This is a genomic window from Kribbella sp. NPDC104740, from assembly GCF_055583505.1.
In genome coordinates this window covers 1,919,358-1,974,177 of sequence record NZ_JBVJNV010000001.1, presented here as the reverse complement: position 1 = coordinate 1,974,177, position 54,820 = coordinate 1,919,358, and the positions used below count along the sequence as shown (strand labels likewise).

Genomic DNA, 54,820 nt, shown 5'->3' with positions numbered 1-54,820 from the left:
GATCGCGGCCGATCCCCAGGCGACCACGCGGCCCTCGTCGAGGCCGACCAGGTGCAGCGGCTGCTCGCCCGGCGTCTCCGTCGTGATCAGGTGCGCGACGGTCGCGGGCGACATCACCGCGAACGCGAAGACGTCGCGGCGGACGGCGGCCAGCGCCTCGGCGTCGTCGGGGTGGGCGGGCCTGATCTCCATCCGCCGACGGTAACCAGGCGGGCGGCGTACGAGCCACTGGTTTTGGGCAGCACTCTTTTGGGATGGGATCGCAACGGCCGACGATTCTGCGACGAGCCGCCGAACCACTAGTGTTGGCGGGTGCCCGTGATCGCGACCACCGCGCTGACCAAGCGCTACCCCCGCGTGACGGCACTGGACGAGTTGACCGTCGAGGTGGGGTCCGGCGTGACCGGGCTGGTCGGAGCCAATGGTGCCGGCAAGTCGACCCTGCTGAAGATCCTGCTCGGACTGATCGCCCCGACCGCCGGAAGTGCCATCGTGCTGGGACACGACGTGGTCACCGGCGGCGAGGCGGTCCGGGCGCTCGTCGGCTACATGCCCGAGCACGACTGCCTGCCGCCCGACGTCTCCGCGACCGAGTTCGTCGTGCACCTCGGCCAGATGTCCGGCCTGCCGGCCACCGCGGCCCGCGAACGCGCCGCCGACGTCCTGCGCCACGTCGGGCTCGACGAAGCGCGCTACCGCCCGATGGGCGGCTACTCGACCGGGATGAAGCAGCGCGTGAAGCTCGCGCAGGCGCTCACCCACGACCCGAAGCTGGTGCTGCTCGACGAGCCGACCAACGGGCTCGACCCGGCCGGGCGCGACGAGATGCTCGCGCTGGTTCGCCGGATCGGGACCGAGTTCGGCATTCCGGTGCTGATCACCTCGCACCTGCTCGGCGAGCTGGAGTCGGTCTGCGACCACATCGTCGTACTGGACGGCGGGCGGTTGCTGCGGTCGGAGTCGAAGGCCGCGCTGACCGGCGAGACCGGCGTACTGGCGGTGGAGGTTCGCGATCTGAGCGGGCGCGATCGGCTCGGTGCTGCTCTGGAGCGTGCGGGGGCTCGGGCTCGCGCTGAGGGGCCGCTGGTGCTGGTGGAGATCAGCGGCGACGCGACGTACGACTTGGTGCGGGACGCGGTGGCCGAGCTCGGGCTCGGGCTGGTGCGGATCGAGCCGCACCGGCATCGGCTGGAAGAGGTCTTCAGTGTCTGAGCAGGTTCCGCCACCGCCGCGGACCGGCGTCATCCACGACATCGGGTACCGGCACTACGACGGGCCGCGGCTCGGTCGGTTCGCGATCACCCAGGCGTTGCTCGCGGCAAGTGTTCGGCACGCGTACGGGATCGGGCGGTCCGGCAAGTCCAAGGTGATGCCGATCCTGCTGCTCGCCGTGATGGTCGTGCCGGTCGCGATCATCGTCGGCATCGAGATCTCGCTGCAGCTCGACAGCCCGCCGGTGATCCCGGCGCACTACGTCTTCTACCTGCAGCCGGTGATCGCGCTCTACCTCGCCTCGCAGGCGCCGCAGCTGTTCTCCCGCGACCTGCGGTACGGCTCGATCGTGCTGTACCTGGCGCGGCCGCCCCGGCGTACGGACTATGCGGTGGCCAAGTTCGGCGCGCTGGTGATCGCGCTGATGATCCTGATCTCGATCCCGCTCACCGTCCTGTACGCCGGGGCGCTGCTCGCCAAGTTCGACTTCGTCGACATGACGCGCGAGTTCGGGACCGGACTGGCCGGCGGGCTGATGCTGTCGGTGCTGCTCGCCTCGATCGGCGGCCTGATCGCCGCCGCCACACCGCGTCGCGGGTTCGCAGTCGCCGCGATCATCACCGTGCTGATCGTGTCGTTCACCGCGACCATCACCACCACCGCGATCCTCGACACCGACCAGGACATGAAGAGCACCGCGGCCCGGTTCGCCAACCTGGGTTCGCCGTTCACGCTGTCGCGGACGCTGAGCACGTTCCTGTTCCGCGACGACAGCGACGGCTGGATGCCGACCACGACGCAGGGGCTGGTGTTCCTCGCCGTCTACCTGGTCGTCGTCGGGCTGTGCCTGTGGGGACTCAACCGGCGCTACGCGAAGGTGGCCCGCGGGTGAGCGTGATCGAGATCCAGAAGGTGTCGCGCTGGTACGGCAACGTCGTCGCGGTCAACGACGTCACGATGACGATCGGCCCCGGTGTCACCGGGCTGCTCGGGCCGAACGGCGCCGGCAAGTCGACGCTGATCACGATGATGGCGGGCTTCCTGCCGCCGTCGGTCGGCGCGGTCACGCTGGACGGCGTACCGGTCTGGCGGAACGAGCGCGCGTACTCCGCGATCGGGCTGGTGCCGGAGACCGAGGCCGTGTACGACGTACTGACGGGTGCTGCTTTCGTGCAGGCCAACGCTTCGCTGCACGGGCTCGCTCAGCCTGGGGCCGCTGCGGCCGCGGCGATCGCCGTGGTGGCGATGGAAGATGCGGCGGAGCGGCGCATCTCGACGTACTCGAAGGGCATGAAGCAGCGGATCAAGATGGCCGCCGCGCTGGTCCACGAGCCGTCGGTGCTGCTGCTCGACGAGCCCTTCAACGGCATGGACCCGCGGCAGCGACTGCACCTGATGGAGCTGCTGCGCAAGATGGGCAGCGACGGGCGGACGGTGCTGTTCAGCTCGCACATCCTGGAGGAGGTGCAGCAGGTCGCGACCCACATCGAGGTCGTCGTCTCCGGCCGGCACGCGGCCTCGGGTGACTACCGCGCGATCCGCACGCTGATGACGGACCGCCCGATGCTGTACCGCCTGCGTTCCAGCGACAACCGTCGCCTCGCCTCCGCGCTGATCGCCGACCCCTCCACTGCCGGCGCCGACCTCGACGCCACGACACTGCAGGTCCGCGTCGTCGACTTCGAACGCTTCAGCCGCATCGTCCCCGGTCTCGCCCGCGACCTGGGCATCCGCTTGCTCGAGGTCTCCCCCACGGACGAGTCCCTCGAAAGCGTCTTCTCCTACCTGGTCGGGAGGAACTGATGGTCGTCCGCACCATCATCCGACTCACCCTCGCGACGCTCTTCGGCTCGCGCCGGGGGCTGCTCCTCTACATCCTCCCCGCGGTCTTCGTAGGCCTCTGCGTCCTGCTGGCCCTGACCGTCGACGACAAGTCCGGCCTTCAGGTCGCACTGCTGAACATGTTCGGATTGGCCGTCATCCTGCCGTTGGTCGCGCTCGTCGCCGGCACCGGCGCGATCGCCTCCGAGATCGACGACGGCTCGATCGTCTACCTGCTCAGCAAGCCCATCAAACGCTCCACCATCGTCCTCACCAAGGCCCTGGTCGCCGTGTGCGTCGTCCTGGTCCTGGGCGCCCTCCCGATGCTGATCGCCGGCATCGTCCTGGACCCCCACGACCTCACCACAGCCTTCGCTTTCTCCCTCGGCGCCCTGGTCGCAGGCATCGCCTACGTCGCCATCTTCACGGCGTTGTCGGTCTTCTCCGGCAACGCGGTGACCATCGGCCTCATCTACTCCCTCCTCTGGGAAAGCGTGATGGGCCAGTACGTCGACGGCGCGAAAGTCCTGTCGGTTCAGCAGTGGTCCCTGGCGCTGATCAGCTCCCTGACCGACGCGCCGCGCGTGGAGTCAGCGGTCAAACTCCCCATCGCATCCATTCTTCTGGTCGCGGTCACCATCACCGCGCTGACGCTGGCGATCACCAAACTCCGCTCACTGATCCTCTCCAGCGCGGAGTAGCCGGCTACTGAACCATCCCGCCGTTCAGCGTCAGCCCGCCGTCGATCGTCAGGGTCTGCCCGGTGATCCACGACGCCTCGTCCGACAGCAGGAACCACACCAGCGACCCGACATCCTCGGGTCGCCCCAGCCGCTTCATCGGGTACGTCGCCGCGACCTCGGCCTCGCGGCCCTCGTACAGCGCGCCGGCGAACTTCGTCTTCACCACCGCCGGCGCGACCGCGTTCACCCGAATGACGGGCGCCAGCTCGACCGCCAGCTCCATCGTCACGCGTGACAGCATCGCCTTCGTCGCGCCGTACCAGCCGATCCCGGGCGACGGCGCGAGCCCGGCAACCGACGACAGGTTGACCACCGATCCCCCGTGCTCACCCATCCACGCGTCGCGGCAAGCCTTCACCCACGCGATCGTCGCGAGCACGTTCGTGTCGACCATCTTCGCCGCGACCGCGGCATCGACGTCGAGCAGTGAGCCGTAGATCGGGTTGATGCCGGTGTTGTTGACGAGCAGGTCCACCGACCCGTACGTCGCCAGCGCCGCCTCGATCACCGTCGCGCGATGGTCAGGATCAGCGGCCTTCCCAGCAACGGCGATCGCATGCTCGACGCCGCCCAGCTCCAGCACCGCCGCGTCGAGCGTCTCCTGCGTGCGCCCGGTGATCACCACCCGGGCGCCATCGGCGACGAGCCGCTGCGCGACCGCCAGCCCGATGCCGCGCGAAGCACCCGTGACGATCGCCGTCCGGCCCTGCAAACCCATCAACCGTGTCCTCTTCGATCGGTACGACGTACAGGATTCAGCTGAGCCGCTCGAGCACGATCGCCATGCCCTGGCCGCCACCGACGCACATCGTCTCCAGCCCGAACTGCTTGTCCTCGAACTGCAGGCCGTTCACCAGCGTGGTCATGATCCGCGCCCCGGTCGACCCGAACGGGTGCCCCAGCGCGATCGCGCCGCCGTGCACGTTCAGCCGGTCCTCGGCGATGCCGAGCTCGCGCGCCGAACCGATCACCTGGACGGCGAACGCCTCGTTGATCTCGACCAGGTCGATGTCGGAGATGCTCATCCCGGCCCGCGCCAGCGCCTGCTTCGAGGCCTCGACCGGACCGAGCCCCATGATCTCCGGCGACAGCCCACTGACGCCGGTCGACACGATCCGCGCCAGCGGCGTCAGCCCGAGCTCGCGCGCCTTGGTGTCGCTCATGATCACCACAGCCGCGGCGCCGTCGTTCAGCGGGCAGCAGTTGCCGGCCGTCACGGTCCCGTCCGGCCGGAAGACCGGCTGCAGCTGGCTGACCTTCTCCAGCGTCGTACCGGCTCGCGGGCCGTCGTCGTTGCTGACGACCGTGCCGTCGGGCAGCGTCACCGGCGTGATCTCGCGCTCGAAGAACCCGTTGCCGATCGCCTTCTCGGCCAGGTTCTGCGACCGTACGCCGAACGCGTCCTGGTCGGCGCGGCTGATCCCGCGCAGCGTCGCCACATTCTCGGCGGTCTGGCCCATCGAGATGTAGATGTCGGGGAGCTGCCCGTCCTCGCGCGGGTCGTGCCAGACGTCGTTGGTCTCGGCGTACTTCTCGGTCCGCTGGACGGCGTCGGCGAAGGCCTGGTTGAACGAGCTCGGGTCGCCGACCCCGGCGGAGCCGAAGTTCTTGTACCGCGACACGCACTCGACGCCGGCGCTGACGAAGATGTCGCCCTCACCGGACTTGATCGCGTGGTAGGCCATCCGCGCGGTCTGGGTCGACGACGCGCAGAACCGGTTGATCGTGGTCGCGGGCGTGTTGTCCCAGCCCAGCTGGACGGCGACCCGGCGGGCCATGTTGCCGCCGTGCTCGTCGTGCGGCTCGGCGCAGCCCAGCATCAGGTCCTCGACCTGGTCGCCGGTCAGCCCGGCCTTCTCGACCGCGGCCTGGATCATCTGCACGGCCAGGTCGTCGGGCCGGATGTCCTTCAGCGATCCCTTGTGGGCGCGCCCGATCGGCGACCGCGCGGTGGAGACGATGACTGCTTCAGGCACTGGGTTCTCCTTCTACAGGCCGAGGTCGCGGCCGATGAGTTCCTTCATGATCTCGTTGCTGCCGGCCCAGATCTTGGTCACCCGGGCGTCGCGCCAGGCGCGGGCCACCCGGTACTCGTTCATGTAGCCGTAGCCGCCGTGCAGCTGGACGCAGGCGTCCAGGATCTCGTTCTGCACCTGCGCGCTCCACCACTTGGTCTTGGCGGCGTCGACCGCGGACAGCCGGTCCTCGTCGTGCGCGACGATCGCGTTGTCGACGTACGCCTGGGTCACCTCGGCCTTGGTGACCAGCTCGGCGATCAGGAACTTGTTGTACTGGAACGACCCGACCGGCTGACCGAAGGCCTTGCGCTGCTTCACGTACTCGATCGTCTCGTCGAGGATCTGTACGGCGTGCGCGATGTTCGAGACCGCTGCCCCGACGCGTTCCTGGGCCAGCCGCTCCATCATGTGGATGAAGCCGCGGTCGACCTCGCCGAGCACGTTCTCGTCGGGGACGAACACGTCCTCGAAGAACAACTCCGAGGTGCCGGACTCGGTCTGCCCGACCTTGTCGAGCTTGCGGCCGCGGGCGAACCCGTCCATGCCCTCCTCGACGGCGAACAGCGTGATGCCCTTGGCGCCCTTGCTCGGGTCGGTCCGGGCGGCGGTGACGGTCAGGTCGGCCATGTCGCCGTTGGTGATGAAGGTCTTGGACCCGTTCAGCACCCAGCCGCCGTCGACCTTCTTGGCGCTGGTCTTCAGCCCGGCCAGGTCGGAGCCGCCGGACGGCTCGGTCATCCCGATCGCGGCGACCAGTTCGCCGGAGCTGAACTTCGGCAGCCAGCGCTGCTTCTGCTCCTCGGTACCGAGATCGACCAGGTACGGCGCGGCGCAGTCGTAGTGGATCCCGAAGCAGCTGGACAGCGACGCGGAGACCTTCGAGACCTCCTCGGCGAACACCGCGTTGAACCGGTAGTCGCCGACGCTCGAGCCGCCGTACTCCTCGGGGACGTCGAGCCCGAGGAAGCCCTGCTTGCCGGCCTCCAGCCAGACCGCGCGGTCGATCGTCTTCTCCTCGAGGAACTGTTCCATCCGCGGCACCAGCGAGCGGTCGCAGAACTCCTTCGCACTGGCCCGGAACGCGTGGTGGTCCTCGCCGAAGATGATCCGTTCCATCGCTTGCGCCTCCCGAGCTGCGGTCTGCTGTGTCGGCGCTGTGGCCGTCGTCACCTGGCGGGTGAGACAAATGGCTAAGCGCTTGCTTAGCTTCCCGAATCCGGTGCAGAGTGTCAACGTGTCCGCAGTCACCAGTCCCCTCGTGTGGGAGCACGTCCAGCCGGCCGCCGCCCGCCGGCTGCTCACCGGCGCCATCGACGCCTTCGCCGAACGCGGCTTCCAGGCGACGACGACCCGCGACATCGCGTCCCGGGCCGGCATGTCGCCGGCGGCGCTGTACGTCCACTACCCGTCGAAGGAGCGGCTGCTCTTCGAGATCAGCCGGTACGGGCACCAGGCGGCCCTCACCGTCCTCGCCGACGCCAACTCCGGCTCCCCCGCCGAGCGCCTGCGGGCGATGGTCTCGGCGTTCACCGCCTGGCACGCCGAGCACCACACGATCGCGCGCGTCGTCCAGTACGAGCTGGCCGCGCTCACCCCCGAGCACTTCGCCGAGGTCGCGGCGATCCGGCGGACGATCTCCGCCCAGATCGAGCAGGTACTCGCCGACGGCGTCGCCGACGGCTCGTTCGCGGTCGACGACCTGCCCGGTACGACGCTCGCCGTGCTGTCCCTGTCGATCGACGTCGCCCGCTGGTACACCCCGCACCGGACCGAACCCGAGGCACTCGGCAGCCTGTACGCCGACCTCGCGCTGCGGATGGTCCAGGCCTGACACGACGAAGGCCCCGGCGCCCTCTTCCGAGGGGCCAGGGCCTTCGTACGGCGTACGCGGTTGCGCCTGGTACGGCGTACCGGCTAGTCCTGCAGCGCCGCCTGGACGTCGAGGTGGATCTCCACCTTGTCGCCGATCAGCAGCTTGCCGCCCTCCAGCGGGACGTTGAAGTCGATCCCCCAGTCCTTGCGGCTGATCGAGGTGGACGCCTCGAAGCCGATGATCTTCTGGCCGTACGGGTTCTGGTCGACGCCGAGGAACTCGACGGCGAACTCGATCGGCTTGGTGACACCCTTGATGGTCAGCTCGCCGGCCAGCACGAAGTCGTCGCCCTCGGGCTTCAGCGCGGTGCTGGTGAAGGTCATCTTCGGGCTGTTCTCGGCGTCGAAGAAGTCGCCGGAGCGCAGGTGCCCGTCACGCTGCTCGCTGCGGGTGTGCACAGAAGCCAGCTCGACGCTGACCGCGGCGGTCGACTCCTCCAGCGAGTCCTTGACCACGATCTCACCCTCGAACTCGCGGAAGGTGCCACGCACCTTGGTCATCAGGTGACGCACGGTGAAGCCGATCTCGGTGTGCGCCGTGTCGAGGGCGTAGGTGCCGGCCACCAGGCCGGGGATGGTGCTGGTCGCGGTCGTCGTACCGGTGATGCTCATCAGGTCCTCTCGGGGGATAGTTAAAATTTCAACCTGTTATGTGAGCCCTAACGGTTTAAATCTGAACTACATTCCCGGTACACTGTGCTGGTGACGATGACGACTGGCACCCGGTGGCTGGACTCCGAGCAGCAGGTGGCGTGGCGCGCGTACCTGCTGGGCACGGCGCGCCTGATGGCCAAGCTGGACGACGACCTGCGGCAGTTCGGCCTGGGCATCAACGACTACGAGATCCTGGTCCGCCTCTCCGAGGCCCCCGACCGCCGCCTGCGGATGGCCGAGCTCGCCGACCGCCTGCACCAGAGCCGCTCCCGCCTGACCCACACTGTAGGCCGCCTGGAGGCCGCGGACCTGGTCCGCCGCACCTCCTGCAAGTCCGACAAGCGCGGAGTCTGGGCCGAACTCACCGACGCCGGCTTCACCCTCCTGGAACAGGCCGCCCCCTCCCACGTGGCAGGCGTCCGCGAACACCTCGTCGACCTGGCCACCCCCGAGGACTTCGCCGCGGTCGGCCGGGTCTTCGACGCGGTCTCCGAAAACATCGGCCAACGCTGAGCCGGATCGGGCCTGCGGGGAGGCGTTCCTCCCCCGCAGGCCCTGCCGTTCGCTAGTACCCGCAGTACGAGGACAACGGACGCGCGCCCGCCGTACTGTGTCTTCCGTGACCCACTCCCAGCCGCAGCCCCCGGAGCCTTAGGCATCCGGACACAGTCGCGGTGACCGCCGCGCGCGGATGCATGCCGGGAGCATGCATGAGTCGTACCGACAAGGACCGCCCGAACTGGGTGATCCGGCATGTCGAGAACCATCCGATCGAGCACGACCATCGCCGCGGCGAGTGCGTCGAGCAGACGCTCGCCCACGGGCGCACCCGGGATCCCCGGGCGACCTGCGCACCGGCGTACAGCGACGGGACCGATCGGCACCCGCACGGCCGGTTCGGGCCGGATGCCGAAGAGATCCATCAGCTGTACCACGTCCCCGAGCGTCGGCGCGTCCGCGACGACCTGCGTCGGCTGCTGCGGGCCAGGAACGCCGGCGACCCGCTGGACGACTACGACTTCGCCAACCACCAGGCCCGCCACAGCGTGCACTGGTTCCTCTAGCCGCAACCCCTGGCCGCCTCCAGAGGCGGCCAGGGGGCGGTGCGCGCCACCACTACCTCAGGCGACCGCTGTGCCCTCCAGCTCGACCAACTGCCCCGGGATCGCCAGCCGGGTCACCCCCAGCATCGTCGTGGTCGGTGCCACCCCGGCCGCACCCAGGCGCGACGCCAGCACCCCGTAGTGCTGGAACAGCATGTCCACGTCCGTCGTGTAGACGTTCAGCCGTACCAGGTCCGCCAGCGTCATCCCCGCCTCGGCGAGCACCGCTTCCAGGTTGTCGAGGCTCAGCGTGAGCTGGCCGGCCATGTCGTCGTCGTGCTCGGGCTTGCCGTCGGGGTTCATCGCGGTCTGCCCGGAGCAGTACAGCGTGCGGGTCGCGCCCGTGACGAGCTCGCCCTGGTTGAAGCCCATCTCCACCGACCACGTCACCGGGTTGATCGCCGTTCGTTCCACTGCCACATCAGCTCCATTCGTTCGTCGAGCTGATGAGCCTGCCAACAATTCACGACACCCTTGGTCAGGTATTTTCGGGCGATGCGCGCCGACCGTCTGGTTTCGCTCGTCCTCCTGCTCCGGCAGCGCGGTCAACTGTCCGCCGCGACGCTCGCCCGCGAGCTCGAGGTCTCCACGCGCACCGTGCTGCGCGACATCGAGGCACTCTCGGCTGCCGGCGTCCCCGTGTACGCCGAACGCGGCCGCCACGGCGGGTTCGCCCTGCTCCCCGGCTTCCAGACCGAGCTGACCGGCCTCGGCCCGGACGAGGCCCTCGCCCTTCTCGTCGCCGGTTCGCGCCGCGGCGCGCAGGCCTTCGGGCTCGGCTCGGCGCTCGCCTCCGCGATGCTGAAGCTCGTCGACGCCCTCCCCGACAGCTACCGCGACACCGCCACCGGCGCCGCGCAGCGCCTCCTGCTCGACCCGGAGATCGACATCCTGTCGCGGCGGCGGGACCCGGACGAGATCCCCGAGCCGGTGATGGGTGAGATCCGGCGCGCGGTGCTGACCGGGCATCGCCTGCGCATCCAGTACGCGCCTGCCGGGCAGCCGCCGGAGTGGCGGACGGTGGACCCGATCGGGCTCGTCACCGTCCGCGAGCAGGGCTACCTGCTCGCAACGAAGGCCGGAGACGACCGCACGTACCGCCTCTCACGCGTACTGGCCGCTGAGGCGCTGCCGGAACCAGCTGAGCGCCCGGCCGAGGTGGACCTCGACCAGGCCTGGCAGGAGCGCAGCACTCGCTTCCGCACGGGCGGCGACCAGGTGACGGTCGTCGCGGAGGTCAACCCAGCTCGCCGCAAGGAGCTGGTCGACACAGCACTCGCCGTACTTTCCGAGGAGCCTGCTGGTGACCGATTGCGGATGGAGGTCACCTTCCAGGACGGCCGCCACGCCACCTGGGCACTCTGGCAGCTCGCCACGCAGGCTGAGGTCCTGCAGCCTGACTGGCTCCGCAGCACCCTGTACGAGCGGGCAGCAGCGCTGCGCACGCAGTACGAGCAGCGCTGAACCCATGGCCACCCAGCAGAGGTGCACCGCGGCTCACGCCGTACGCGGACAACCCGGCGCTACGACGCCAGCCACTCCCGTGCGTTCCGCCCCGGCTCACCCTCCGGCCGGCTGATCTCCACCCACACCGCATCCAGCGACAGCCCCAGCACCCCCGCGATCGCCGCGATGGTCTGGAACGCCGGGGTCGCCACCCGGCCGGACTCGATCTTGCGTAGGGTCTCCGGGGAGACGCGCGCGTCGAGCGCGACCTCCAGCATCGAGCGCTCGCCCCGGGCCAGCCGCAGCAGGGCGCCGAGGCGCTGGCCGCGTTCGACCTCCGCGGGGGTGAGCGGCAACCTGACCATGAACCGATTCTAGTCCCGGGATAATATGGCCGGGATAGTTATTGGTAGCACCGGAGAGGCGCCCGCATGATCGAGATCCTGAGCCCCAGCGAGCTGCCCCGTGCGCGGGAGACCGGCGCGCTGGTCGCGGACATCCTGCAGACCGCGCGCCACCGGACGACGGTCGGCACGAACCTGCTCGAGATCGACCAGTGGACCAAGGCGATGATCGCCGACGCCGGCGCGCAGTCCTGCTACGTCGACTACGAGCCGTCGTTCGGGCGCGGGCCGTTCGGTCACTACATCTGCACGTCGGTCAACGACGCGGTCCTGCACGGCCTGCCGCACGACTACGCGCTCGCCGACGGCGACCTGCTGACCCTCGATCTCGCGGTGCTGCTCGGCGGCATCGCCGCGGACAGCGCGATCAGCTTCGTCGTCGGCGACTCGCAGCCGGCGGAGAGCGTCGCGCTGATCACCACCACCGAGCGCGCACTCGCCGCGGGCATCGCGGCCGCCGGCCCGGGCGCGCGGATCGGCGACCTGTCGCACGCGATCGGCGAGGTGCTCAGCGAGGCCGGGTACGAGATCAACACCGAGTTCGGCGGCCACGGCATCGGCTCGACGATGCACCAGGACCCACACATCTCCAACACCGGCCGCCCCGGCCGCGGCTACAAGCTCCGCCCCGGCCTCCTGCTCGCGCTGGAGCCGTGGATCATGTCCGACACCGCCGAACTGGTCACCGACGAGGACGGCTGGACCCTGCGCAGCGCGACGGGCGGCCGTACGGCGCACAGCGAACACACGATCGCGATCACCGACGACGGCGCGGAGATCCTCACACTGCCGCGCTGAACGAACCCGCCCGCGCGGTCACCGCGACGCGGACCGGTCTGCGGCGCTTCCGCCCGCTCCTGGCTGAGCTGGTCGAACCCACGGCCGACACCCACCACTGATCAACCCCCTTCGCACGCACCCGATTCGCCGTCCCAAGCGGGGCCGACGCCGCCAGCGGTTGCTTGGACAGTGGTGGGCGTCGATCGGTGTCACTCCACCACTCACCAACCCTCTTCCACCCCGCGGATCCACACCCACCTGAGCGTGGGCCGGCCGGCAACGCGACAGTTACTGAGTGCTGCACATCCGCCGACCCGAGCGATCGGTGACTGACCCTCCGACCGCTGGGCGTTCCGCCTGCTGAACCTCACTCAGACGAAGGCGCCGACACCTTCGTACGTGCCGACCTCGGCCGTGCCCGTGGACTCGTACTCGAGCAGCAACAAGCCGGTCTTGGTGACTTCGTGCTTGCTCAAGCGCAGCCCGACCGGCACACCAGACTGGTCGAGCAACCGTCGCCCCGAGCCAACGACCGTCGGCGCGACAACCAGCCGCACGGCATCGACCAACCCAGCCGCGAGCAGCGAGTTCCCCAGCCGCCCACTCCCATGGATCTGCAGCTCCCGCCCGGGCTGCGCCTTGAGCTCCGCCACCGACTCGAACGGGAGAATCATCGAAGGCGCCCACGACGCCTCGGTGAGCGTGCTGCTGACCACGTACTTCGGCAGCGAGTTCATCCGCCCGGTGAACGGATCATCCGGGTCCGTGATCGCCGGCCAGTCCCGCGCGAACGCCTCGTACGTGCGCCGCCCGAGCAGCAGCCCGTCCGCCAGGTCCAGCCACTCCGACGTACGCCGTACGAACGTCTCGTCCAGGAACGGAATCAACCACCCACCCCGCGTGAACCCATCACTCGGATCCTCCTCCGGCGACCCCGGACCCTGACAGACCCCGTCCAGCGTCACGAACTCCGTCAGCACCAGCCTCATCCCGCGACCTCCCCCTCCGCGACCCCGGCCAGCTGCGCCGTCACCGATCCCCACCCGTCCGCGAACCCCAGCTCCGCGTGCAGCTTTCGCGACGCCGGATCGCCGTGCCGCACCACGATCCGGTACGCCGTACCGTCGGCATGATCCGCCAACGTCATCTCCGCCGTCATCGCGACCGGCGCCGGGTTCGCGGGCCGCCACGCGCTGTCGACCGTGTTGGTGAACACGATCCGCTCCAGCTCCTCCGCGACGACGAACATCGCGTCCAGGTGCGGGACGAAGTCGACGCCGTCCTCGCTCATCCGCGTCACCAGCCCACCGCCCGGCCGCACCTCGAGCCGCTCGACGCGACAGACGGCCGGCGCCGGTACCCACCACCGCGCGAACCGCGACGGCTCGGTCCAGGCGCTCCACACCACCGCTCGCGGCGCCCGGATCACGCGCTCCACCACCAGATCGAGCTCCGGATTCATCGCTCCTCCTCCATCAGCTCGTCGACCAGACTCTCCAGCCGATCGGTCCGCTCCTCCCACACCGCGCGCTGCTCGGCGAGCCAGTCGTCCAGCACCGCGAGCCGCTCCCGGTTCAGCACACAGGTCCGGACCCGGCCGGTCTTCACGGTCCGGATCAGCCCGTTCGACTCCAGCGTCCGGACGTGCTTCATGAACGACGGGAGCGTCATCGGGAACTCGTCCGCCAGCTCTCCGACGCTCGCCGGTCCGCGACCGAGCCGCCGAACAACTCCGCGCCGGGTCGGATCGGCGAGCGCGACGAATACACCGTCGACTTCCGCTGAATACTGTGCCATGCGGCTAAGTATTCACAACACTAAGCTCCAAAGCAAACCGTTGGCGCGGTGAGCGCGACGAAGCCCCACCTCCCGATCAGGGAGATGGGGCTTCGGTGCACTACATGGACAGGAGCGAGCGCAGGCCGCCCCGCGTCAGTCGCGCGTGAGCTTGCGGTGCGTCACCCGGTGCGGGCGGGCGGCTTCGGCGCCGAGGCGGTCGATCTTGTTCGCCTCGTACGACGCGAAGTTGCCCTCGAACCAGAACCACTGGGCCGGGTCCTCGTCGGTACCCTCCCAGGCCATGATGTGGGTCGCGACGCGGTCCAGGAACCACCGGTCGTGGGAGATCACCACGGCGCAGCCGGGGAACTCGAGCAGCGCGTCCTCGAGCGACTGCAGCGTCTCGACGTCCAGGTCGTTGGTGGGCTCGTCGAGCAGCAGCAGGTTGCCGCCCATCTTCAGCGTCAGGGCCAGGTTCAGCCGGTTGCGCTCACCGCCGGACAGGACGCCGGTCGGCTTCTGCTGGTCCGGGCCCTTGAACCCGAAGGACGCGACGTACGCCCGGCTCGGCATCTCGAACGAGCCGACCTTGATGTAGTCGAGCTCGTCGGACACCTGCTGCCAGACCGTCTTCTGCGGGTCCAGGCCGCCACGGGACTGGTCGACGTACGAGATCTTGACCGTCTCGCCGAGCTTCAGGCTGCCCTTGTCGGGGGTCTCCTCGCCGACGATCATCCGGAACAGCGTCGACTTGCCGACACCGTTCGGGCCGACGATGCCGACGATGCCGGCCCGGGGCAGCGAGAAGCTCAGGCCGTCGATCAGCTTGCGGTCGCCGAAGCCCTTCTCCAGCTTGCTGACCTCGAGCACGGTGCTGCCCAGCCGCGGACCGGCCGGGATGTTGATCTCGTCGATGTCGAGCTTCTTGGCGCGCTCGGCCTCGGCGGCCAGCTCCTCGTACCGGGCCAGCCGGGCCTTGCTCTTGGTCTGCCGGGCCTTCGCGTTCGACCGGACCCACTCGAGCTCGCGCTCCAGGATCTTCTGCCGCTTGGCGTCCTTCTGGCCCTCGACGACAAGCCGGGCCTGCTTGGTCTCCAGGTACTTCGAGTAGTTGCCCTCGTACCCGTAGGTCTTGCCGCGGTCCATCTCCAGGATCCACTCGGCGACGTTGTCCAGGAAGTACCGGTCGTGGGTGATCGCCAGGACAGCGCCCGGGTACTTCTGCAGGTGCTGCTCCAGCCAGAGCACCGACTCGGCGTCCAGGTGGTTGGTGGGCTCGTCGAGCAGCAGCAGGTCGGGCTGCTGCAGCAGCAGCTTGCACAGCGCGACCCGGCGGCGCTCACCACCGGACAGGTTGTCGACGATCGCGTCGGCCGGCGGGCAGCGCAGCGCGTCCATCGCCTGCTCCAGCTGAGCGTCGACGTCCCACGCGTTGCGGTGGTCGAGCTCGGTCTGCAGGTCTCCCATCTCGGCGAGCAACGTGTCGTAGTCGGCGTCCGGGTCGGCCAGCTCGGCGCTGATCTCGTTGAACCGGTCGAGCTTCTTCTTGGTGTCGCCGACACCTTCCTCGACGTTCTCCAGCACCGTCTTGCCCTCGGTCAGCGGCGGCTCCTGCAGCAGGATCCCCACCGTCGCGCCCTCGGCCAGCCGGGCCTCGCCGTTCGAGGCGTGGTCGAGCCCCGCCATGATCTTGAACAGCGAGGACTTGCCGGTGCCGTTCGGCCCGACCACGCCGATCTTCGCGCCGGTCAGGAAGTTCAAGGTGACGTTGTCGAGCACGACCTTGTCCCCGTGCGCCTTCCGGACCCCACGAAGCGTGTAGATGAATTCCGCCATGCTCCAGAGCCTATGCGCTGCCCCCCACCCAGTCCCAACCGGCGCCGGTCGAGGCAGCCAGGAGCCTGGCGGCTCGCTTCTTCAGGATCCTCGCCTGCACGAGGAGTCCGACGGCCGCGGCAGCACCGGCAAAGGTGATCGCGGCGCCGACCACGCGGCCGTCCAAGATCCTGAGGACTGCCGACACTGCCAGCAGAGCTGCGGTGATGATCACGAGAAGTCGATGACGTTGAAATCCTTGCAGACGACGGTCGGCGATGCGCAGGGTGACTTCGCGGAGGGCAGGATCGGGATCGAGCCGGCCGCGCTGGACAGCTCGGTAGGCCTTCAGCTGTTGCCGCGGAGACAGCTCGTCGGCTCCGACAGCTTTCAGATCCCGGCGGCGCAGCGTGAGGCCCACGAAGACCGCGAGGAAGACAACCGCAGCACCGAGCGCGGCGATCGTCAGAGCAGCCGTCCAGCTCAGATCCTTGGTCAGCTTGAACGCGATCGAGTAACCCGTGAACGCGATCAGCGCTGTCGCGGCGGCGACGATCCACCGAGGTGCGGCGAGCAGAGTCCAGAACATGTCGAACCGGTACCCACGCACCCCGGCGACCTAGCCCGCTAAGCGGCCTCCGAGGACGATGTGCTGAACGGGTCGAGCTCTTCCGCGCCCAGGACCGGTAGGTCGTCGAAGGGCGAGGGCGTAGCGCCACCCAAGCCCGTTGGGAGCTGTTTGCGGAACGTGGTGGTGCCGCGGGAGAGGTCGTGGCCGACCGAGAAGGCCTCGATGAGGGTGCGGGAGCGGGGTTCGCCGTTCTCGGTCCACTCGTTGGTGCGCAGGCGGCCATAGACGACGACCGGGTCGCCGCGGTTGATGGACTCGGCGACGTTCTGGGCCAGGGAGCGCCAGCAGTCGACGGTGAACCAGGTCGTCGGGCGGTCGACCCACAGGTTCTGGGTCTTGTCGAAGCTGCGTGCTGTCGAACCGACCCGGAACGACGCCACCGTCGTACCGCCGTCCAGGTTCTTCAGTTGCACCTCGCTGCCGACCCAGCCCTGCAGGGTCAGGTACGCGTCGTTGCTCATGTCGTTCCTCCGATCGCGGATGTGCTGTCACCAGAGAAGATGCCGCGAAACCAGCCACGAACGACGAGCAAGAAAGAACCTGGGGACAACCTGCAAGCCTTAGCCTTGACTTATATAAGCAAAGCCCGGCATTCTGGCCCCGACAGTCACCGACGACACAGAGGGCAGCACACCGATGGACATCCTGGAACACATCACCGCGGTCCAGCGCGAGGTCAGCCGGACCGGCGAGACGGCGACCGTGCGGATGCGCCGGACCTACCACGGGACGCCCGAGGAGGTCTGGGACGCGCTCACCGACCCCGAGCGGATGGCGCGCTGGTTCTCCCCCGTCACCGGCGAGCTCAAGCCGGGCGGCAGCTTCCAGATCCAGGGCAACGCCGGCGGCGACATCCTCGAGTGCGAGCCGCCGAAGCGCTACAAGGTCACTTTCGGCGGCCCGACCAGCACGCTCGAAGTACGCCTCACGCCGGGCACCGGTGACACCACCGAGTTCGAGATGGAGCACTCGATGGAGGGCCCGCCCGCCCCGGGCGGCGCCGGTGCCCTGTACGTCGGCCCGGGCTGGGACGGCGCGATCATGGGCCTCGCCCTCTACCTGGACGGCGACCTCCCCGAGGACACCGATCCCGCGGTGATGGCCAACTCCCCCGAGGTCGTCGCGTACAACGAGGCCTGCATCAAGGCCTGGATCGAGGCGATCAAGGCCTCCGGCACGACGACTGAGAAGGACCTCGACGAGGCGATCGCCATCTCGATGGCGCAGTACGTCCCCGAGACCCCGCCGGAGCAGTAGCAGCACGCAGTACGCCGTACGGAGCACGGCCGGAGCCGCCCGCGGAGATCGCGCGGGCGGCTCCGCCACGGAAGCGCTACGTGTACCAGATCAGGTCGCCGCTCCAGGCGCCGTTCTGCGGGTAGCAGTTCCAGCTGTGCGAGCCCGCGTTGCGCATCTCGTACACGCCGACGTCGTCGCACAACGCCTTGGTCGGATAGCCGCTGCCGAACCGCTTCGTGATGATGGCGGCGTGCGCCGGCACGGTCGCGATGCCGGCGAAGCTGACGCAGAGGGCAGCCGTCACGGCGACGCGGGTCACGGTCCGGAGCGGTGATTTCAGGGGTCGGATCATCGCTGACTCCTTGCTGAAGGTGTCTGAGCTGAGGACTGTCCGCGCGGATGCGACATCGTCGCACCGGCCGCTCACCGGCCACAATCCATGCAGCCACCACGCAACAGCAGGCGATCCATCGCCGCCCGACAGAGCTCGGGCGGCGTGTCAGCGCCACCCGATCGCCCGTTCAGCGTCGCGCGACCGCCAGCTTGTCGCGGCAGATCGTGTAGGCGTCCAGCTCGGCCCGGGCCGGGTCGACGACGTGGCTGTCGGCAACCTTCTCCAGCTCCGAGCGCAGCGCCCGGGCCACCAGGCGGGCTCGCCGGTTCGCGCCGTTCGTGGCGAACAGCCGGCAGGCCACCGACACCAAGACCCCGATCACCACACCGCCGATCAGCATCAGCGTCGCGTACGGGATCCCGTTCCAGCGCGGCAGCGGCGGGTCCTCGAGCTGCAGGTATCCGAACACGGCCATCACGGCCAGCCAGACGGCTCCGCCCAGCGCCACCAGGAACAGCAGCCACTGCAGGAACCGCGCGGCACCCCACCAGCCCGGCGTCGACGTCGCACCGAGATCGGTCCGCGCCACCGCCTGGTCCAGCTCGTCGCCCAGCGACTCCTCACGCTTCCGTACGGCGGACCGCACCGAGTCGGCCCACGGCCGTGACAGCCCCTCGGCGGCCTTGTTCGTGATCGTCCGGACCGCAGTGTCCATCCGGGCCCGCTGCACCGGTGTTGCCGCAGGCAACGAAGAGCGGGCGATCGACACCTCGCTCGACGCGGACTTCCGGGCCGCCTTGCCCAGCTGACGGGCAGCACCGTCCAGGTGCAGCCGGCGGAGCGGATCGGGCCGGAACCGGCCCAGCCACTTGGTCACCGGCCAGCCCGTCGCCGAGCGAGCGCGCTGCAGATAAGAGCGTCGTACCGCATCAACAACCACCGGTACGCCGGAAGCGTCCGACAGCGCGTCGATCAGCTCGGTGATGTCCGACTTGGCGATCTCCGGCGTCTTCGCGTTGCCGCACTGGCTGGCCATCCGGTCCGCGACGCGGTCGACATCAGCCGCGAGCCGCTCGCGCGCGGCGCGCTTGTTGCTGACCCGCTTGACCAGCAGGCCGCGCATCTCGTCCAGCCCGGCGCCGCTGACGGCCGACGTACCGACGACTGTCGGGTTCTTCAGCCCGTCGGACTTCAGCAGCTTGTCCAGGTCGGTGAGGCAGCTCTTGCGCTGCTCCTCGGTGAGCTTGTCGATGTGGTTCAGCGCGAACACCATCACCGACGAGTGCGACGCGAACGGCTTGATGTAGCGGTTGTGCAGCGCGGCGTCGGCGTACTTCTGCGGGTCGACCACCCAGATCAGCAGGTCCACCAACTCGACCAGCCGGTCGACGATCAGCCGGTGCTCGACCTCTGTCGAGTCGTGGTCGGGCAGGTCGAGCAGAACCAGGCCGTCGAGGTCCTCCGACTGCGCCTCCTCCAGCGAGCTGCGGTGCTGCACCTGGTGCCGGCGCGGGATGCCCAGCCAGTTGAGCACCTCACCAGCAGGCTCCTCGCCCCAGACACAGGCCAGCGGCATCGAACTGGTCGGACGTCGCGTGCCGATGGCAGCCAGGTCCAGCCCGGTCAGCGCGTTGAACAGCGACGACTTGCCGGAACCGGTCGCACCGGCCAGCGCCACCACCGTCAGGTCGCCGGACATCCGCAGCCGCTGCCCGGCCCGGTCCACGATCTGCTCGGCCTCGCTGAGCACCACCTGGTCGAGGCGGCCCTTGCCGGCCTCGGCCGCGTCCTCCAGCGCCTCGATCTTGGTCAGGACATCGGAAGAGCCACGCACCAGGCCCTTGACCGTATCCACAATTCCCGTCACGTGCAGTCCTCCACCGCGCGCGCGGCCTCGGTCAGTTGCCTGGGTGCTTCGGGATCGACCGGATGCTGGTCGAGCACAGCCAGGTAGCGGGCGAATTCGGCATCCATCAACGCATGAACCCTATCGTCAAGGTCCTGCCGGGCCTTCGCCGCCAGGGTACGCACCGCCTGGTCGCCGAACACCGCCTCCAGCAGCTTCTGCCCGACCACCGCCGTCCCCGCGCCGACACCGACCTCGGCCCCGGTGATCCCCGCCGTACTGGCGAAGATGACGACCATCAGCGACAGGCCCAGCCCGTTCACGCCGTACGCGAGGATGCGCGCCGTCGAGCGCTTGTCCGCGCCCTCCTTGCGGACCAGGTCGAGCACGTAGCCCTGCCACTCGCGCACCGCACGGCCCGCGGCCGCCGGGAAGTCCTTCGACATCCGGCCCAGATCGCGGTCGCCCGCGGCGAGTAGTTGCCGTCCGGCCGCCGTCGACTGCCACGACTCCTCGGCCCGCTCGGCCGCGGCCTCGGCGTGCTCACGCAGCAACGAGTCCAGCCCGGACTCGACCGCGTCGTTCAGGTCCCGGGTCGGCGGCGGCTTGCCGACGATCGACGTCCGGACCTTGTCGCGCAGGCGCCCGACGTTCGTCTGCAGACCCTTCAGCAGCTCGCCGGTCCCGACGAACTCCTGCCAGCGCGCCAGCACCTCACCGCGCAGCATCGTGCCGTCCGCCGTCGCCTTCGCGATGTCCTTCACGGCCCGCTCGTACGCCGTCTCGGCGTTCGCGCGCAGCTCGACGAAGGTGTCGGCCTGGTCGCGGACCGCCTTCGAGAACGCCGGCGTCTTCTTCGTCATCGCGGTCACGGCGCCTTGCAGCGTCCGCCGTACGACGGCCGAGCGCGCCTCCGCGTCGGCGGCCAGATCGATCAGCCAGTCCTTGATCGAGGCAACGGTCTCGGTCGGCAGCATGCCGCGCTCGTCGACCGTCGTCTCCTTGATCGAGAACAACGGCGAGTCGCCGAGCCCGCGCTCGAGCAGCATCTGGGCGAGATGACCGCTGATGTCGTCGATGGTGTCCGCGGGGGCGCGATCCAGGACGACGGCGACCGCGGTACTGCGGTCGGAGGCGCTCTGGAGGAACTCCCACGGGACGGCGTCGGCGTATCTCGCTGCGGTCGTGACGAAGAGCCAGAGGTCGGCCGCGGCGAGGAGCTGCGTCGCGAGGTCGCGGTTGGCCTCGACGACGGAGTCGATGTCCGGCGCGTCGAGGACCGCGAGGCCCTTGGGGATGGTGTCGGCCGCGACCAGACGGATCTGGCCGGGATCTTCCATGCCGCCCGGGCTGTCACCGCTCGACCTCGCCATGCCTGGGAGGACGCGGTCGCCCGCGAACCACTCGGCGTCGGCGGGGTTGTGGATGAGGACCGGGGAGCGGGTCGTCGGGCGGAGTACGCCGGGCTCGCTGACCACTTGCCCGATGAGGCTGTTGACGAGCGTCGACTTACCGGCGCCGGTCGAGCCGCCCACGACGGCGAGCACCGGGGCTTCGAGCTGGACGAGCCGCGGGAGGACGTAGTCGTCGAGCTGGTCGAGCATCGCCTTGCGCTGCTGCCGGGCTTCGTCGGCGCCGACGACGTCGAGGGGAAGCTTGCTGTCGGCAAGTGCTCCGCGGAGCCTCATGAGCGCGGTGATGAGCGCCATGGCCGCTTGCTGCTCGGCGGCCCTGGCGGCGAGCTCCTCGGGAGAGAGCTCGGGCTCGGGGTCGGGGGTGTCCTCGGAGGAGGCGTCTGTGGAGGGCGCGTCGTTGGAGTCCGTCTCCTCGGAGGCGGACTCGTCGGAGGAGGCATCCTCGGCGGGGGCGTCGGTGCTGTCGTCCGCGGATGCGTCCGCGCTGTCCTCGGCGGGGGCGTCGACGCTGTCGTCGGCGGAGGCGTCAGCGCTGTCCTCGGCGGATGCGTCCACGCTGTCGTCCGCGGATGCGTCCGCGCTGCCGTCCGCAGATGCGTCCGCGCTGCCGTCCGCAGATGCGTCCGCGCTGTCGTCCGCGGAGGCGCCAGCGCCGTCCTCGGTCGAGGCGTTGGCGCTGTCCTCGGTCGAGGCGTTGGCGCTGTCCTCGGGCGGGGCCTCGGCGCTGTCGTCGGAGGGCGCGTCGGCGCTGTCCTTGGAGGAGGTCTCAGTGACCGCGTCGGAGGAGGCGTCGGCTTCAGTGGCGTCGTCGGCGTCGGAGGCGGTGTCGTCGGCGGCCGCTGCGGTGTCGGCTGTAGCTGCGTCGGTCGGCTCGGCGGCGTCAGCAGACGCATCAGCGTCCGATGCTGCCTCGAGGGCGTCCTCGCCGGTCGCCTTGGTGTCAGCAGGCGCGTCCGCTTCGGAGGCTGCCTCAGCAGGTGCGTCCGCCTTGGCAGTTGCCTTTGTAGACGCATCTGCGTCGGAGTCTGCCTCTGCAGGCGCGGCGTCGGACTCGGCAGCGCCCTCAGGAGCTACTTCGTCGGTCGCGGGCTCGGTGGATTCCGTAGAAGTAGTTGCTTCGTCGGGCTTGCTGTCGTCAGTCGCCTGTTCAGCTGCGTCCGACTGCTTGTCCGCGGGCTTCTCGGCCGCGGCCTCGGCGGCTACCGGCCCTCCTTCCTGCGGCTCTTCGGTTGCCTTCGGCAGCGGCTCGTCGGCGGACTCGGCATTGGTGCCTTGGGCATCGTCCGAGGGCGCGGGCTGCTTGGATGCAGCCTTCTTCGCCGTGCGCCTGGGCTTCTTCGGCGGGACCTCGGCGGCTACCGACTGCGGGTCCACCATGCGCTCGGACTCGGGGACCTCGCCCGCCTTGGGGAGCCCGATGATGATCTCGCCGTACTCCAGCGGGAAGCCCTCCGGCGACTCTTCCGGCTCGTAGGTCACGCCGACGCTCGGGCGGTCCTCGTCGGACTCGTCCTCGTCGGAGGTGTTCTTCGGCTGTACGGCGGACTCCGGGGCGGCCTCGGGCTTGCCGGTTGGGGCAGGGGCTTCGGCGCTTTCGGGCACGGCCGGCTCGTCGGTTGCCTCGGGCTCCGGCGCGGGGGCGGCCTTGGCGGCCAGCTCAGGCTCCGCGGCCGGGGTCGATTCGGCGACAGGCGTCGGCTCGGGCTCAGCGGCAGCAGCAGCCTCGGTGGCCGGCATGGGCTCAGCCTCGGCAGGCGTCGGCTCGGCAGGCGTCGCCTCGGCGGCTACCGGCTCGGTCTTCCGCCTGCGGCGGCGCCAGAAGCCTTTGCCTTTGGCATCGGTGTGGGGGGTCATCGGGGCAGGCTCCGTCTGGGCCGGAGGCTGCGGCTCTCCCGAGCGCTCCGAACCCTCACCAGCTGCTGACCTGATGTCAGCCACGGTGTCCGTCCACGAGCACAGAGTGCCCGGTCGGACAGCGCAGAAGCAAAGTCATCTTCATCCCGTGTGGCGGCGTGGACGGGGGGCAAGTCACTGCGACGGTGGATAGGGACCGTATCCTCCCTGCGGTCCCGGGGTTCCAGTGGGTCCCGGTGGGTAACCGGCCGGGCCCGCTGGGTAGCCGGGTTGCCCCGACGGATACCCCGTCTGACCGTCCTGGTAACCACCCGGCTGCTGTCCCGGACCACCGTTCTGTCCGGGGCCACCACCCTGCTCCGGCGCCCCGCTCTGCTGCTGCGGTGCCCCCGGGTACGTCGGTTGCTGCGGTCCCCCAGGGTACGTCGGCTGCTGCGGCGAACCCGGGTACGCCGAACCGCCCTGTCCCCCGCCGTACACCGCTCCCCCCGGCTGCGGCCCGTAACCAGGCTGACCACCAGGCCCACCAGGCCCACCCGGCGCACCCGGCGCACCAGGACCGCCGTACCCAGGCCCCCCGTACCCAGGCCCACCCGGCTGCGGCCCGTACCCCGCCTCCGGCCCGCCGTACAGCGGCACCCCGGGCCCGGCCGGCGCGAACTGCGGCACCGCGGTGGCGAACGCCGGCATCGGCGGGAACGGCACCGAGGGCCTCCGGGCCCTCAGCTCGTCCAGCAGCTTCTTCTCGGTGTCCAGAGCGTCAGCACCGATGACCTGCCGAACGATCTTGTCGCGCAGGTACGCCAGCTCGGTCGCCGTGTGCTGGAAGGCCTTCGCCGCGGCCTCGGCCTGCGGGCCGTAGCGCTTCGCGTTCTGCCGGAGCGCCTTGCGCCCGCGCAGCGTCGCGATCAGCGGCACGTCCTGCCCGTTCATCCAGCCGAAGCGCACGTAGTCGTACAGCCGCGACGCGATCATCTGCCCCTCGCGGGACCGCATCACCAGCGCGAAGACGACCATCGCGACGAACAGCGGCGCCATCAGGAACAGGTACACGCTCAGGAAGCCGCTGCCGCCCGCCCAGCTCGCGCCGCCGTTCCACAGCCCGTGCAGCAGCACGGCCATCAGATAACCGACGACGGGCGCCAGGAAGCGGACCGCCGTACTTCGGTGCCGGACGGCGATCCCGATGCCGATCGCCGTACAGGAGGTGAAGAGTGGATGCGCGAACGGCGTGATCACGCCACGCAGGAAGAACAGCCCGAGCACGCCCTTGACACCGGCCGCGTTGCCGCCCTCCTCGGAGAGCTGGTCGAAGATCCGGCCGAAGTACAGGATGTTCTCAGTGAAGGCGAAGCCGATCCCGACCATCCCGGCATAGACCAGTCCGTCGATGATCCCGTCGAACTCCTTCTTGCGGACCAGCGCCAGCAGCAGGATCACCGAGCCCTTGGCGAACTCCTCGACCGGCGGGGCGACGAAGACCGCGGCCCGGTTGCCGCCGCTGGTCGTCTCGTGCAGCAGGTCGGCGGCGCGGGTGTTGATGAAGATCGCGGCCAGGGTCGCGATGAAGGCGCCCCAGCAGAGCGCGAACACCAGGTACTTCAGCGGTTCCGGTTCGTACCGGTCCAGCCACAGGTAGAGCGGGATGATGATCACGATCGGGACGAAGGCGAGTCCCATCCCCCAGGCGAAGCCGGTCGAGCCGACCGACTTGGCGACGATGCCGAAGATCAGCAGCCCGGCGATCGCGAAGACGACCGCGATCACGATGCCGATCAGCAGCCCCCGGTTACGCCGCTGGCCCGGGACCGGGTGCGGTCCCAGCGTGTTCGGCTGCGGGTACGGCGCGCCGGCCGCGCCCGTCGCCGCCGGTTGCGGCGCGTCGGCGGAGCCTGGTGAGGGGTGACTCATGCCCGCAGCCTAGTTGGAGAGCAGTCGGCACGGCAGAACCGGCCACTGGGCGTTACCGGGATGGAACGACAAGGCTGTACTTCCCCACCGTCGGTCCCGGTACGGCGTACACCGCGTCACGCCGCACCGGGGAACCCACGAGCGTGGTCGGCCCTCGATCTGAGACACTTCTCCCCGTGCCTCAGGCACAGGCGCCCGTAGCTCAGCTGGATAGAGCGTCGGACTTCTAATCCGTTGGTCGCAGGTTCGAATCCTGCCGGGCGCGCCACCACAAGCTCAGGGATTGTGGCTCAGGTCGAGGCGGATTCCGGTCTATGCTGGAGCGATGCCGGAGGTAGCGCAGAGTTCGGAAGCCTTGTTTCTGCTCGGCGAGCTGACGGCGATGGAGGGTCGGGCGGACCCGTACCCGCGGTATGCGCGGCTGAGAGAGATCTCGCCGATCGTGCGGGCCCAGGACGGCGCGTTGGCCGTGACCGGCTACGCGGACTGCGCGCGGGTGGTCCGCGACGAGCGGTTCGCGCACATGCCACCGGACAACCTGCTGGCCTTCGTCGGGTTCCCGGACTGGCGCGAGCATCCGGCTCTGCTGCATCTCTTCACCAGCATGATCACCCTCAACCCGCCTGACCACACCCGGCTGCGCCGGCTCGTGGGTTCCGCGTTCACCGCACGACGGGTGCAGGGGCTGCGGCCGGCGATCGAGCAGATGGTCGACGGCTTGCTCGACCAGTTGAGCGGCGAGGTCGACTTCGTCGACTCCTTCGCGTTCCCGTTGCCGGTCAACGTCATCGGTGAGCTGCTCGGGATACCGGTGCAGGATCGCGGCCAGTTCCAGTCGCTGGTGGGCGACTGGGCGCAGGTGCTCGAGGTGATCTCCCCTGCGGTGGTGAGCCGAGCGGATCCGGCCGCCGCCACCATCCGGGACTATCTCGCCGGGCTCGTCGAGGAGCGCCGCCGGAGGCCTGCCGACGACCTGATCAGTGCGCTGGTCCAGGCGCAGGCGGCCGATGACCGGCTGACCGACGAGGAAGTTCTGAGCAATGCGGCCTTCCTGTTCGCCGCGGGCTTCGAGACCACCACGAACCTACTGTCCAACGGCTTGGCCGCGCTCCTCGCGCACCCCGACCAGTTGAAGCTCCTCGCCGACCGCCCCGACATCGCCGGGGCAGCCGTCGAGGAACTGCTCCGATTCGACAGTCCGGTCCAGATCAGTAGCCGAGTGGTGACCGAACGGGTCGAAATCGCCGGGATCACTGTCGAGGAAGGCGAACGGGTGCTCGCCTATCTCGGTGCGGGCAACCGTGACCCCGAGCGGTTCGCTGACCCGGACCGGCTGCAACTGGACCGCCCGGACAATTCACCGCTGTCGTTCGGCGGCGGCCTTCACTACTGCCTCGGCGCGCCGCTGGCCCGCATGGAAGCACAGATCGCGCTGCCCGCGCTCGTCCGCCGCTTTCCGGCACTGGCTGCGGCCGGCCCTGGTCAACGTCGCAACAGCTTGACGCTGAAGGGATTCAGCTCGTTGCCGATCTGTACGACCGGATAGGCGAGCGGGTCGCGGCGGTCGGCTACGTTGTGGCGGCTGCCGTCACTTCCGTCGCGATCGCCTCGATCGTCGGGTTGTCCCACACGAGTGTGGCGTCCACCGGTGTGCCGAATTCCTCCTCGACTTCGCCGGCGATCCCCAAGGCGTAGACGGAGTCGATGCCGTACGTCATCAGGTTCTTGTCAGGCTCGATCTCGGCTGGGTCCCGCTCGACGTAGAAGGCGACCCGCTCGGTGAGCCAGGTGATCACCGTGTCCCGGTCGATCGATGTCATATCTCCTCCAGAGGCGATGGTCAGGTGAGTACGGTCGTTTCGTTCAGGTCGAAGGAAATGCCATCCCGTTCCCGGCGGATCAGCTCGCGCAGCAGCCAGTCGGTGACGCCGGTGGGCAGAGCTGCAGGGTGGCCGCCCAGGTGGCCACGGAGCCGCGTCAGCACGGCGGCGAGCCACCGCGGGTCGCCGCCGAACGGATTCCCCCGGGCCTGAGCGGCCCGCCAGGAGCCGAGCCCAGCTGCCGCGGCCAGAAGCAGGGTGTACCGCCTGGCCAGGGAGAAGGTCTGTGGACCAGCCAGCGGGCCCCGTTCTCGCGGGGGGATGGCCGCCGAGTCCGTCGCGAGAGTCTGCAGCTGGCCGCGAAGACTCTCGAGTTGCTTGTCCTGGGTCTGCCCCGTGACCAGGAGCCCGGCCAGGTCGTCGCGTCCGCCGGCGCTGAGGGCGAGGCGGCCGAGATCGAGCGGAGGCAGGGTTTGCCCGGTGTCGAAGAGCGACGGTGGCGGCGGTGCCGGATCCTGCCACGCGTGCCGGCCGAGCGCGGGCAGCTGCGAGACGATGGTGAGCAGGCAGGTCGCCTCGCTGGCGTGACCGATGCTGACCACCGGGAGGTCACGCAGGTGCTTGCCGAAGATGGCGTGGTCGCCTTCTCTCAGGTAGTAACGAGCGCCGAGCACGACCGCGAGGTCGTCCATCGCCTTGGTGAGCAGGTGGGCACTGAGATACTTCGCAGCGGCGGAGTGGACGGACGACTGGGCCGGGAGCACATGCAGGCCACGGCAGGCGGCTGCGGCGAGCCCATCGACGATCAGCAGGTCGGTGAAGGCGCCGGCGATGACCTGTCGCGCGTGTGGCAGGTCGAGGACGGTACCGCCGTAGAGGTGTCGTGACGCCGCGAAGCGCAGAACAGTGCGTAGAGCCGTGTCCACCGATCCGACGGCGAGACCGGGGAGGACGGCACGGGTGACCTGAAACGATCGAAGGGCGGTTTCCACGCCGGCGCCGGCCGCACCGAGCAGCGTGGTGGCCGGCACCGGGTGGTCTACGGCGCGCACACCACCAAGCTGGACTCCGCGGACGCCGCTTGTCCGGGTGCGTGGCAGATAAGCCAGCCCGGAGCCGTCTACCTGGTCCCGCTCGATGAGCAGGAGCGAGTACGCGCGAGGGCCCCCACCTTCGCCGGTGCGCGCGAAAAGGACGAACGCCGCTGCCCGCGAGATGTTGCTGATCACCTGTTTCACGCCGGTGAGTCGGAGCTGGCCGGCGTCCGGCCTGGCGACGAATTCGTTGCGGCTGAAGTCATTGCCGTGCTCCAGCTCGTGATACGCCACGGACAGACGCTCGCCGGACATCAGCAGGCCGCCGACGTGCCTCTGCTGGGCCGGCGTGCCGGCGCACCACACGTTGACAGCCGCCATCAGTGAGGTGATCCCGTACCCGAGTCCCAGGCTGGTGTCCCGCCGGAACACCGGCCGGACAGCCTGCACCAAGCGGTCCACGGTTGTCAGCCGCCCGCCGAGCTGGGCAGGCACGAACTCGGCGTTGAAGCCCGAGCGGGTCAGCAGCTCCTCGCCCGCCGCGAGGAGCTCGCCCCGCTCGTCGGCGCGCAGGACCTGCCACGTGCCGACCGGGTTGGCGGTGTCGCGGGCATCGCCGAAGAGCGACTCGAGATCGTCAGCCATCAAGCCCACCGGCAGGCGTCAGGTTGACATCGAACATGGAGAAGAGTCGACCGTCGTCCGCTTGCGCCGTCAGCAGATCCCACAGCGCCTGGTCGGCCTCGGGCTGGGTGGGTACCGACTCGCCGAGAGCGACCAGGATCCGGGTGAGGACAGCGGTGAGCCAGTGGCCGTCGTACCAGATCTGCTGGGTGCCGGCGCCGCCATTGTGGTTGGCAAGCCAGAGGGCGACCGCCGCAGCGCCGGCGTAGCAGAGCGTGAGGTGGCGCGCCGCCTCCAGGTGCTCAACAGGCGCCCCACCCCTGGCCGGCGGCAGGCCCGCGATGGTGTCGTGGAGGCGATCGGTCCGCTGAACGAGCACGCCGGCGAGTGCGGCGACACCGGTCAGAGCTGGCCGCCGTACGGCCAGGTCGGCGAGGGCACGGGCCGCGTCGGCCAGGGAGGTGAGCAGGTGAAGGCCGTTCGGGCAGATCAGCCGGAGCCGCTCGGGGTCGTGGCGGGGTACCGGTCGGGTCACGTCGGCAACTGCGTCCAACTCCGACCATGCCCGCTGCCGGCGGTAGGCGCGCGTCAGGACGGGAAACTGGTTGACGACGGCGTGCAGGTTGACGACTGTGCTGCCGTCGAAGAGCGAGACGATGCGGGCGTCCCGGGCAACTTTCTGAAAGTCCGCGTCCGCGAAGATCGAGCGAGCACCGAGCAGACGACCGAGCGCGGCGACGCTTGCCTCGGCCTGGACCGGGAGGAGGTACTTGACGGCTGCGCTCGCCAGGCTCAACTCCTCTGGTCGCCAGTGGATCATGCGGCTGCTGACGACGGCTACCGCCTCCGCGCAGAGATGGTCGGTGTATGCGTCCAGCAGGACCCGCCGCGCAGCCGGCAGGTCCGCCAGGCGGCGGCCGTACAGGCGCCGCGAACAGGCCCAGGCAGCGGCGATCCGCAGAGCGTTCTCGCCGACCCCCAGGGCGAGGCTGGCACACATCGTCCGGGTCAGTTGCAGGCCCTTGAGCACGACCTCGAGGCCGGAACCAGGTGCCCCGAGATGGGCGGCTGTGGGCAGCCGCGCGTCGGTGAACGCGATGCCGCTGATGTCCGCCCCTCGGATACCGTGCGTGCGCACCTTCGGCAGGCACCGCCAGGTGCCGGGTTCGAGCTGGTCCTTGTCCACCAGGAGCACACCGAAGCCCCGCGGCCCACCCGCCGGGTCGGTACGGGCCAGCACGGCCAGGAGCCGGCCGCGGGTCGCGTTGTTGATCAGCCACTTCTCGCCGGTGAGCTGGAAACCGCCGGCTCCCGGTGTCGCGGCCAGCTCACTGGCGAGCAGGTCACTGCCGTGTTCGCTTTCGGTCAGGGCCCAGGCGACCTGCGTGCCGTCCAGAATCCGGGCGGCCAGGTCCGCGCGTTGCCGCGGCGTCCCCGCCACCCAGGCCGAAACCGCACCGAGGAATGTCTTGCCGTATCCGACGGCCACCGTCAGGTCGCGTCGCGCGACGAGGCGGATCAAGTGCAGGAGCTGCTCGTAGGAGTGCAGCCGCCCACCGTGCTCTGCCGGGACGAAGTACTCGTTCAGCCCCCACGAGGTCAGAGCCGCGCAGCTCGCCTCGGGAAACTCCTCCCGCTCGTCCAGCCCCAGCGAGTTCGCGTAGGAGAACGCGACGGCCGGATCGGTCGGGTCGCCCAGATACCGGTCCAGGTCCCGGGCCGGGCCGAACGGGTCGTACGACGCAGCGGTGCTCATGCGCCCGGCAACGTGTGCAGCGGATCGAGCAGGCCGCCGACGTACAGGTCCCGCATGTGACCCCGACGGATCTTGCCGCTCGTCGTCCGCGCGACAGAACCCCGGTCGACCAGTACGACGGTGGGCGCCGGCACACCGGCCGAGTGCGCGACCGCCGCCTGGATCCGCGCGGCGAGGGCCGGCAGAGCGACGGTCGCGGGCTCGCGCACCTCTTGGACGAGCACCAGCTGCCGGTCGTCCGCATCGCGAGCGAAGGCGGCACCGACGCCGAGCGCGGGGTCCGCGCGGGCGACGTCCTCCAAGTCCTCCGGATAGATGTTTCGCCCATTGAGGATGATCAGGTCCTTGAGGCGCCCGGTGCAGAACAGGTGGCCGTCCATCAGGAAGCCGAGGTCGCCGGTGCGGAGAAACGGACCGTCGCCGGTCGCGGTGCGGGCCTGGAACACCGCATTCGACTCCTGCTGCCAATAGCCGGAGGCCACACTCCCACTGCGCAGCCAGATCTCGCCGACCCGCGAGGTGGGCAGCTCGGCCAGCGTCTGCGGATCGACGATCCGTAGGTCGGCGTCGAGAGCCCCGCCACAGGCGACCAACTCCGTCCCATCGGGGGCCGGTACGGCGTAGCCCTTGCGCAGGGCCTCGGCGTCGAAGGCGCGGATCACCGCCCCGCGATCCCGGTCGGCCCCGGTCACGATGAGCGTCGCCTCGGCCATGCCGTAGACGGGCATCCACGCCTCCGGCCGGAATCCCAGCGGACCGAGCCGCTCGGACACCCGGCGGATGGTCCCCGGACGGACCGGCTCCGCACCGTTCATCGCGACCCGCACCGAACCGAGGTCGAGACCGGCGAGCTGAGTCTCGGTGACCCTTCGCAGACACCAGTCGTACCCGAAGTTGGGCGCCACGATGATGTCGGCGCGATAGCGGCTGACCATTTCCAGCCAGCTGACCGGTCGCTTGACGAAGGTGGCGGGTGCGGTGAAAGCGACGTTCAGTCCGGCGTACAGCGGCTGCAGCAGCATGCCGATCAATCCCATGTCGTGGTAGTGCGGCAGCCAGCCGACGATCGTGCCGTTGCGTGGCCGACCCAGGTGCTCCCAGACCGCGTGTTCGTTGTGGACCAGGCTCGCGTGCCGCAGTACGACGCCCTTGGGCTCGCTGGTCGATCCCGAGGTGTACTGCAGGAACGCGACGGTGTCCGGTCCGATGCGTGGAGAGGACCAGCCCGCACTCTCCGAAGCGGCCATCGTGTCGGTGGCCACACAGGTGATCGGCGGCAGGTCGACTGCCGCCAGCTCCCGGATCAGCAGCTCTCGCGTGGCGGCATCCGTGAGGACCAGGCTCACCTGCGCATCCCGGATGATGGCGCGACACCGGTCCAGTCCGCGCGGATCTTCGGACGGCAACGGCGCGGGCACCGCGATCACCCCGGCGTAGAGGCAGCCGAGGAAAGCAGCGACGAAGTCCAGGCCGGCCGGATGGATCAGCAGCGCGGTCCGGCCCGGCGACGAGTTGCCGGCCAGCCAGGCCGCGACGGCGCGGGCCCGTGCGTCGAGCTCGGCGAAGGAGAGTCGCTCCTCGACCAGTTCGCCGTCCACCGGCCGGACGTAGGCCAGCCAGCGCTCGTCGCCGTACTTCGCGACACTGTGCCGGACGGCGGTCACCAGGTCTGGATGCATCGTCATCTGCCCGGGGAGAGCGGCGTGGTCAGTGCCCGCGCCTGCGCGGCCAGCGCCGGACCGAAGATCTCCGGGCGGTAGATGTAGGAGGTGTGGTGCCCAGGGATGCTCGCGACCTCGCAGTCGAGCAGCTCGGCCAGCGGTGGGACCGTCCGGGCGTAGTTGTACCCGCCCGCTCGGCTGCCGTCGCCGAGGGCGAGCCTGATCCGCACCCGGTTGCGCAGGGCATCGAAGTCGGGAAGGTACGAGACCATCGCCATCAGGTCGTTGCGGAAGACGAAGTCGCCGTCGGCCAGCGTGCGTTCCAGGAACGTGGGCCGGATCTTCAGCGCGAAGTCGCGGCCCATGTACTCCATCCAGGCCCGCATCGCGGCGACCGGACCATCGGCACGGTTGAGCTCGTACATGTCCTGGAAGAAGGCGAGCTGCTCGGCGGCGTCGTCCAGCACCCGCACGGTGATCGGCTCGTGGGCGAGCAGCGCTTCGACCCGATCCGGATGGCGCGCGCAGTACTCGAACGCGATCGAGGCACCACCGCAGGTGCCGAAGACGACCGGGCGGTCGGCCCCGGCCGCTTCCAGCACCGCCGACACATCCGCGGCCTGCTGCTCCATCCCACCGTCGCGCGAACCCTGACCGGTGCTGCGGTTGAGCCCGCGCCGGTCGTAGGCGATCACCCGGAACTGTTCGGCCAACGCGGGGACGATCGCGGCGAAGCTCGCCGCGGTGCCACCGGCGCCCGCGATCAACAGTAGATCCGGGCCGTCACCGTGCGTCTCGTAGTAAAGCTTCGCGCCGTCTGTCACAGCACATCCCGTGTACACCGGCGACATGTAACCACCCACCGGTTCCATCGGCCCCACTATTCAACGGCAGCGCAATTGCCACCGGCGTGACACCCCTGGGCGGTTTGAATGCGGCTGTGCTGGACCTTGACGGTGAACTGCCTGCCGCGGTGTCGAGTGACCCCCTGTTGCGCTTGTACGCGGCGGTCGCCGGCCCGAACGGGCCATGGCCGACCCATCCGTCGTATCCGGAAGGCACCGTGACGGTGCCTCTTGACACCTTTGCCGGTGCAGCCGGTCCGCGACTGGCCGAGTGCGTGGTGCGGCCCTTGGTGACCGCCTTCCGGGTGGCACTCGATCGGCACGGTGTGGTCCTCGACACCGACCCACGGAGCGTCGCGGTGGAAGTCTCCCGCCAAGGCCGCGCGACCGGGCGCGTCGTGTTCACCAACCGGACCGCGACAGACGTGGACGAAGCGGCCCGCCGACTCGCCGGCTGCCTGGATCTCGTCGCCGGTTCGCCGGCCGCCACGGGCGATTCGTACCTCGACGTGTGGCGGCTCGCCCGGGCCGAGCTGCGCTTCCTGCGCCCCGCCACGGCCGGCCTCCTCCGCGGCGACCACCCACTCGCCGATCACATCCACTCGGTCGCATCGGCACAGGACAACGTCCTGCGGCAGGTTCTCGACAGCGTCGAGAAGAAGGCCCGGCGGCGCAGGTCGGATCCAACGCTGCCGCGGCCGGCGGTGATGCTGGACCTCGATTTCGTCGTCCTGGACCCACGGCGCCGTATCCGGCACGCGGCCCAACAGGTCTGCGGCGTCCGGCCTGGGGCACCCCACGGCATCCCCGAGTTCGCCCACCCGGAACTCCTGAGTCTGCTGCCCAACACCCATCCACCCGACTGGGCGCGGTTCCTCGACCTGAACGGGCTACGGCAGGCGTACCCGGCGGTCGACTTCGACACGCTGCGGGTCCAGTTCCTCCAGGCCTTCCATCGGCCCTGGTCGAACCTGACCTGGGACGACCTGGCCGAAGGTGTGGTGCGGTTCGTTCGCGACGTGGAGAACCGTGGTGGCACGGTGGTCTACAACACCGGCCGGCGCGAACGCGTCCGAGCGCAGACCGAGGCGGCGCTGGCCCGTGGCGGCCTGCTGCGGCCAAGGCTGCTGATGATGCCCGACGACCGCACCCGGCCAGTGGCCGAGCTGAAGGCCTTGCACGCCGCCAAGGTGTCCGACGTGGACGTCGTAGCCGTCTTCGACGACCTCGCCGACAATCTCCAGGCACTGGCGCAGGCACTGCCACAGGCGCACCTCGTCGCGGTCACCCCACCGGGATACGTAACTGGCAGCGACCTCGAACGCCTGGACACGATCCAGACGTTCGAACGGATACCACACCCGACGCATTCACCGGCCCTGTCCCACGCCACGTCGATCGCGGACCTACCGCTCGGCGAGCTCAGAGCCCGGCCCCTCCTCGCCGAGCACGGCGTCCGCCTCGACCATGCCGCGTCCACCGCGCTGGTCGAGCGCCTGGTGACCAACGCGCTGGCCAACGCGGCGGAAACCGCTGAACGCACCCGGCGACAGCTGCCGGACGCCCCGGCGCTACGGCTCGTCCACCACGTCCTGACCCGCAAGCAGTTCCGCCGCGGCGCGCGGGCCGCGTACCCACCAGAGGTCGCCGCGCGGGACATGCTCCCGTACATCGAACGCGGTGAACCGATCCAGATGGTGCTTCCCGCCTTTCCCATCAAACAAGCGGACAGCCGCCTCAAGGCTCTCGGCACTCTGCCCGACCTCGCCGAACTCGGTCTGCTCGTACGGTTCCGCGAACTCGCCGCGGCGGTGGCCGCCGTCTACCCGCCCGGGCTCCGGATCACCGTCCTCACCGACGGCAACCACTTCCGGCTCCGATCCCGCACAGCCACCGCCGAGTATCTGCGGAAGGTCTCCGACTACGTCGACCTCGTCGGGGCCGAGGAGATCGAGCTGCGAGACATCGACGAGGCCGCGGCCGAGCAGTTCGGCCGCGATGCCGTCCGGTTCCGGTCCGAAGTTCTCGCCGCACACCATGCCAAGCTGGCCGATGCCTACCGTGACCTCGACGTCACCGTGGACCCCGCCGGCGCGCTCATCCAGTCGGCTGACCTCGATCCGGCCGGACCGCATCCGCCGGGACTCGCCCTACCGGAGATCTTCCGATCACTGGTCCACTCGGTGCCGACGCCCACCGGCACCGGAACCGGCGACTGGGACGCCATCATCCACGCAGACCTCTACAACGTCGGCAGCGCCGTACCACCAGACGTGGCGCAAGCCCGCCGAGTGGTCCTGCGGGCCGCCTGGGACACCGCACTGCGGTACGTCGCGGTCACCCGCGCCGATCACGACCTCGGGTACGACCAGATGTTCTGGCCACGCGTCCGGCTCACGCTGAGCACCTCGGTGCCGGACCGGTGCGGATTCGCCGGGCTCGGCGGCTCCGCGGTACCGCCCTGGCAGGGCACAGCCGCTGTCGACCCCCGCGGACACATCTCGACCGACTTCGTGGTCCACCTGCGCGACCAGGGATTCGTGCCGGTGTACTCACCACTGCTCGGCGACGAACAGCCGTGGTTCATGGCCCCGATCACCATGACCGAGCCGCTCGCCCTCCCCGGCCCCAACCGCTTGATCCCGACGTTCCAGGACCGGATACGCCTCCGCCGACGGTGAAGACCGGGCTCCATCCGAGACCAAAGCGTTCCCACGCCCGGGCGAGACGCAGGCCGGGGATTGGGCGCATACTTGAGGTCTGATGGAGCCTTCTCGCGCGACGACGCGTCGTCACCTGCCCACGAGTCCGTTCAAGCCCCGGGAACCGAAGCCGATCAAGACCTTCGAAGAAGGCGATCGGGTGTCCCACGACAAGGAAGGGCTGGGCCGTATCAGCGCGGTCGAGGGCACCCACGCGGTGATCGTCGACCTCGGTGGCGGCAAGCTCATGCGGGTGATGGCCCCGTTCGACAAGCTGCACACGCTCTGAACCTGCTCGCCGGCCTTCGCGCGAAGGCCGGCGTCAGCGGGTCCCGGTGACCACGAGCATCTCGCACGGGCCGACGAACCCGGCCGCGGTCTCGAACTGCGCGAGCTGCTCGGTGATCTCCTGCCATGCGGCGTCCCGCCCCGTCTCGTCGAGGCGGGACAGCATCTGGTGCAGCGCCCCGAAGGACTCGCGCTCGAAGCGCACGCAGTCCGCGGCCGTGGCCATCCGGACCGGTGAGTCGACCGTCGCGACCGTGACGTCGCGGAACCCTGCCTGGGTGAACGCCTGCTCGGCGACCCCTGGTCCGCCGAGGCTGAACGGTCCGGGCTGGCCGGGCAGCGGCGGCGGGAGCTCGGCCCGGCGGCGGATGATGCCGACCGGGATCGAGAAGAAGCCGTTGCGGTCCGGCGTGGAGTAGACGATCGCGGACAGCTGCCCGCCGGGGCGCAGCGCCCGGTGGATACCGCGCAGCGCCGCCTGCTGGTCCGGGAAGTAGATCAGCCCGACCCGCGAGATCGCCGCGTCGAAGCTGCCTTCCGCGAGCGCCGACAGGTCCTCGCCGTCCGCTTCGAGCGTCTCCACCCGTACGCCGGCCTCGGCCGCCACCACAGCGGCGTACGAGAGAATCGCCGGTGAGATGTCGGTCGCCAGGACCCGGCCATCAGCGCCGACGAGCCGCGCTGCGGCCAGCGTCTGCCCGCCCGCGCCTGCCGCGACGTCGAGCACCTGATCCCCTGCGTCGATACCGGCCGCCTGCAGCATGGTCGTGGTGGCCGCGCCGAGCCAGTCCTCGATGGCCGGCCCCCACCGGTGCCACGCCTCGGCGGCGTCCTCCCACTGGGCCCGCGTGGTCCGCTTGAACACGTCCGGGTCGAATGCGACGGTCATGATGTCCCCCTTGCTGGATGAGGCTTCCAGCCCATCAGCAACCGCCCGGCGCTCCTAGTACAGGTTCTGGACCTCGGTGGTACAAAGGCTGGACCGGGAGCACAATGAGGCATGCGCGAGTACGCCCAGTACTGCCCGGTGGCACTGGCCAGCGCTGTGCTCGCCGACCGGTGGATGCCACTGATCGTGCGCGAGCTCGTCCTCGGCAGCCGCCGGTTCAACGACATCGACCGCGGCCTGCCCGGCATCTCCCGGACGCTGCTCAAGCAGCGCCTCGAACACCTGGAGCGCAAGGGCGTGCTCGACCGCGTCCCGGTCGCCCGCGGTCACGAGTACCAGCTCACGCCGGCCGGCCGCGACCTGGAGACGGTGATCATGGCGATCGGCGAGTGGGCGGTGCGCTGGATGTTCACCGAGCCCGAGCCGCGCGAGGTCGACCCGGTCACGCTGACCTGGTGGATGTCGCGCCGGATCGACGAGCACGAGCTGCCGGGTCAGCGGGTGAACATCGAGTTCGACTACCGCGGCGACGACCCGACCCGGATCTGGCTGGTCCTCGACCAGCGCGAGGCGTCGGTCTGCACCGAGCACCCCGGCTTCACTTCCGACGTCGTCGTCACCACCGAGCCGGTCGCCCTGATGCGCGTCTTCTCCGGCATCGTCACGCTGGCGCAGGCGACCGCCGAGGGCAGCGTCGTCGTGACCGGGCCGCCTCGGCTGCTGCGCGCTCTGCCGACCTGGTTCCTGTGGAGCCCGTTCGCTCCCGCCGTACGGGCCAGGGCTGATCTACAAACCCTGTAGGCCGGCCGAGAGCCGGTCCAGAGCCGCCCGTCGCAGCCGCGGCGGGTCGAGGTCAGCGGCTCGGAGCTGCGCGTACGCCAGCACCAGGCTGTGCAAGCGATACCGTCCCTCAACCAGGTGATGCCGCCGCAACTCCCCCAGCGCCGCCTCCGCTGAAGCCGGATCCAAATCCCCCAGAGCCGCAGCCTCGTTCACGTCGAACGACGCCGCCGGGTGCAGCGCCAGCAACCGCAGCAATCGCTGCAGCGCCTCCGGCAATCGCTGGTACGACAGGTCGATCGCCAGCACCACCTCCGGGTCGAGCCGCCGCTCGCCGTGCCGCTCGTCCAGCCGGTCCGCGTGGTCGGTCAGCGTCCAGCCCGTCATCGTCCGCATGTGCCCAGCGACCAGTCCGAGCGCCAGCGGCAGGTGTCCGCAGCGACGAGCGATCCGCTCAGCTGCGTCTGCTGCCAACCCCACCTCGACACCGGGCACAGCCACCGCCAGGTACTCCGCTGCTTCCGCCGTACTGAAGCTGTCGATCCTCAGCGTCCGCTCGAACTCCAGGTCGAGCCTGCTGGTCACCAGCGTCGGGCTGCTGGAGAGCAGGTCCTCGACCTGCAGCGCGTCAGCCGCGTTGTCGAGGATCACCAGCGTGCTGCGGTCCTGCAGCCGCTCCCGGTAGAGCGCAGCCCGCTCAGCGAGCCCGTACGGCACCTTGTGACCCGGTACGCCGAGCAGCCGCAGGAAGCCGTCGAGCACAGCGCCCGCCTCAGCTGGCGGTTGACTCTCGTGGAAGCCGCGCAGGTTGACGAACAGCACCCGCTCGACCGTCCCGCGCAGCAGGTGCCCGGCCTGAGTCGCCAGCTGGCTCTTGCCGACCCCTGCCATCCCAACGATCGCCACCGCCCCTGGACTGGTCAGCAGCTTCGCCAGCTGCTCCAGCTCCGCCGTACGGCCGGTGAACTCGACCAGCTGCCCCGGCAGCTCGTCCTGCACCCGGACCTGCGCCGCGGCCTCGACCTCACCACTGATCACCCGCAGCGCCTGCCGCCAGTGCGCCATCGCGCCGGGATCCGGGTGCAACGCGCGGACGATGGCGGCGACCAGCTCGGTGTTCACCCGCCGGCGTCCCTCACGGAAGCAGTCGGCGACCGTCGTCCGACGAGCCAGCTCACCGGCCGGCTTCCCCGCGGCCTGCCAGGCGGCGTTGATCCGCGTCGTGATCACCTCGTACGACGGGTCGCCGGCCCACACCTTGAGCGCCCGCAACGCCTCGACCAGCTCGGCGAGGGTGCCGGCCCGGCCCGGGTCCGGCGGCGATCCGACGGCACGGAAGCGCTCGGGTCGCATCCGGGGACCTCCCTGGTGAGCGCGAACGGGTCGGGAGCCTTTGGACGCGCCGCATCGGGGGAAAGTTCGGACGATTTTCGCAGACGGGTGACTCGCGCGGCGTGGTGCGGGGCGCGAGCCTTGGCTGCCCGGATCGGAGGAGGGGACGGGAGCCTTGGCTCGCGCTGGGATTTGCAGTGGTGCACGAGGGGTGGTCAGCCCCAGAAAACGTCCTCGGCCGGCTGGTCGGCGGAGAACAGCCAGGCCTCGACGATCTGCCCGTCCGTGACCTTCAGCAGGTCGACGCCGTCCTGGTCGAGCACCGCGCCCTCACGCCGCGCGCTGAAGTGGATCTTCGCCGCCACCAGGTCGCCGTTGCCCATCGGCGGCGCGGTCAGCGCCAGCTCGAAGCTGCCCTGGCTGATCTCCATCATCCGGCCGATCATCGCGTTCACTGCGTCGGCGCCGTGCTGGTCGCCGGACAGCTGGTTGGCGCCCGGCTGGTGCCAGACGATCCCGTCGGCCAGGTAGCTCCCGACCTTGGCGAAGTCCTTGGCGGCCAGTGCGTCGAAGTACTCCTGGACGACCTTCACGGCGTCGCTCATCGTGCTCTCCCTCTGCTGGGTTGCTGCGGTCGCCTCCAATACTTACGATTAGTGACCAATAACCTCAACGTAACCAATGGGGATCATGACCACGAAGTACGAACCACCGCCCGGCCGCGACTGGAGCGTGCTGTCGAAAACCTGCCCCTCGCGCAGCTCGCTGGCCCGGATCGCCAACAAGTGGACCGCGATGGTCGTCACCGTGCTCGCCGACGGCCCGTTGCGCTTCGGCGACCTGCGCACCGCGCTCGAGGGCATCAGCGGCAAGGTCCTCACCGAGACGCTGCGCGATCTCGAGCGCGACGGCATGCTGACCCGTACGGCGTACGCCGAGATCCCGCCGCGGGTCGAGTACGAGCTGACCCCGCTCGGCCGCACGCTGATCGAGCCGGTCAGCATCCTGGTCCGCTGGGCCGAGCAGCACATCCCCGAGGTCCTGGCTGCCCGCGACGCGTACGACGACCGCTAGCTAGCCCAGGAAGTGCTTCACGAGCGCCGGAGCGAGCACCTCCGGCGGCACCTCGTGAAAGCTGCCCTCCAGCGCCTCCACCCGACTGTCCGGCATAGCAGCCGCAGCAGCACCCACAGCCCGCTGCAACCACTCCGGGCTCGCCGTACTGTGCAGCGCCAGCGTCGGCTGCTCCACAGCACCCAGCAGCTCGACCGGCACCGCACTGTCCCCGAGCTGCAGCGCGTCGTACACCAGCGTCGGCGCGATGGCTTCCAGCGCCGGCCAGTACGGCGACGCCTTCATCCCGTCGACCTGGTCCTTCGGCTGCCCGACCGCCTCCACCATGAACAGCTCCAGCGCACCACCCGGGTCACCAGCCGCGACGTACTCCTGCAGCCGCTCCAGGTACCGCTCCGGCGCCGCCGGCGCGCCCTCCACCCGGAACGGCGGCTCCATGATCGCCAGCTTGTCGAACGCCGACCCAGCAGCGGCCGCCCGCAGCAGCACCATCACCCCTGACGAGTCCGCATACCCGTACGACGCCCGCGTGGCGGCCCGAACCGCCTCCAGGTCCTCGACCTCCCGCTCGACGGCGTACGCCGTCTGGTCGCCGGAGTCCCCGCGGCCGCGCCGGTCGTAGCTGATCACCGTGAACCACTCGGCGAGCGCCTCGACCCGCGGCCCGTAGTACGAGCGCGCGGTGAGCGCACCGGCGACCAGCACGAGCCCGGGGCCCGAGCCGACCACGTCGTACGCGATCTCGGTGCCGTCGGCGGAGATGACCTTGTCCATGAGCTTGCCTTTCGTTCGACTACCCCTGCGTCGAACGGCCGGGCACCCGACAGACCACCCGAGTGTGTGATCCAGGTCACTTCTCGCCGAGCAGCCCCGCCACCGACCGTCGCGCCCGATCCAGCACGTCAGCCCGGCGGTGGAGCACGAACAACGAGTTGGCCAGGTACAGCGCGGACTCGAGCTCGAACGCCAGCTGCCCGGGATCGAGCGACGAGTCCAGCGACCCGTCGGCCTGCGCCTCGACGATCTGGCCGGTCAGCACCGCCATCCACTCCAGCTGCGCCTCGGCGACCACGTCCGCGACCGTCCCCGTCCGGGCCCCCATCTCGGCGACCGCGGACGCGAAGAAGCACCCACCGGGAAAGACCTCACGCCCGACGTGGTCGAGAAAGTTCTCGCACAACGCCCGCAGCCGCGCCAGCGGCGCCGGCAACACCATCGCCGGCTCGACCACCTCGGCGGCGAAGACCGCGTTCGCGGCCTCGATCGCGGCCAGCTGCAGCTCCAGCTTCGAGCCGAAGTGCGCGTACACCCCGCTCTTGCTCATCCCGACGTGATCGGCGAGGCCACCGATCGACAGCCCGTCAAGACCTTCCACGGTGGCCAGCCCGGCCGCCGCCGCGACGATCGCCTGCCGGCTCCGCTCCCCGTCCACCCGCGCCTTGCGCGCCCGCTGCTCTGCCACTTTGGAAAGATAGCACGACCGTGCGTACTATTTCGGGACTTAGAACGACCGATCGTTCTTTCTAACCCCGGAGATCCCTGTGCCCAAGTCCGACCTGCCCACCCTCGTCCTCGTCAACGGCGCCTGGCATCGCACCAACATGTGGAACGAGCTGATCGAGCACCTCCCGCCGGACCTCGACATCCGCACCGTCCAGCTCCCGTCCAGCGCGCCGGCGAACCCGACCCAGCTCGGCGACCTGTACGACGACGCCGCCACCATCCGCGCGGCCGTCGAAGCCGTCGACGGCCCGGTCGTCGTGATGGCGCACTCCTACGGCGGCGCGCCGACCAGCCAAGGTCTCGTCGGCCTGCCCAACCTGCGCCGGATCGTCTACCTGTGCGCCTTCCAGCTCGACGTCGGCGAATCGGTGCTCAGCAGCCTCGGCGGCGAGCGCCCGCCGTTCTGGGGACCGAAGTACGCCGAGTTCGGGTTCTACGAGATCCTCGACGCCGAGCACGTCTTCTACCCCGACGTCGAGCCCGGCAAGGCGGCGGCCGCCGCGGCCACGCTCGGCCCGCAGTCGGTCGCCGCGATGAACCAGTTCCTCACCCAGGCCGCCTGGCGCAGCGTTCCCAGCACCTACATCCACGCCGAGAAGGACGTCCACCCCGAACGCTTCCGGCTCTTCAGCGAGCGCAGCGACCGGGTGATCCCGATCCAGAGCGCGCACTCGCCGTTCCTGTCGCAGCCGGCCGAGCTCGCCGCCATCGTGGTCACCGAACTGAAGGACACCGCCGACGCAGGGTGGTGACGAACCCTTCCGGGCGGGGAAGGCGGCGTGTAATACTGGATTATGTATACAAGCAATCGGTATTCAGTCCGGCCGGAACGAGGCTGATCCCATGTTGCTCCGCCAGCTCGAGTACCTCGTCGCCCTCGCCCGGGAGCGGCACTTCGCCCGCGCCGCCGACGCCTGCTACGTCTCCCAGCCGTCGCTGTCGGCGGCGATCCGCAAGCTCGAGCAGGAGCTCGACGTCCCGATCGTGCGCCGCGGCCGCCGCTTCGAGGGCCTGACCCCCGAGGGCGAACGGGTGCTGCTCTGGGCGCAGCGCATCCTCGCCGAACGCGACGCGCTGCGCCACGAGCTGTCGGTGATGCGCGGCGGTCTGACCGGCACGTTGCGGCTCGGCGCGATCCCGACCGCGATGCCGGTCGTGTCGTTGCTGACCACCCCGTTCTGCGAACGCCACGACCAGGCCCGGGTGACGCTGGAGTCGCTGTCGTCGCGCGACATCACCCAGAAGCTGGCCGGTTTCGAGCTCGACGTCGCGATGACCTACCTCGACGACGACACCCTCGGCAGCGTCCGCAAGACACCCCTGTACGAGGAGCGCTACCTGCTGCTCACGCCACAGGACAGCGACCTGGCCAACCTCCCGGTCGCGACCTGGGCGCAGGTCGCCGAGCAGCCGCTGTGCCTGCTCTCGCCGCAGATGCGCAACCGCCGGATCATGAACGGCTACTTCACCGACGACGGCGTCAGCGCCGAGCCGGCGATCGAGAGCGACACCGTGTCGGGCCTGTACAGCCACCTGCACGGCAACCACTGGTCGACGGTCATCTCACACGCCTGGCTGCACATGTTCGGCGTACCGGACGGGATGCGCGTGGTGCCGCTGAAGAGTCCCGCGCACGGGCCGCGCGTCGGTCTGGTGATCGCCGCCCGCAGCCCCGAGCCGGTGCTCGCCCGGGCCCTGCTCGACGTCGCGCGGCAGGCCGGCGTACACACCGCTCTGGACGAGCTGCTGGACGTTCACCTGATGGGTTCCGGCTATTCCTCGGAGCTGGCCGGATAGCCGTCTGCTATCCACCGATAGCGAGCAAGTCTTGGACCTGGCAGCACTCCAGCCACCAGGCTGAAGGGGACGAAACCCCTTCAGAACAAGGAGTTGCTCACCATGGCGAAGGTCCTCTGCGTGCTGTACGACGACCCGACCGGCGGCTACCCGACGGCGTACGCGCGCGACGACGTACCGGTCATCGCGTCCTACCCCGGCGGTCAGACCGCGCCGAACCCGAAGGCGATCGACTTCCAGCCCGGCGCGCTGCTCGGCAGCGTGTCCGGGGAACTCGGGCTGCGGCACTTCCTGGAGAGCCAGGGCCACACGCTGGTCGTCACCTCCTCCAAGGAGGGCGACGACTCGGTCCTGGACCGGGAGCTGCCGGACACCGACATCGTGATCTCGCAGCCGTTCTGGCCGGCGTACCTGACCGCGGAGCGGATCGCGAAGGCGCCGAAGCTGAAGCTGGCGATCACCGCCGGCATCGGCTCCGACCACGTCGACCTGGACGCGGCGATCGAGCACGGCGTGACCGTTGCCGAGGTCACCTACTCCAACAGCATCAGCGTCGCCGAGCACGTGGTGATGATGATCCTCGGTCTGGTCCGCAACTACATCCCGTCGTACCAGGTGGTCGTGGACGGCGGCTGGAACATCGCCGACTGCGTCTCCCGCTCGTACGACGTCGAGGGCATGCACGTCGGGACGGTCGCGGCCGGCCGGATCGGGCTGGCCGTACTGCGCCGGCTCGCGCCGTTCGACATGAAGCTGCACTACACCGACCGGCACCGCCTGCCGGAGTCGGTCGAGCGCGAGCTGAACCTGACCTTCCACCCCGACGCGCAGAGCATGGTCCCGCACTGCGACGTGGTCACCATCAACGCGCCGCTGCACCCCGAGACCGAGGGCCTGTTCGACGACAAGCTGCTGGCCACCATGAAGCGCGGCGCGTACCTGGTGAACACCGCCCGCGCCCGGATCACCGACCCGGACGCGATCGTGCGCGCTCTGGAGAGCGGACAGCTCGCCGGGTACGCCGGTGACGTCTGGTACCCGCAGCCGGCCCCGGCCGACCACCCGTGGCGGACGATGCCGCACCACGGCATGACGCCGCACATCTCCGGCTCGTCGCTGTCGGCGCAGACCCGGTACGCCGCCGGCACCCGGGAGATCCTCGAGTCGTGGTTCGCGCAGACGCCGATCCGCGACGAGTACCTGATCGTCGACGGCGGCCGGCTGGCCGGAACGGGTGCGCACTCCTACTCCGCGAAGTCGTGACGCTACGGAGCGGAAGCGTTGCCACCGAGTCGTGACCGACGTCACGCCGCGTGACAGGCCCGGTTCCCGCGTGGGTACCGGGCCTGTAACCGGGATCACGTGAGACGTGGGCATAACCGCCTGGTACGCCTGGTTGAATGTATGCAGTAGGCAGTATTAAGCACAACGACTGGAGAGGAAGAAATGATCTTCACCCGTAGGTTCGGCGCTCTGGCGGCCCGCCGGCAGTTCCCGGATTCCCCGGAGCTGCAGCAGGAACTGAACCTCGACGTCGAGCTTCACCGGGCCGGCGAGACCCGGCGCGACGACGAGCGCAAGCAGCCTGTGCGCGAGACCACCGCGGCCTGAACCAACACCCGAAACGGTGCTCCGGACACGGATGACCGGCACTGGCCGGCACCTGGACACCGACCGCGGCGGCGGACTCCCCGCGGGACGCGATCCATGGATCCGGAGCACCGGGAGCAGGACGAAGGTCCGGCCCGAGAAGAGAAAAGACTGATTGCTCAACGAAGAGCATCGGCAACAGACCTGGCACTTGGTAGACTGTCTACCAAGTGCCATTACGTTTTTCGGGAAGGACCTCATGACCACAATCAGCGCGGGCCCGGACTCCTCGGCCGACTCCCCCGGCGTACGGCACGTGAAGCGGCCGACCCCGCTGCGCGAGTCGGTCTACGAGGCCCTCACCGAGATGATCATCGACGGCACCCTGGAGCGCGGCCGGCACCTCGTCGAGGTCGAGCTGGCCGGCATGCTCGGCGTGTCCCGTCAGCCCGTCCGGGAGGCCCTGCAGCGGCTGAACAACGAGGGCTGGGTCGACCTGCGGCCCGGGTTCGGCGCGATGGTGCACGTCCCCGCCGAGGACGAGGTCGACCAGCTGCTGGCCGCCCGTGCGGCGCTGGAGTCGGAGTCCGCGCGGCTCGCCGCCCGGCACGCCACCAAGGAGGCCGTCGCGCAGCTCAAGGAGCTCTGCAAGGTCGGTACGGCGTTCCAGGAGTCCGGTGACATCGACGGCGCGGTCCGCACCAACGGCGAGCTGCACTCGATGATCACCGAGATGTCCGGCAACCGCTTCCTGGTCGACTTCGCCGGCCAGGTCGACCGCCGGGTCCGCTGGTACTACACGCCGGTCGCCCCGGTCCGTGGCGCCGCCTCCTGGCGCGAGCACGCCCGCCTGGTGAAGGCGATCAGCGAGGCCGACGAGGACAAGGCCGCCCAGATCATGCGCGAGCACACCGAGCACACGCGCACGGCGTACCACGAGCTCCAGTCCGGCGGCGGCGCCCCGATCCAGCCCGCCCCGGAGAAGAAGCCGGCCACCCGCAGACGCCGTACGGCGGACTGAACGAACACCAGAACCCCGGTGGAGCAACGCTCCACCGGGGTTCTTGCTGTCAGTCGACCGCAGCAACTTCTTCCTCGGTCTTCTTCTCCTCCGCCGCCTTCGCCTTCTCGTCGCGCGACGACTTGACCAGCGACAGCACCGCCGTCACCACCAGCGTGCCGAGGATGATCGACAGCGACACCACGATCGGGATCTCCGGCGCCCAGTGCACCCCGCTGTGGTGCAGCGCCTCGAGGATCAGCTTCACACCGATGAACCCGAGCACCACCGACAACCCGTACGACAGGTAGACCAGCCGATCGAGCAGCCCGCCGATCAGGAAGAACAGCTGCCGCAGACCCATCAACGCGAACGCGTTGGCGGTGAAGACCAGGTACGGCTCCTGCGTCAGCCCGAAGATGGCCGGGATCGAGTCCAGCGCGAACAGCAGGTCGGTGGTCCCGATCGCGATCATCACGATCAGCATCGGCGTCGCGAACCGCTTCCCGTCGATCCGGGTGGTCAGCTTGGCCTGGTGGTACTCCTCGGTGGTCGGCATCACCTTGCGGACCTTGGTCAGGACGACGTTCTCCTTGAACTCGTCCTCGTCGTCGTGCGACGTCGCCAGCTTCCACGCGGTGTAGAGCAGGAACGCGCCGAAGATGTAGAAGACCCAGTTGAAGTGCGAGATCGCCTCCGCGCCGACGGCGATGAAGATCCCGCGCATCACCAGCGCCAGCGCGACCCCGACCAGCAGCACCTTCTGCTGGTACTGCCGGGGCACCGCGAACTTGCCCATGATGATGATGAAGACGAACAGGTTGTCGACCGACAGCGAGTACTCGGTGAGCCACCCGGCGAAGAACTCCCCGCCGGACTCACCGCCGGCGGCGATGGTCAGGCCGACACCGAACAGCAGCGCGATGCCGACGTAGAAGGACACCCACAGGGTCGCCTCGCGCAGGGACGGTTCGTGCGGCTTCCTGGCCACGATCAGGAAGTCCAGCACCAGCAGGGCCAGCAGGGCGGCGATGGTGATGATCCACGCCGACAGCGAAACGTTCATGACAAACACTCCTCCACGGTGCTCGAGCACACCCGGCGGGCAGGGCCGGGTACGCCACCGCCCGCGGCTGGCAGGGCAGTCGCGGGCGGCGTTGTGATGCGGGAACAGGGTGGGACGGTGGTGCTAGGCGGTACGGGCCTTTCTCTTCTTGCGGTTCCGGGCGGCGGCCTGCTTGCGGGCCTCCATGGACTCGGCCAGGTGGACGTACTGCTCCACCGTCCGCTGGGCGTACACGTTGTGCTCCATGATCCGCGGCCACCAGTGCCGGCCGACCTGTTCGTGCATCCAGAGGAAACCGATCGCGAACCCCATGCTGAGCAGCGCCCGGAAGGCCAGGAACTGCAGCGGCTGGTCGGGCAGCCCCGGCGCACCGGTGACCACCCACTCGGTCGTGATGGCGTGCGCCATCAGCGCCAGCGGGAACCCGATCGCCCAGTAGGCGGCGGCCGGGGCGAACACCCCGGCCGGCGCCTTGCCGAGCGCGACCAGCGAGGAGTACCCGATGCCGAGAACGACGAGCGGGATCCCCAGGCCGAGACCGGTGACGACGGCCCATCCGAACGGCTGACCGGCGAAGCCGCCGAGCAGCGCGGCGATCAGGCCGGCCGCGATCCCGACCACGGAGGCCGGGAACGTGAACTCCACGAGTTGATGGACCTTCGTCTCGGTGGTCATGTCAGTCCAGTACCACGCCGAAGCGGATCAGGCTGTAGAACAGCATGCCGAGGTAGAAGACCGCACCGAACCCGATGATGACGTTGCGCAGCGGCCCGGGCCGGATCGGTTTGGGCAGCAACTTGTTGTTCACCAGGAGCAACACGATGCAGTAGGCACCCATCGCGAAGGTGGACAGGAACGCCAGGACGTCGAGGATCCCGGCGGGTCCGTCGGCCGGCCCGAAGAGCAGGATCAGGATGCCGAAGACGATAACGCCCCACAGGAACCCGAAGTAGATCCTCGACATCGAGAACCGCTTGGCACCGGGGATGAAGTAGTACGTCATGTCCGCCTGACCGCGGCTGAACGAGTCGAACAGACCCAGGGTCGCGTTCAGGCCGATCAGCGCGATGAAGCCGAAGAACAGCGAGCCCAGGAACGGGCTGCCGGCCGACGCGAACGCGTCCGACATCGCCTTCAGCGCGGCTTCCCGGTCGCCGCCCTCGATCAGGCTCGCCACGTTCGGGTTCTCCCGGGCCGCCGACAGCGCGAGCACCGTGAACGAGATCGTGACCAGCATCGTGATGCCCCAGAAGAGCAGCAGAGCGTCGAAGGTGACCCACTTGCGCCACCCCTTCCACTTCTTCATCTCCTCGGGGTCCTCGGTGTCGAACATGAAGCCCCGCGACGGCATCGCCTCGGCCTCACCGGAGGCACGCAGACCACGGATCTTCGGGATGTGCGACCCCATCGCGGCACCGGAGTCACGCAGCTGCAGCGTGTACCACATCTGCTGCATACCGGACGGCCCGGCGAAGGCGATCGAACCGACCACGATCGGGAACCACGCGGCCGACAGGGCCTTGTCGGGGAAGTAGCCGAAGGCGAACATGCCCTGGATGGTGTTGGCCAGATCGCTCCACTGGCCGACGATCGCCGCGATCACCGACGTCCCGACGACCAGCAGGCCGATCAGGAAGCCGAGCAGCTTCTCCAGGAAGTTGTAGATCACCGACAGCAGGCTGAACAGCACACCCACGAAGACCAGGGCCACGCAGGCTGTCGCCTGCCAGGGTATGCCGCTCACTTCCTCGAACGCGGACGCTCCGGCCGACAGGTGGCCGGGCCACATGTAGATCAGGATCGCCGCGACGTAGAAGAACCACATCATCGGTTTGAAGATCCGGGCCGCGCCGAAGAAGATCGACTCACCGGTCGCCATCGCGTACCGGGCCATCTCCAGCAGCACGAACGCCTGCAGGGTGACACCCACCAGGAACAGCCACCGGATGTCCGGACCGAACACCAGGACGAGCCGGGGCCACATGTAGGACTCACCCATGCCGACGCCCAGCGCGACCAGGAAGACGGTCGGACCGAGGATGTGCAGGGAAGGCGGTGCCTCCGGCAACGGCCGGATCGGCATCGGTTCGAGCCTGCCCGCGCGCCAGACCCGCTCGGTGGCCGATGACGCGGCCGGCTCTTCGGGTACTTCTGAGGTCTTGCTTGTGACGTCCAAGGCGGACTCCTTATATCGACGCCAGCTTGACGAGACTTTACGCTCCCCCGTGCACTGCCCCCCGGCCCAGACGCATCACCGGCTTTCTACTCCGTCAGAACGTGCCTTCTCAGGAACCCAGCGGACCCGCGTTCCGGGCCCACCGGTACTTGGCACCGAGCACCTGGACCGGCGTCTCGGTGGTGTAGGGGTAGGCGACCACGCCGTGCTCGAACAGGTACTGGCTGGCTTCCTCGACCTCGACGTCACCGGACAGCGAGGCGACGACCGGCTTGTCGATGCCCTTGGCCCGGTACTCCTCGACGACCTCGGCGACCAGCTTGGCGAAGACCATCGGCGGGGTGACGATGGTGTGCCAGTAGCCCAGGATCAGGGCGTGGATCCGCTCGTCCTGGAGGCCCAGCGCGACCGTGTTGCGGTACGTCGACGGCGGCTCGCCACCGGTGATGTCCACCGGGTTGCCGGAGGCCCCGAACGGCGGGATGAACTTCTTGAACGCCGCGTCCAGGTCCTCGGGCATCGTCATCAGCTGCAGCCCGTTGTCGACGCAGGCGTCGGACAGGAGCACACCCGAGCCGCCGGCCCCGGTGATGATGACGACGTTCTCGCCCTTCGGCGTCGGCAGCAGCGGGATGCCCCGGGCGTACTGAAGCATCTCGTTCAGGCCCGGGGCGCGGACCACGCCGCTCTGCCGCAGGATGTCGTCGTAGACCTTGTCGTTGCCGGCCAGCGCGCCGGTGTGCGAGCTCGCGGCCCGGGCACCCATGTCGGTGCGGCCGGCCTTCAGCACCACGACCGGCTTCTTCTTGGAGACCCGGGCGGCGGTCTCGGCGAAGGCCCGGCCGTCCTTGAGGTCCTCCAGATGCATGGCGATCAGGTTGGTGTTGTCGTCGGACTCGAAGAAGGTGAGCAGGTCGTCCTCGTCGATGTCGGCCTTGTTGCCGACGCCGACGATCGCCGAGACACCCATCCGGCTGGACCGGCTGAAGCCCAGGATCGCCATCCCGATGCCGCCGGACTGCGACGACAGCGCCACGCTGCCCTTCACGTCGTACGGCGTGCAGAACGTCGCGCAGAGGTTCTCCGGCAGGTAGTAGTAGCCGTAGATGTTCGGCCCGAGGATCCGCACGTTGTGCTTCTTGGCGATCGCGACGACCTCGTCCTGGAGCTCCTGCTCACCGGTCTCGGCGAACCCGGACGGGATCAGGATCGCGCCCGCGACCCCCTTCTGGCCGCACTGCTCGAGCGCGCCGCCGACGAACTTGGCCGGCACCGCGAAGACCGCGACGTCGACGTCACCGGGCACGTCGGTGATGCTCGGGAACGCCTTCAGCCCGAGCACCTCGCCGCCCTTGGGGTTGATCGGGTAGATCTCGCCCTGGTAGCCGCCGTTGACCAGGTTCTTCATCACCGAGTTGCCGATCTTGCCGTCCTCGTTCGAGGCGCCGATCACGGCGACCGCCCGGGGCTTCATGATCCGGGTCATCGCGGTCTGGATCTGTTCCTGGGTGTAGCGCTCGACCGGCTTGCCGGCCTCGGCGTCCACGATGATCCGGAAGTCCACCGCCGTGGCCCCGTCCGGCCCGGCCAGCACCGGGTTCAGGTCCACCTCGGCGAACTGCGGGAAGTCCTCGACCAGGTCGGACAGCCGGGTGATGATCTGCGCGATCGCCTCCTTGTCCACCGGCTTGGAGCCACGGACGCCGTTCAGCATCTCGTGCGCGCCGATCCCCTCGATCATCGAGCGGGCCTCGTCGGGCGAGGTCGGCGCCAGCCGGAAGGTGACGTCCTTGAGCACCTCGACCAGGACACCGCCGAGGCCGAAGGCGACGATCTTGCCGAACGTCTGGTCGGTGACCGCACCGACGATGACCTCCTGCACGTCACCGCCGGTGACCAGCATCTTCTGCACCTGCACGCCGGTGATCGACGCGCCGGCGTCGTAGGCCTTGGCGTTGGCGACGATCTTGTCGTACGCCGCCTTGGCGGCCTCGGCGCTGTCGACGCCGACCACCACGCCGCCCGCCTCGGTCTTGTGCAGGATGTCGGGCGAGACGATCTTCAGGACGACCGGGAACCCGATCTCGGCCGCGAGACCCGCGGCCCCCTCGGCAGTCGTGGCCAGGCCCTCTCCCGGGGTCGGGATGCCGTACGCGTCCGCGACCAGTTTGGCCTCGGGTGCGCTCAGCGAGGTGCGGCCTTCCGCCAGAGCCTGGTCGAGGATGGACTGGACAGCTGCCTTGTCATATGTCATTGCCTGAAGCTCCTCAGAAGCGGGGTGGTGGGGTCGTACTCTCAGACGACGCCGGCGGCCTTGAGCTCTTCCAGCTCGGCGGTGTCGATGCCGAGTCCGCCGTAGATCACGGAGTTGTGCTCACCGAGACCGGGTGAGGTCTCCACCTGGACCGGCGAGTCGGACAGCTTGATCGGGCAGCCGACGGTCTTGAAGCTGCCGCGGGTCGGGTGCTTGACCTCGACGACGGCGCCGAGCTCGGCCAGCGTCTCGTCCTCGATCAGTTCCTTGGTGGACAGGATCGGGCCGCACGGCACGTTCAGCGCGTTCAGCTTGTCCATCACCTCGAACTTGGTGTGCTGCTCGGTCCACTGCTCGATCAGCGCGAACATCTTGTCGAGCTTGTCGAGCCGGGCCGCGGGCGTCGCCCAGTCCGGGTCGTCGGCCAGTTCCGGCTTGCCGATCAGGTTCGCGATCGGGGCCCAGCCGGGCGGCTGGACGATCACGTAGATGTAGTCGTTCGGGCCGCCGGGCGCGGTCTTGACCGCCCAGCCGGGCTGGCCGCCGCCGGAGGCGTTGCCCGAGCGCGGCACCTCGTCGCCGAAGTTGTCGTTCGGGTACTCGCGCAGCGGGCCGTGGGCCAGCCGCTGCTGGTCGCGCAGCTTCACCCGGGTCAGGTTCAGCACGGCTTCCTGCATCGCCACGCTGACCCGCTGGCCCTTGCCGGTGTTGGTGCGCTGGTACAGCGCGGCCAGGATGCCGGCGACCAGGTGGATGCCGGTGCCGGAGTCACCGATCTGGGCTCCGGTGGCGGTCGGCGGGCCGTCCTCGTACCCGGTGGTGCTCATCGCGCCGCCCATCGCCTGGGCGACCACCTCGTAGGCCTTGAAGTCCTCGTAACGGCCGGGGCCGAAGCCCTTGATCGAGGCGTAGACCAGGGCGGGGTTGATCAGCTGCAGCCGGTCCCAGGTGAAACCCATCCGGTCGATCGCGCCGGGGGCGAAGTTCTCGACCAGGACGTCGGAGTTCTTCACCAGGTCGGTGAAGATCTCCTTGCCGCGCTCGGACTTCATGTTCAGGGTGATGCTGCGCTTGTTGCAGTTCAGCATCGTGAAGTAGAGGCTGTCGACGTCCGGCAGGTCGCGCAGCTGCTGGCGGGTGATGTCACCGGTCGGCGCTTCGAGCTTGACCACGTCGGCGCCGAGCCAGGCGAGGAGCTGTGTGCAGGACGGTCCGGACTGCACGTGGGTCATGTCGAGTACGCGGACACCTTCAAGGGCCTTACCCATAGTGGTCCTCCAGTACTGGGGCGGCGGTCCGCCAGGGAACGGACCGCCGCCCGGGGATCGCTACTTGTACATGGTCTGGTTCATGGTTCCGGGCGCGTACGCGTCCGGGTCGACCCACACGTTGATCAGCGACGGCAGCCCCGACTCGCGGGCCCGCTGCATGGCCGGCCCGATGTCCTTGGGGTCACGGACCTCCTCGCCGTAGCCGCCGAGCATCTTGGCGAACTCGTCGTACTTCACGTCGCCGAGGGTGTTGCCGATCCGGCCGCGGTCGTGGCCGTACTTGGCCTCCTGGCCGTAGCGGATCTGGTTCATCGAGGAGTTGTTGCCGACCACCCCGACGAACGGGAGCTTGAACCGGACCAGCGTCTCGAAGTCCCAGCCGGTCAGCGAGAAGGCGCCGTCACCGAACAGCGCGACGACCTCCTTGTCCGGGCGGGCGTACTTCGCGGCCATCACGAACGGGATGCCGACGCCGATGGTGCCGAGCGGGCCCGGGTCCATCCAGTGGCCGGGCGACTTGGGCTGGACGACGCCGCCGGAGAAGGTGACGATGTCGCCGCCGTCGCCGATGTAGATCGAGTCCTCGGTGAGGAACTCGTTGATCTCGTGGGCCAGCCGCAGCGGGTGGATCGGGTTCGCGTCCGACAGCTGCTTGGGCAGCCGCTTCTGGTACGCCGCGTCCTCCTCGGCGCGCAGCTCGTTGAACCACGCCTTGCGGTCACCGGCCTTCTGGACCCGGCCCGAGGCGGCCTGGGTGACGGCGGCCAGGATCGCGCCCGGGTCGCCGACCAGACCGAGGTCGATGTCGCGGTTCTTGCCGACGGTGCGGTAGTCCATGTCGATCTGGACCACGGTCGCGCCCTTGGGCAGCCGGCGGCCGTAGCCCATCCGGAAGTCGAACGGCGTACCGACGATCAGGATCAGGTCGGCGTTGTTGAAGCCGTAGCGGCGCGACAGGTGGAAGTGGTGCGGGTCGCCCGGGGGCAGGGTGCCACGGGCCGAGCCGTTCATGAAGGCCGGCACGTTGTTCTTGCGGACGAACTCGATCGCCGCGTCGCTGCCGCGCGAGGTCCAGACCTGGGTGCCGAGCAGCACGACCGGCTTCTCGGCCCGGGCCAGCAGGTCGGCCAGCGCCTCGACGGCGGCCGGGTCACCGATGGACTTCGTGGAGCCGCGGTAGCGGCCGGCCTCGGGGACGGTCGCGGACTCCACCGGTACCGAGTTGTCCAGGATGTCGCGGGGGATCTCCAGGAACGACGGGCCGGGGGCGCCGTTGTAGCACTCGCGGAAGGCCATCGACACCATGTCGGCCACCCGGGCGGTGTGCGGCACCGTCGCGGCGAACTTGGTGATCGGGGTCATCATGTCGACGTGCGGCAGGTCCTGCAGGGACCCCATCTTGTGCTGGTTCAGCGCGCCCTGGCCGCCGATCAGCAGCATCGGGCTCTCCGCGCGGAACGCGTTCGCGACACCGGTGACGGCGTCCGTCGTACCGGGGCCGGCGGTGACCACGGCGCAGCCGGGCTTACCGGTCATCCGGGCGTAGCCGTCGGCCGCGTGCGCGGCGACCTGCTCGTGCCGGACGTCGACGACGGCGATGCCCTCGTCCACGCAGCCGTCGTAGATGTCGATGATGTGACCGCCGCAGAGGGTGAAGATCACGTCGATCCCCTCGGCCTTGAGGGCCTTGGCCACCAGGTGCCCGCCAGAGATCGTGGCGGTCTTCGGCTCCGGGTCGGTCGGGTTCGCGACCGCGTTCGATTCGGACACTGTTTGGGCCATCTGTGCAGTCATCTCCTCGTGGAAGGGTCCGGTCTCTGCCCGGCTGGGCTGTGCCCGCTGGGACGGGGCCACACTGCCTGGGATTCATATGGTTCGGTAGATTGCATACCGTATGGTGTAGTCGTAGTCATATCGCACCGCCGAACCCGTTGTCCAGGCCTCGACACCCAGCAGAAACTTGTTGGGACGACTGTATGCAGTATCCCGTATTCTTGTCACTAGGCACGGGGTGACAACCGCGAATTCAGGGGAGCTGCGATGAGCATTCACGACGAACTCGACCGGACCCGGCAGGCGTTGCAGGCCCTCGACCAGGCGGTGGCCGGGCTGCGCAGCCGGCTCGGCCCGCACCTCGACGTCCTGCGCCTGATGGACGACGTCGCCCGCTGCACGGCCGACCTGCGCCGCCTCGAGGAGCAGGTCCGCGCGCCGCGCCGCCAGGAGCTGATGGTCATCCCGGACGACGACCGCGACCACGGCCTGTGGGGCGCCGGCGACGTCGACCACGAGGGCCTGGGCGCGCCGGGGCGCAGGGCGCCCTAGGAGGCCAGCGACAGGCACTGTCGCAGGAGCCGCTTGAGCCGTACGTCGTGGGGGGGGGCGCGGGGGGGGGGCACAAAAGACTCCCAGGAAGGGGCTGGGGGGACGGAAGGCCGGGGGGAGGGGTTGGCGGGATTTTGTAGGGGTAGGAAGGGGGAA

The 54,820-nt window shown here is 69.4% G+C and carries 54 protein-coding genes and 1 tRNA gene (1 of these 55 running past the window's edge); 22 read left to right on the top strand and 33 right to left on the bottom strand.

The genetic code is table 11. From position 1 onward, the window contains the following. Positions 1-192, bottom strand: the start of a protein-coding gene (locus ACZ6Z4_RS09260; protein ID WP_465560308.1) for a GNAT family N-acetyltransferase. The gene continues 702 nt to the left of window position 1, outside the view; the window shows 192 of its 894 coding nt (coding positions 1-192); it begins with the start codon at positions 190-192; its stop codon lies off the left edge, out of view. A gap of 120 nt (positions 193-312) precedes the next feature. Between ACZ6Z4_RS09260 and ACZ6Z4_RS09255 the strand changes: the two genes are divergently transcribed. The 4 genes from ACZ6Z4_RS09255 to ACZ6Z4_RS09240 are packed head-to-tail and all read left to right on the top strand — an operon-like array spanning position 313 to position 3,734. Next, positions 313-1,212, top strand: coding sequence for an ABC transporter ATP-binding protein (locus tag ACZ6Z4_RS09255; RefSeq protein WP_465560305.1), 900 nt, complete (start codon positions 313-315; stop codon positions 1,210-1,212). After that, positions 1,205-2,104 (top strand): ABC transporter permease subunit, encoded by a 900-nt coding sequence (locus ACZ6Z4_RS09250; RefSeq protein ID WP_465560302.1) that lies wholly within the window; start codon positions 1,205-1,207, stop codon positions 2,102-2,104. Before ACZ6Z4_RS09255 ends, ACZ6Z4_RS09250 begins: the two co-directional genes overlap by 8 nt. Then, positions 2,101-3,015, top strand: coding sequence for an ABC transporter ATP-binding protein (locus ACZ6Z4_RS09245; RefSeq protein WP_465560299.1), 915 nt, complete (start codon positions 2,101-2,103; stop codon positions 3,013-3,015). The genes ACZ6Z4_RS09250 and ACZ6Z4_RS09245 overlap by 4 nt, the downstream gene beginning before the upstream one ends. Then, positions 3,015-3,734 carry an ABC transporter permease gene (locus ACZ6Z4_RS09240; protein WP_465560297.1) on the top strand — a complete coding sequence of 240 codons (720 nt, stop codon included), beginning with the start codon at positions 3,015-3,017 and terminating at the stop codon, positions 3,732-3,734. The genes ACZ6Z4_RS09245 and ACZ6Z4_RS09240 overlap by 1 nt, the downstream gene beginning before the upstream one ends. A 4-nt stretch (positions 3,735-3,738) precedes the next feature. On the opposite strand, the gene ACZ6Z4_RS09235 is transcribed toward ACZ6Z4_RS09240, so the two are convergent. From ACZ6Z4_RS09235 to ACZ6Z4_RS09225, 3 genes are read right to left on the bottom strand one after another with little or no spacing between them, the layout of a single operon-like run. Continuing rightward, positions 3,739-4,494, bottom strand: a complete 756-nt coding sequence (locus ACZ6Z4_RS09235) for an SDR family oxidoreductase (protein ID WP_465560294.1) — start codon at positions 4,492-4,494, stop codon at positions 3,739-3,741. A gap of 37 nt (positions 4,495-4,531) precedes the next feature. Next, positions 4,532-5,752 carry an acetyl-CoA C-acetyltransferase gene (locus ACZ6Z4_RS09230; RefSeq protein ID WP_465560291.1) on the bottom strand — a complete coding sequence of 407 codons (1,221 nt, stop codon included), beginning with the start codon at positions 5,750-5,752 and terminating at the stop codon, positions 4,532-4,534. Between the two features lie 12 nt (positions 5,753-5,764). Beyond that, positions 5,765-6,910 (bottom strand): acyl-CoA dehydrogenase family protein, encoded by a 1,146-nt coding sequence (locus tag ACZ6Z4_RS09225; protein ID WP_363676273.1) that lies wholly within the window; start codon positions 6,908-6,910, stop codon positions 5,765-5,767. A 118-nt stretch (positions 6,911-7,028) separates the two neighbouring features. On the opposite strand from ACZ6Z4_RS09225, the gene ACZ6Z4_RS09220 reads away from it, so the two are divergent. Beyond that, the gene (locus ACZ6Z4_RS09220; protein ID WP_465560287.1) at positions 7,029-7,625 is read left to right on the top strand and encodes a TetR/AcrR family transcriptional regulator; all 597 of its coding nucleotides are present in this window, start codon (positions 7,029-7,031) and stop codon (positions 7,623-7,625) included. An 83-nt stretch (positions 7,626-7,708) separates the two neighbouring features. Here the strand turns inward: ACZ6Z4_RS09220 and ACZ6Z4_RS09215 are convergent, their stop codons facing one another. Next, the gene (locus ACZ6Z4_RS09215; protein ID WP_363676275.1) at positions 7,709-8,278 is read right to left on the bottom strand and encodes a YceI family protein; all 570 of its coding nucleotides are present in this window, start codon (positions 8,276-8,278) and stop codon (positions 7,709-7,711) included. A gap of 96 nt (positions 8,279-8,374) precedes the next feature. Here ACZ6Z4_RS09215 and ACZ6Z4_RS09210 point away from each other — a divergent pair, with 96 nt between their 5' ends. Beyond that, complete coding sequence (locus tag ACZ6Z4_RS09210; protein ID WP_465560627.1) at positions 8,375-8,833, top strand: MarR family winged helix-turn-helix transcriptional regulator; 459 nt, start codon at positions 8,375-8,377, stop codon at positions 8,831-8,833. A 197-nt stretch (positions 8,834-9,030) separates the two neighbouring features. Continuing rightward, complete coding sequence (locus ACZ6Z4_RS09205; RefSeq protein WP_465560285.1) at positions 9,031-9,384, top strand: hypothetical protein; 354 nt, start codon at positions 9,031-9,033, stop codon at positions 9,382-9,384. Between the two features lie 57 nt (positions 9,385-9,441). Here ACZ6Z4_RS09205 and ACZ6Z4_RS09200 read toward each other — a convergent pair whose 3' ends face one another. Further along, the gene (locus ACZ6Z4_RS09200) at positions 9,442-9,837 is read right to left on the bottom strand and encodes a RidA family protein (RefSeq protein WP_465560624.1); all 396 of its coding nucleotides are present in this window, start codon (positions 9,835-9,837) and stop codon (positions 9,442-9,444) included. Between the two features lie 81 nt (positions 9,838-9,918). Here ACZ6Z4_RS09200 and ACZ6Z4_RS09195 point away from each other — a divergent pair, with 81 nt between their 5' ends. After that, a complete protein-coding gene (locus tag ACZ6Z4_RS09195; protein ID WP_465560283.1) occupies positions 9,919-10,887 on the top strand; it encodes a helix-turn-helix transcriptional regulator in 969 nt (322 codons plus the stop codon). Between the two features lie 59 nt (positions 10,888-10,946). On the opposite strand, the gene ACZ6Z4_RS09190 is transcribed toward ACZ6Z4_RS09195, so the two are convergent. Then, the gene (locus ACZ6Z4_RS09190; protein ID WP_363676277.1) at positions 10,947-11,234 is read right to left on the bottom strand and encodes a helix-turn-helix domain-containing protein; all 288 of its coding nucleotides are present in this window, start codon (positions 11,232-11,234) and stop codon (positions 10,947-10,949) included. A gap of 66 nt (positions 11,235-11,300) precedes the next feature. Here ACZ6Z4_RS09190 and map point away from each other — a divergent pair, with 66 nt between their 5' ends. Beyond that, the gene (gene map, locus ACZ6Z4_RS09185) at positions 11,301-12,071 is read left to right on the top strand and encodes a type I methionyl aminopeptidase (RefSeq protein WP_465560279.1); all 771 of its coding nucleotides are present in this window, start codon (positions 11,301-11,303) and stop codon (positions 12,069-12,071) included. Positions 12,072-12,424: 353 nt separating this feature from the next. Here the strand turns inward: map and ACZ6Z4_RS09180 are convergent, their stop codons facing one another. The 6 genes from ACZ6Z4_RS09180 to ACZ6Z4_RS09155 all read right to left on the bottom strand — a co-directional run bounded on the left by ACZ6Z4_RS09180 (position 12,425) and on the right by ACZ6Z4_RS09155 (position 16,739). Next, positions 12,425-13,042: a dihydrofolate reductase family protein gene (locus ACZ6Z4_RS09180; RefSeq protein ID WP_465560276.1), complete on the bottom strand. Its 618-nt coding sequence runs from the start codon at positions 13,040-13,042 to the stop codon at positions 12,425-12,427. After that, entirely contained in the window at positions 13,039-13,515 is a 477-nt protein-coding gene (locus ACZ6Z4_RS09175) for an SRPBCC domain-containing protein (RefSeq protein ID WP_465560273.1), read from the bottom strand. The genes ACZ6Z4_RS09180 and ACZ6Z4_RS09175 overlap by 4 nt, the downstream gene beginning before the upstream one ends. Beyond that, positions 13,512-13,850: an ArsR/SmtB family transcription factor gene (locus tag ACZ6Z4_RS09170; RefSeq protein ID WP_465560270.1), complete on the bottom strand. Its 339-nt coding sequence runs from the start codon at positions 13,848-13,850 to the stop codon at positions 13,512-13,514. Before ACZ6Z4_RS09170 ends, ACZ6Z4_RS09175 begins: the two co-directional genes overlap by 4 nt. A gap of 135 nt (positions 13,851-13,985) precedes the next feature. Further along, on the bottom strand, positions 13,986-15,668 hold the full coding sequence (ettA, locus tag ACZ6Z4_RS09165; protein ID WP_465560268.1) for an energy-dependent translational throttle protein EttA: 1,683 nt from the start codon (positions 15,666-15,668) through the stop codon (positions 13,986-13,988). A 10-nt stretch (positions 15,669-15,678) separates the two neighbouring features. Continuing rightward, on the bottom strand, positions 15,679-16,236 hold the full coding sequence (locus ACZ6Z4_RS09160; protein WP_465560266.1) for a hypothetical protein: 558 nt from the start codon (positions 16,234-16,236) through the stop codon (positions 15,679-15,681). Between the two features lie 38 nt (positions 16,237-16,274). Continuing rightward, complete coding sequence (locus ACZ6Z4_RS09155) at positions 16,275-16,739, bottom strand: single-stranded DNA-binding protein (protein WP_465560263.1); 465 nt, start codon at positions 16,737-16,739, stop codon at positions 16,275-16,277. A 175-nt stretch (positions 16,740-16,914) separates the two neighbouring features. Here ACZ6Z4_RS09155 and ACZ6Z4_RS09150 point away from each other — a divergent pair, with 175 nt between their 5' ends. Then, positions 16,915-17,535 (top strand): SRPBCC family protein, encoded by a 621-nt coding sequence (locus tag ACZ6Z4_RS09150; RefSeq protein WP_465560260.1) that lies wholly within the window; start codon positions 16,915-16,917, stop codon positions 17,533-17,535. A gap of 76 nt (positions 17,536-17,611) precedes the next feature. Here ACZ6Z4_RS09150 and ACZ6Z4_RS09145 read toward each other — a convergent pair whose 3' ends face one another. From ACZ6Z4_RS09145 to ACZ6Z4_RS09130, 4 genes are all read right to left on the bottom strand, one after another. Next, entirely contained in the window at positions 17,612-17,869 is a 258-nt protein-coding gene (locus ACZ6Z4_RS09145) for a hypothetical protein (protein ID WP_465560257.1), read from the bottom strand. Between the two features lie 169 nt (positions 17,870-18,038). Next, positions 18,039-19,718: a GTPase gene (locus tag ACZ6Z4_RS09140; protein WP_465560254.1), complete on the bottom strand. Its 1,680-nt coding sequence runs from the start codon at positions 19,716-19,718 to the stop codon at positions 18,039-18,041. Continuing rightward, the gene (locus tag ACZ6Z4_RS09135) at positions 19,715-22,966 is read right to left on the bottom strand and encodes a dynamin family protein (protein WP_465560251.1); all 3,252 of its coding nucleotides are present in this window, start codon (positions 22,964-22,966) and stop codon (positions 19,715-19,717) included. The genes ACZ6Z4_RS09140 and ACZ6Z4_RS09135 overlap by 4 nt, the downstream gene beginning before the upstream one ends. 174 nt (positions 22,967-23,140) lie before the next feature. Then, positions 23,141-24,877 carry a PrsW family intramembrane metalloprotease gene (locus ACZ6Z4_RS09130; RefSeq protein ID WP_465560248.1) on the bottom strand — a complete coding sequence of 579 codons (1,737 nt, stop codon included), beginning with the start codon at positions 24,875-24,877 and terminating at the stop codon, positions 23,141-23,143. A gap of 191 nt (positions 24,878-25,068) precedes the next feature. Here ACZ6Z4_RS09130 and ACZ6Z4_RS09125 point away from each other — a divergent pair. Beyond that, positions 25,069-25,145: transfer RNA gene (locus ACZ6Z4_RS09125), tRNA-Arg, on the top strand. A gap of 57 nt (positions 25,146-25,202) precedes the next feature. After that, positions 25,203-26,423, top strand: a complete 1,221-nt coding sequence (locus ACZ6Z4_RS09120; protein ID WP_465560245.1) for a cytochrome P450 — start codon at positions 25,203-25,205, stop codon at positions 26,421-26,423. 22 nt (positions 26,424-26,445) lie between these two features. On the opposite strand, the gene ACZ6Z4_RS09115 is transcribed toward ACZ6Z4_RS09120, so the two are convergent. The 5 genes from ACZ6Z4_RS09115 to ACZ6Z4_RS09095 are packed head-to-tail and all read right to left on the bottom strand — an operon-like array spanning position 26,446 to position 32,596. Beyond that, positions 26,446-26,697 carry an acyl carrier protein gene (locus ACZ6Z4_RS09115; RefSeq protein WP_465560242.1) on the bottom strand — a complete coding sequence of 84 codons (252 nt, stop codon included), beginning with the start codon at positions 26,695-26,697 and terminating at the stop codon, positions 26,446-26,448. 20 nt (positions 26,698-26,717) lie between these two features. Then, the gene (locus ACZ6Z4_RS09110) at positions 26,718-28,376 is read right to left on the bottom strand and encodes an acyl-CoA dehydrogenase (protein WP_465560238.1); all 1,659 of its coding nucleotides are present in this window, start codon (positions 28,374-28,376) and stop codon (positions 26,718-26,720) included. Then, complete coding sequence (locus tag ACZ6Z4_RS09105; protein ID WP_465560235.1) at positions 28,369-30,111, bottom strand: acyl-CoA dehydrogenase family protein; 1,743 nt, start codon at positions 30,109-30,111, stop codon at positions 28,369-28,371. Before ACZ6Z4_RS09105 ends, ACZ6Z4_RS09110 begins: the two co-directional genes overlap by 8 nt. After that, complete coding sequence (locus ACZ6Z4_RS09100) at positions 30,108-31,796, bottom strand: fatty acyl-AMP ligase (RefSeq protein ID WP_465560232.1); 1,689 nt, start codon at positions 31,794-31,796, stop codon at positions 30,108-30,110. Before ACZ6Z4_RS09100 ends, ACZ6Z4_RS09105 begins: the two co-directional genes overlap by 4 nt. Next, entirely contained in the window at positions 31,793-32,596 is an 804-nt protein-coding gene (locus ACZ6Z4_RS09095) for an alpha/beta fold hydrolase (RefSeq protein ID WP_465560229.1), read from the bottom strand. Before ACZ6Z4_RS09095 ends, ACZ6Z4_RS09100 begins: the two co-directional genes overlap by 4 nt. Positions 32,597-32,835: 239 nt before the next feature. Between ACZ6Z4_RS09095 and ACZ6Z4_RS09090 the strand changes: the two genes are divergently transcribed. Both ACZ6Z4_RS09090 and ACZ6Z4_RS09085 read left to right on the top strand, forming a co-directional pair. Beyond that, positions 32,836-35,298: an L-tyrosine/L-tryptophan isonitrile synthase family protein gene (locus ACZ6Z4_RS09090; protein ID WP_465560226.1), complete on the top strand. Its 2,463-nt coding sequence runs from the start codon at positions 32,836-32,838 to the stop codon at positions 35,296-35,298. Between the two features lie 82 nt (positions 35,299-35,380). Continuing rightward, entirely contained in the window at positions 35,381-35,608 is a 228-nt protein-coding gene (locus ACZ6Z4_RS09085; protein ID WP_363676300.1) for a hypothetical protein, read from the top strand. Positions 35,609-35,641: 33 nt separating this feature from the next. On the opposite strand, the gene ACZ6Z4_RS09080 is transcribed toward ACZ6Z4_RS09085, so the two are convergent. After that, a complete protein-coding gene (locus ACZ6Z4_RS09080) occupies positions 35,642-36,496 on the bottom strand; it encodes a class I SAM-dependent methyltransferase (RefSeq protein ID WP_465560221.1) in 855 nt (284 codons plus the stop codon). 111 nt (positions 36,497-36,607) lie between these two features. On the opposite strand from ACZ6Z4_RS09080, the gene ACZ6Z4_RS09075 reads away from it, so the two are divergent. Then, complete coding sequence (locus ACZ6Z4_RS09075) at positions 36,608-37,297, top strand: winged helix-turn-helix transcriptional regulator (protein WP_465560218.1); 690 nt, start codon at positions 36,608-36,610, stop codon at positions 37,295-37,297. Here the strand turns inward: ACZ6Z4_RS09075 and ACZ6Z4_RS09070 are convergent. Both ACZ6Z4_RS09070 and ACZ6Z4_RS09065 read right to left on the bottom strand, forming a co-directional pair. Next, positions 37,283-38,629 (bottom strand): hypothetical protein, encoded by a 1,347-nt coding sequence (locus ACZ6Z4_RS09070; RefSeq protein ID WP_465560211.1) that lies wholly within the window; start codon positions 38,627-38,629, stop codon positions 37,283-37,285. The genes ACZ6Z4_RS09075 and ACZ6Z4_RS09070 overlap by 15 nt on opposite strands. A 194-nt stretch (positions 38,630-38,823) precedes the next feature. After that, on the bottom strand, positions 38,824-39,213 hold the full coding sequence (locus ACZ6Z4_RS09065) for a nuclear transport factor 2 family protein (protein WP_465560201.1): 390 nt from the start codon (positions 39,211-39,213) through the stop codon (positions 38,824-38,826). Between the two features lie 85 nt (positions 39,214-39,298). Here ACZ6Z4_RS09065 and ACZ6Z4_RS09060 point away from each other — a divergent pair, with 85 nt between their 5' ends. Continuing rightward, the gene (locus ACZ6Z4_RS09060; protein ID WP_465560198.1) at positions 39,299-39,682 is read left to right on the top strand and encodes a winged helix-turn-helix transcriptional regulator; all 384 of its coding nucleotides are present in this window, start codon (positions 39,299-39,301) and stop codon (positions 39,680-39,682) included. Here ACZ6Z4_RS09060 and ACZ6Z4_RS09055 read toward each other — a convergent pair whose 3' ends face one another. Continuing rightward, positions 39,683-40,456, bottom strand: coding sequence for an alpha/beta fold hydrolase (locus ACZ6Z4_RS09055; RefSeq protein WP_465560195.1), 774 nt, complete (start codon positions 40,454-40,456; stop codon positions 39,683-39,685). Between the two features lie 76 nt (positions 40,457-40,532). Then, entirely contained in the window at positions 40,533-41,144 is a 612-nt protein-coding gene (locus ACZ6Z4_RS09050; protein ID WP_465560192.1) for a TetR/AcrR family transcriptional regulator, read from the bottom strand. A gap of 79 nt (positions 41,145-41,223) precedes the next feature. On the opposite strand from ACZ6Z4_RS09050, the gene ACZ6Z4_RS09045 reads away from it, so the two are divergent. The 5 genes from ACZ6Z4_RS09045 to ACZ6Z4_RS09025 all read left to right on the top strand — a co-directional run bounded on the left by ACZ6Z4_RS09045 (position 41,224) and on the right by ACZ6Z4_RS09025 (position 45,593). Next, positions 41,224-41,937: an alpha/beta hydrolase gene (locus ACZ6Z4_RS09045; RefSeq protein ID WP_465560189.1), complete on the top strand. Its 714-nt coding sequence runs from the start codon at positions 41,224-41,226 to the stop codon at positions 41,935-41,937. A gap of 91 nt (positions 41,938-42,028) precedes the next feature. Next, on the top strand, positions 42,029-42,982 hold the full coding sequence (locus ACZ6Z4_RS09040) for a LysR family transcriptional regulator (RefSeq protein WP_465560187.1): 954 nt from the start codon (positions 42,029-42,031) through the stop codon (positions 42,980-42,982). A 102-nt stretch (positions 42,983-43,084) separates the two neighbouring features. Continuing rightward, positions 43,085-44,245: an NAD-dependent formate dehydrogenase gene (locus ACZ6Z4_RS09035; protein ID WP_465560185.1), complete on the top strand. Its 1,161-nt coding sequence runs from the start codon at positions 43,085-43,087 to the stop codon at positions 44,243-44,245. Between the two features lie 183 nt (positions 44,246-44,428). Then, entirely contained in the window at positions 44,429-44,593 is a 165-nt protein-coding gene (locus tag ACZ6Z4_RS09030; RefSeq protein WP_363676309.1) for a hypothetical protein, read from the top strand. Between the two features lie 238 nt (positions 44,594-44,831). Beyond that, on the top strand, positions 44,832-45,593 hold the full coding sequence (locus ACZ6Z4_RS09025; protein ID WP_465560182.1) for a GntR family transcriptional regulator: 762 nt from the start codon (positions 44,832-44,834) through the stop codon (positions 45,591-45,593). Positions 45,594-45,642: 49 nt separating this feature from the next. Here the strand turns inward: ACZ6Z4_RS09025 and ACZ6Z4_RS09020 are convergent, their stop codons facing one another. From ACZ6Z4_RS09020 to ACZ6Z4_RS08995, 6 genes are all read right to left on the bottom strand, one after another. After that, positions 45,643-46,638, bottom strand: coding sequence for a TerC family protein (locus ACZ6Z4_RS09020; RefSeq protein ID WP_465560179.1), 996 nt, complete (start codon positions 46,636-46,638; stop codon positions 45,643-45,645). A 123-nt stretch (positions 46,639-46,761) separates the two neighbouring features. Then, the gene (locus ACZ6Z4_RS09015) at positions 46,762-47,313 is read right to left on the bottom strand and encodes a hypothetical protein (protein ID WP_465560176.1); all 552 of its coding nucleotides are present in this window, start codon (positions 47,311-47,313) and stop codon (positions 46,762-46,764) included. 1 nt (position 47,314) lies between these two features. Continuing rightward, complete coding sequence (locus ACZ6Z4_RS09010; RefSeq protein WP_465560173.1) at positions 47,315-48,814, bottom strand: Nramp family divalent metal transporter; 1,500 nt, start codon at positions 48,812-48,814, stop codon at positions 47,315-47,317. Between the two features lie 109 nt (positions 48,815-48,923). Beyond that, positions 48,924-51,068, bottom strand: coding sequence for an acetate--CoA ligase family protein (locus ACZ6Z4_RS09005; protein WP_465560170.1), 2,145 nt, complete (start codon positions 51,066-51,068; stop codon positions 48,924-48,926). A gap of 41 nt (positions 51,069-51,109) precedes the next feature. Next, entirely contained in the window at positions 51,110-52,336 is a 1,227-nt protein-coding gene (gene frc, locus ACZ6Z4_RS09000) for a formyl-CoA transferase (protein WP_363676315.1), read from the bottom strand. 60 nt (positions 52,337-52,396) lie between these two features. Then, positions 52,397-54,133: a thiamine pyrophosphate-binding protein gene (locus ACZ6Z4_RS08995; RefSeq protein WP_465560165.1), complete on the bottom strand. Its 1,737-nt coding sequence runs from the start codon at positions 54,131-54,133 to the stop codon at positions 52,397-52,399. A 246-nt stretch (positions 54,134-54,379) separates the two neighbouring features. On the opposite strand from ACZ6Z4_RS08995, the gene ACZ6Z4_RS08990 reads away from it, so the two are divergent. Continuing rightward, entirely contained in the window at positions 54,380-54,664 is a 285-nt protein-coding gene (locus ACZ6Z4_RS08990) for a hypothetical protein (protein ID WP_363676317.1), read from the top strand. The last annotated feature ends 156 nt before the right edge of the window (positions 54,665-54,820 follow it).

Bases quoted from the DNA above. Each gene is read 5' to 3' on its own strand.
- ACZ6Z4_RS09240 (WP_465560297.1), top strand. From the start codon at position 3,015: ATGGTCGTCCGCACCATCATCCGACTCACCCTCGCGACGCTCTTCGGC.
- ACZ6Z4_RS09235 (WP_465560294.1), bottom strand. From the start codon at position 4,494: ATGGGTTTGCAGGGCCGGACGGCGATCGTCACGGGTGCTTCGCGCGGC.
- ACZ6Z4_RS09225 (WP_363676273.1), bottom strand. From the start codon at position 6,910: ATGGAACGGATCATCTTCGGCGAGGACCACCACGCGTTCCGGGCCAGT.
- ACZ6Z4_RS09215 (WP_363676275.1), bottom strand. From the start codon at position 8,278: ATGAGCATCACCGGTACGACGACCGCGACCAGCACCATCCCCGGCCTG.
- ACZ6Z4_RS09210 (WP_465560627.1), top strand. From the start codon at position 8,375: ATGACGACTGGCACCCGGTGGCTGGACTCCGAGCAGCAGGTGGCGTGG.
- ACZ6Z4_RS09205 (WP_465560285.1), top strand. From the start codon at position 9,031: ATGAGTCGTACCGACAAGGACCGCCCGAACTGGGTGATCCGGCATGTC.
- ACZ6Z4_RS09195 (WP_465560283.1), top strand. From the start codon at position 9,919: ATGCGCGCCGACCGTCTGGTTTCGCTCGTCCTCCTGCTCCGGCAGCGC.
- ACZ6Z4_RS09190 (WP_363676277.1), bottom strand. From the start codon at position 11,234: ATGGTCAGGTTGCCGCTCACCCCCGCGGAGGTCGAACGCGGCCAGCGC.
- map (WP_465560279.1), top strand. From the start codon at position 11,301: ATGATCGAGATCCTGAGCCCCAGCGAGCTGCCCCGTGCGCGGGAGACC.
- ACZ6Z4_RS09180 (WP_465560276.1), bottom strand. From the start codon at position 13,042: ATGAGGCTGGTGCTGACGGAGTTCGTGACGCTGGACGGGGTCTGTCAG.
- ACZ6Z4_RS09175 (WP_465560273.1), bottom strand. From the start codon at position 13,515: ATGAATCCGGAGCTCGATCTGGTGGTGGAGCGCGTGATCCGGGCGCCG.
- ACZ6Z4_RS09170 (WP_465560270.1), bottom strand. From the start codon at position 13,850: ATGGCACAGTATTCAGCGGAAGTCGACGGTGTATTCGTCGCGCTCGCC.
- ettA (WP_465560268.1), bottom strand. From the start codon at position 15,668: ATGGCGGAATTCATCTACACGCTTCGTGGGGTCCGGAAGGCGCACGGG.
- ACZ6Z4_RS09160 (WP_465560266.1), bottom strand. From the start codon at position 16,236: ATGTTCTGGACTCTGCTCGCCGCACCTCGGTGGATCGTCGCCGCCGCG.
- ACZ6Z4_RS09155 (WP_465560263.1), bottom strand. From the start codon at position 16,739: ATGAGCAACGACGCGTACCTGACCCTGCAGGGCTGGGTCGGCAGCGAG.
- ACZ6Z4_RS09150 (WP_465560260.1), top strand. From the start codon at position 16,915: ATGGACATCCTGGAACACATCACCGCGGTCCAGCGCGAGGTCAGCCGG.
- ACZ6Z4_RS09145 (WP_465560257.1), bottom strand. From the start codon at position 17,869: ATGATCCGACCCCTGAAATCACCGCTCCGGACCGTGACCCGCGTCGCC.
- ACZ6Z4_RS09135 (WP_465560251.1), bottom strand. From the start codon at position 22,966: ATGACCCCCCACACCGATGCCAAAGGCAAAGGCTTCTGGCGCCGCCGC.
- ACZ6Z4_RS09130 (WP_465560248.1), bottom strand. From the start codon at position 24,877: ATGAGTCACCCCTCACCAGGCTCCGCCGACGCGCCGCAACCGGCGGCG.
- ACZ6Z4_RS09120 (WP_465560245.1), top strand. From the start codon at position 25,203: ATGCCGGAGGTAGCGCAGAGTTCGGAAGCCTTGTTTCTGCTCGGCGAG.
- ACZ6Z4_RS09115 (WP_465560242.1), bottom strand. From the start codon at position 26,697: ATGACATCGATCGACCGGGACACGGTGATCACCTGGCTCACCGAGCGG.
- ACZ6Z4_RS09110 (WP_465560238.1), bottom strand. From the start codon at position 28,376: ATGGCTGACGATCTCGAGTCGCTCTTCGGCGATGCCCGCGACACCGCC.
- ACZ6Z4_RS09105 (WP_465560235.1), bottom strand. From the start codon at position 30,111: ATGAGCACCGCTGCGTCGTACGACCCGTTCGGCCCGGCCCGGGACCTG.
- ACZ6Z4_RS09100 (WP_465560232.1), bottom strand. From the start codon at position 31,796: ATGACGATGCATCCAGACCTGGTGACCGCCGTCCGGCACAGTGTCGCG.
- ACZ6Z4_RS09085 (WP_363676300.1), top strand. From the start codon at position 35,381: ATGGAGCCTTCTCGCGCGACGACGCGTCGTCACCTGCCCACGAGTCCG.
- ACZ6Z4_RS09080 (WP_465560221.1), bottom strand. From the start codon at position 36,496: ATGACCGTCGCATTCGACCCGGACGTGTTCAAGCGGACCACGCGGGCC.
- ACZ6Z4_RS09075 (WP_465560218.1), top strand. From the start codon at position 36,608: ATGCGCGAGTACGCCCAGTACTGCCCGGTGGCACTGGCCAGCGCTGTG.
- ACZ6Z4_RS09070 (WP_465560211.1), bottom strand. From the start codon at position 38,629: ATGCGACCCGAGCGCTTCCGTGCCGTCGGATCGCCGCCGGACCCGGGC.
- ACZ6Z4_RS09065 (WP_465560201.1), bottom strand. From the start codon at position 39,213: ATGAGCGACGCCGTGAAGGTCGTCCAGGAGTACTTCGACGCACTGGCC.
- ACZ6Z4_RS09060 (WP_465560198.1), top strand. From the start codon at position 39,299: ATGACCACGAAGTACGAACCACCGCCCGGCCGCGACTGGAGCGTGCTG.
- ACZ6Z4_RS09055 (WP_465560195.1), bottom strand. From the start codon at position 40,456: ATGGACAAGGTCATCTCCGCCGACGGCACCGAGATCGCGTACGACGTG.
- ACZ6Z4_RS09040 (WP_465560187.1), top strand. From the start codon at position 42,029: ATGTTGCTCCGCCAGCTCGAGTACCTCGTCGCCCTCGCCCGGGAGCGG.
- ACZ6Z4_RS09035 (WP_465560185.1), top strand. From the start codon at position 43,085: ATGGCGAAGGTCCTCTGCGTGCTGTACGACGACCCGACCGGCGGCTAC.
- ACZ6Z4_RS09030 (WP_363676309.1), top strand. From the start codon at position 44,429: ATGATCTTCACCCGTAGGTTCGGCGCTCTGGCGGCCCGCCGGCAGTTC.
- ACZ6Z4_RS09025 (WP_465560182.1), top strand. From the start codon at position 44,832: ATGACCACAATCAGCGCGGGCCCGGACTCCTCGGCCGACTCCCCCGGC.
- ACZ6Z4_RS09020 (WP_465560179.1), bottom strand. From the start codon at position 46,638: ATGAACGTTTCGCTGTCGGCGTGGATCATCACCATCGCCGCCCTGCTG.
- ACZ6Z4_RS09015 (WP_465560176.1), bottom strand. From the start codon at position 47,313: ATGACCACCGAGACGAAGGTCCATCAACTCGTGGAGTTCACGTTCCCG.
- ACZ6Z4_RS09005 (WP_465560170.1), bottom strand. From the start codon at position 51,068: ATGACATATGACAAGGCAGCTGTCCAGTCCATCCTCGACCAGGCTCTG.
- frc (WP_363676315.1), bottom strand. From the start codon at position 52,336: ATGGGTAAGGCCCTTGAAGGTGTCCGCGTACTCGACATGACCCACGTG.
- ACZ6Z4_RS08995 (WP_465560165.1), bottom strand. From the start codon at position 54,133: ATGACTGCACAGATGGCCCAAACAGTGTCCGAATCGAACGCGGTCGCG.
- ACZ6Z4_RS08990 (WP_363676317.1), top strand. From the start codon at position 54,380: ATGAGCATTCACGACGAACTCGACCGGACCCGGCAGGCGTTGCAGGCC.